The organism is Pseudomonas sp. EA_65y_Pfl2_P78, assembly GCF_963970495.1.
GTDB lineage: Bacteria > Pseudomonadota > Gammaproteobacteria > Pseudomonadales > Pseudomonadaceae > Aquipseudomonas > Aquipseudomonas baetica_A.
In genome coordinates, this window is record NZ_CAXAON010000018.1 from 1 (window position 1) to 57,671 (window position 57,671).

The window sequence follows — 57,671 nt, forward strand, 5'->3', positions numbered from 1 at the left end:
ACCGGCACAGCCGAATCCGCTTCGTGACCCCGGCCGAACGGCACCGTGGTCAGGATCATCAGATCCTGGCTCGGCGTCATGAGCTGTACGAGCAAGCTCGGGAGAAATGCCCGGAACGCTGGTCTGGACAGACAAGAAACTGGGAGCCGATGGGCACTGTGATGTTGAACCCGGATCGGCAGCAGCAGACCGAGAAAAGAGCGGCATAGTTAGACGGCGACGCGACAACAACCTTGAAAAACGCCGCCCCCGCACGCAAGAAAGTTTTGCCGTTGATGTCTTCCACCGAGCTGTCTTCAACCCACACGTTCATGAAATTGGGTTTGATGAACGCCAGCTCCCACCAAGGATATTTGGGGTCATTCTCGCCCGAGTTGGTGTTTGTGACCTGACATCCCGTGAGGAGTAAAACGCCCAATAAGGCTACGGCTATTCTCATTACCAGAGCTTCCAATCAGCTACGTGCGGATGTTGTACACGAATGCCATCCTCGGTAGGCGCGTTGATGTAAACAGCCCGCAGGCCGCTACCGTCCCTTCTGCCTTGGGGGTGATTCCAATTGGCAGAGGTATGGATGTACTTCAGTTTCAGCATTTGTTCTTCTTCTTGGGTGGTGCTGAAGTCGCCGGCAAGGAACCTGTCGCACATACCTTGCAATTCTTGGGGAACGGCATACTCGCTTCTTCCTGGTATGTCGGTAAAGGGAACACCCTTTTCCTTGGCCAGTTGATGCATCACCTTGAGATAAACCGTCGAAAGCTTGCCACTAACCGGACGCTTAAGTTGAAGTCCGGCGGAGACAGTGGATTGTGACGAGGGTTTCCCCTCGTCGTGGTGGTTGGGTTATTTGGAGATTTCCACGCGATCTAGCGCCTGGTTAACCGCCAATTCGCTGAGCATCACGACTTGCGCAATGCCTAGCGCGGTTTTGCGGTGGGAGGTGTCGAGTATGGCGGCGAAGTTGTTGAGCATTTCGCTGGCGGAGCCGAGGGTTTCGCTGGCGTTGGCCAGCAGCGATTCGGTGTCGTACTTCGGGTTGGCGAGGTACATGCGCTCGGGTTCGTTGGTGCTGGCCATGATCTGGTCGGCGGGTTTGAGGTAGTGGTCGAGGGCGCGTTCGGCGGCGTCATGGAATTTCTTGGAATCGGGGGATTCGTAGGGGGATGTGGGGTCGGTGGCTGGCGGGTTCGGCGTTACTTTGAACATGGTGAAACTCCTAGTTAATTAAAGAGGAGCCTTCACCTTCGCTACCAAACGAAGGGTGGCGGCCATACGCGGGTTGGTAGACCGGTAACTAGGACCCGGCACACCCGAAGGTGTCCTGCGCATGGCCACCATTGAGCAGATACCCGACCGGGTCTGCAAACGGTGCGCGATGCGACTAGTTATGGCGGGCTACCAAACCCGATCACTGTTTTTCAGTGACCGACAAACGATAGAACCCGCGACCTAGACGCACAAGCCGGCGGATTCTGGCGTAGTCGTAGGCGATGGCGCAAGACGTTGTAGGGTTTGAGTGGTTACCGGACACCTCCGTTAAACAGCCCGGTCATCTCCCGTTTATCCACTGTTCGTGATGACTGACGATTCAGCCACTGACGCTGTTCGATGATTCGTCAGCCGTCATGACCGGAACGTACTTTTCAGGCCAAAACAGTCATTTACGCACCTACCTCGTTCAAGTCTGCGTCGCTAGAGTGCAGCCCTCCTCAAACGATGGGCGTACTTATGAATCTCTGGTTTCGACTGCTCTGCATGCTTCTACGGCGACCATGGCGCAAACCGGTCAATGCACTGGCATCGACCGTCATCCGCATGCGTGTGTGGCCATTGGATCTGGACTTCAATCGACACGTCACCAATGGCCGCTATTTCACGATGGCTGACGTTGCACGCATGGATTTTGTTTTGCGCAGTGGCGCCTTCCGCGTGGCTCTGCGCGCAAAAGCACTGCCGATTGTTGGGGATACCTGGGGTAAGTTTCGACGTGAGCTCAAGCTGTTTGAAGCGTTCGAAATCCACAGCAAGATGCTGGGCTGGGACGACAAATGGAGCTTCATGGAACACCGTTTTGTGAGCAATGGCAGGGTGGTCGGCGTCGTGGTCATGCGCGGGCTGTTTCGTTCGGCAAAGGGGACTGTTGCGCCAAGCGAATTTGTCCAGGCGCTGGGATTACCCGAACAATCACCCGAGATGCCGCAGTGGTTGACATCGTGGTCGATGAGCTGTGACGCCATGAGCGGCCAACTCAGAGCCGAGGAGCAGTGAGTCGTCAGCCGTTGCACAAAAAACAGTGGGAGCGGGCTTGCTCGCGAAGGCGTCCGGTCAGTCGGCATGGATGTCGACTGGTGAGACGCTTTCGCGAGCAAGCCCGCTCCCACAGGGTTTGAGGTCAATGGGCTTATTGCGTATCAGAACGGCCCGGCAGCATCCGCACCAGCGTGTTATCCCGCACCCAATAGTGGTGGAACAAGCCTGCCGCGGCGTGCAGGCCGATCAGCCAGTAGCCGGCGCTGCCGATCAGTTCGTGCCAGTACTTGAGGCGTTTGGCGAAGTCCGGGTCGATGGCGACCGGGGCCGGTACGTGGAAGCCGAAGTATGGGAACGGTTTGTCGCCGGCGGCAAGCATCAGCCAGGCGAGGATCGGGGTGGCGATCATCAGGCCGTAGAGGGCCAGGTGCATCAGGTGCGAGATGCCGGTCTGCCAGGCCGGTGGTTTGGGGGTGATCGGTGGGCGTGGGGTCAGGCGGCCGATGAGGCGGATCCACACCAGGGCGAAGATGCTGGCGCCGAACAGGCCGTGAAAGCCCATCAGCAGGCCGCGCGCTTCGCTGCCCTTGGGCATGAAACCTTTGAGCTCGACGCAGGCATAAACACCGACGAACAGCGCCAGCATCAGCCAGTGCAGCATGATTGAGAGTTTTCCATAACGGTTTACGGCGTTGTCGCGGGTCATAAGAAGCGCCTCGTGATTGTCGTGAGCGACGGTCGATTCATTCGACGGTCTCGATTCGGTTGCCGGGCGAACCGACGGCATCACCCTGCCCGCCCAGTCTTAAGACAGTCTGAAGATCGGCCCGCAGATTACCCTTTTTTTACCTTCAGACTTCGTTAAGAAATGGTTCGGATACTTCGCTCAAACCATTGAGGGAGGCGTTCTGCCCATGCCCGATTTCCACTGGAACATCCCCCGGCCCCTGCACTTCGGCCAAGCCGAAACACCGCAGATGACCTTATCCAGTGCCTTGCCGGACGATGTTCAGCGACCGGTGTTCGAGGCCTTTATCCAGCAACGTTTTCGCAAGGCCCATGGCGCTGACATCCGCCACTTCATGCCCGAGCTGTTCGGTATGCACAACGGCGACGGTGAGTTGTGTGCGGTGGCCGGGCTGCGCCGCGCGCATCTGGAGCCGTTGTTTCTTGAGCGCTATCTGGATGAGCCGATCGAGCCGCTGATCAGCGCCGCAGCCGATCGCCCGGTGGATCGCGACGCGATCGTCGAGGTGGGCAACCTTGCTGCCAGCGACACCGGCAGTGCGCGCTTGAGCATTATCGCCATCACTTACTTGCTGGCCATGGGCGGTCTGGAGTGGGTGACGTTCACCGGCAACATCGGGCTGGTCAACAGCTTCCATCGTCTGGGCCTGAAACCGGTGACGTTGTGCGCCGCCGACCCGGCACGCCTGGGGGACGACCGTCACAGCTGGGGCAGTTATTACGAAAGCAAACCGTGGGTTCATGTGGGCAACATCCGCGCCGGTTTTATCCATCTGCGCAATATCGGTCTGTTCACGCGCCTGGGTCTGCCAACCTCGATTGAAGGAGCTTGCCATGTCGCTTGAACTGCAACGTTTCAAGGAAACCCTGCGCAGCCATGCCGGGCGCAATGACAACACGATTGCCCTGTGGGGCGACACCCTAAGGCTCGATTACGCCACGCTGTACGCCGAGGTGCTGTATCGCCAGGAGCGTTTGCGCGATGAAAACGTGCAAGTGATTGCACTGGCGCTGGACAACGGCGTCGATGCGATGCTCTGGGACTTGGCCGTGCTGTTCGAAGGCCTGACCTGCGTGACGCTGCCGCCGTTTTTCAGCTCGGCGCAACGTGCTCATTGTCTGGAGCAGAGTCAGGCCGAACGGGTGATCGCCGAGCCGGAACTGGAGGCCGAGTTGCTCGCAGGCGGTTATGTGAAAAGCGGCGAGTTCTGGTGCCGTACCTTCAGTGGTCCGAGCCACATGCCCGCCGGCACGGCCAAACTGACCTTCACGTCCGGCACCACCGGCACGCCCAAAGGCGTTTGCCTGAGCGCCGACAGTTTGTTGCGGGTTGCACGCGAGCTGCATCAGGCCAGCGAACCGACCGCTCCTCAGCATCACCTGGCGCTTTTGCCGTTGGCGATTCTGCTGGAAAACCTTGGCTGTTATGCGGCGCTGTATGCCGGTGCGACGCTGAGTCTGCCTGGCCAGAAAACCCTCGGCATTCAGGGCGCCAGTGGCGTGGATGTGCCACGCCTGCTGGGTTATCTGGCCAGCCGTGCGCCGGAGAGTCTGATTCTGGTGCCGCAGTTGTTGCTATTGCTGGTCGGCGCCGCCGAACAGAAAGCCTTCGATCCCCAGACTCTGCGTTTTGCGGCGGTGGGTGGCGCGCGGGTGTCCGAGGATCTGCTGCACCGCGCCCAACGGGTCGGCCTGCCGGTTTATGAAGGTTATGGCTTGTCCGAGTGTGCCTCGGTGGTCTGTCTCAATCGCCCCGGTGCCTGGCGTCCGGGCAGCGTCGGCAGGCCGCTGCCTCACGTTGAAGTGCGCGTGGCCGAGGACGGCGAAGTGCTGATCAAGGGTTCGCCGCTGTTGGGTTATCTGGGGGATGCGCCGTACGCCGAAGAATGGTGGCCAAGCGGCGATCTGGGCGAGTTCGATTCGCAAGGGTTTCTCTACCTCAAGGGCCGCAAGAAGCATCAGTTCGTCACCAGTTTCGGGCGCAACGTCAACCCGGAATGGGTCGAGTCCGAGCTGACCCAGCGCCGCCACATCGCCCAGGCGTTCGTCTATGGCGAGGCGATGCCGCACAACCACGCCTTGCTCTGGCCACATCGCCCGGATTGCACCGACGCGGAACTGGCCGCTGCCGTTGCCGAGGCCAACGAGGCGCTGCCCGATTACGCCCAGGTACACAACTGGACGCGCCTGCCACAACCGTTCACCGCCGCCAATGGCTTGCTCACCGCCAATGGCCGCCCGCGCCGCGAGGCCATCGTCGCGCAGTACCACACACAACTGACCGAATCCGCCGTCTCTGAGGAATCCGCATCATGAATTTTTTCGACACCCTGCAAGAAGCCACCCAACAGGAACGTCACGAGCTGTTCAATCTGCCGATCATTCTTGATGCGCTGCAAGGCAAGGTCAGCCTTGAAAGCTATCGCGCATTTCTCGCCCAGGCCTATTACCACGTACGCCACACCGTGCCATTGATGATGGCTTGCGGTGCGCGTTTGCCGACGCGTCTGGAATGGCTGCGCAAAGCGGTGTGCGAGTACATCGAGGACGAGTACGGCCATGAACAATGGGTGCTCAACGATATCGCCGCGTGTGGCGGTGACCGCGATGCGGTGCGTGATGGTCAGCCGTCGCTGTCGATCGAGTTGATGGTCAGTTTCCTTTATGACCTGATCGCTCGCGGCAACCCGGTGGGGCTGTTCGGCATGGTCAACGTGCTCGAAGGCACCAGCATTGCCCTGGCGACCCACGCAGCGGGCAGCATTCGCGAGCGTCTGGCGCTGCCGGAGACGGCATTCAGCTACCTGAGCTCCCACGGTTCGCTGGACGTTGAGCATATGCAGACCTATCGCCGACTGATGAATCAGTTGGAAGATCCAGAAGACCAGGCCGCGGTGATCCACGCCTCGAAAGTTGTCTATCGCTTGTACACCGACATGTTCCGTGGCTTGCCGCGTGACGCGGAGGCTCAACATGCAGCTGCGTGAAGCGCGTGTGGTATTGACCGGCGCCAGTGGTGGCATCGGCATGGCCATCGCCAATGCCTTGTGCGCCGCCGGCGCCCGGGTGCTAGCCGTGGCCCGCCACCAGGAAGCCTTGCAGCCGCTGATCGAGCGCTACCCGCAAAACCTGTGCTGGGTGGCCGCTGACCTGACCTTCCTTGCCGACCGGCGCAATGTGCTGGCTGCCGCCGAAGCCATCGGTGGCATCAACCTGCTGATCAACGCGGCCGGGGTCAATCACTTCGCCATGCTTGAGCAACTCGATGACAGCGACATCAACGCGATGCTGGCGGTGAACATCAGTGCGCCGATCTGCCTGACCAAACTGCTGCTGCCGCTGCTCAAGGACGCCGACAGTGCGATGGTGGTCAACGTTGGCTCCACGTACGGCTCGATCGGCTACCCCGGTTATGCCAGTTATTGCGCGACCAAATTTGCCCTGCGCGGTTTTTCCGAAGCCTTGCGCCGGGAACTGGCCGACACCCGGGTCAGCGTGCTTTACGTCGCGCCCCGCGCTACGCGCACGTCGATGAACAGCGCGGCGGCGCAAGCCTTGAACGATGCGCTGAAATCCAACGTCGATGACCCGCAAGCCGTGGCGTCTGCGGTGATCCACGCGATTGCCGGCGACCGTCGCGATTTGTATTTGGGCTGGCCGGAGCGCTTCTTCGTGCGCCTCAACAGCCTGCTGCCGCATCTGGTGGATCGAGGCCTGCGCAAGCAGTTGCCACTGATCCGTCGCCTGAGTGAAAAACCCGACAACGAGCCGCCAAAACCATGAAGAAAATCTACGCATGTCTACTGCTCGGCGCGCTGAGCCAAAGTGTTTGGGCGCTGGACACCGCCGATCAGCAACGCCTGGCCGGCATTCAACAGAGCTGGGCGCACATTCAATACGAAACACCGGAGAAACAGCGCGCCGCCGCTTTCGAGCAACTGTCGGCGCAAACGACGAGCTTCACCAGCCAACGCCCGGCCGTGGCCGAAGCGTGGATCTGGAAAGGTATCGTCACCAGCAGTTGGGCCGGTGCCCAGGGTGGGCTCGGTGCGTTGGGCAAAGCCAAAGACGCCAAGGCTGACCTGGAAAAATCCCTGAGCCTGGACCCCAAAGCCCTGCAAGGTTCGGCCTACACCAGCCTCGCCGCCCTGTATGATCGCGTGCCGGGCTGGCCAATCGGTTTTGGCGACAGCGACAAGGCTGAGCAACTGCTCAAGCAGGCGCTGCAACTCAACCCCGAGGGCATCGACAGCCTGTACTTCTGGGGCGATCACCTCTACCGTCAGAAGCGCTACGCTGAAGCCAAAGCTGCGTTGCAAAAAGCCCTGCAAGCGGCGCCCCGCCCGGGCCGGGAAACCGCCGATGCCGGGCGCCGCAAAGAAATCGCCGCGTTGCTGGTGGACGTGAACAAGAAACTCGAATGACAGGAGTCCGTGTGCGTTTATTACTGATCGAGGACGATGAGGCCCTCGGCGAGGGTATTCATCAAGCGTTGGGGCGCGAAGGCTACACCGTCGACTGGCTCAAGGACGGCAGCAGCGCCCTGCACGCCTTGCTCAGTGAAACCTTTGACCTGGCGGTGCTTGATCTGGGTCTGCCGCGCATGGACGGCCTCGAAGTGCTGCGTCGACTGCGCGACAGTGGCTCGAACCTGCCGGTGCTGATCCTGACCGCTCGCGATGCCACCGAGGATCGTATCGCCGGGCTCGATGCCGGCGCCGACGATTACCTGATCAAACCGTTCGATCTGGCCGAACTCAAGGCGCGTTTGCGTGCCTTGTTACGACGCAGTGCCGGGCGCGCCCAAGCGCTGATCGAGCACGCCGGTATCAGCCTCAACCCCGGCACACAGCAGGTCACCTATCACGGCCAGCCCGTGGCGCTGACGCCCAAGGAATATCAGCTATTGCATGAATTGCTCTCGCCACCGGGCCGCGTCATGACCCGCGACCAACTGATTCAGTTGTTGTACGGCTGGAACGAAGAAGCAGAAAGCAACACCCTGGAAGTGCATATCCACCACCTGCGCAAAAAGTTCTCCACCGACCTGATCCGCACCATCCGTGGCGTGGGTTATCTGGTGGAGGAGCGCCGATGAGTTCGATTCGTCGCCGTACGCTGACGCTGATCATCGGCCTGATGCTCGCCGGTTTAGCGGTATTGAGCGTGTTCAATCTGCACGACAGTAACCACGAAATCGCCGAAGTCTACGACGCACAACTGGCGCAAAACGCGCGGTTACTGCAAGGCGTGATGCGTATGCCGATCAATGGTCAGGCGCACAGTGATCTGTATCAGGCGTTCAATACTGCGCTGGGAGAAGCAGAGCCTCGCGTCGACGGTCATCCTTACGAAAGCAAAATGGCCTTTCAAGTGTGGGACCCCAGGAATGAAGTGCTGGTACACACCGCCAGCGCCCCCACCTTCACCTCCCCGCCAACCCAGCCTGGCTTTAGCGATGTCGTGGATTTGAAAAACCGCCAATGGCGCGCATTCATGCTGGAAGACAAGCAGAACGGCCTGCGCATCTGGGTCGGTGAGCGCGATGATGTACGCGCCGATCTGGTCGACCGCATCGTCCGTCACACACTGTGGCCGAACGTGCTCGGTAGCCTGATCCTTGCGGCCATGGTCTGGCTCGCCATCGGCTGGGGCCTCAAGCCACTGGCGGACATGGCTGCGACCCTGCGCGCGCGCCACAGCGGCTCGCTGGAACCTTTGCAACTGACACCCTTGCCCAGCGAGCTGGAACCGATGCAAGCAGCGCTCAACCGCATGCTCGCGCAGATCCAGGAAGTGCTCGGCCGTGAACGCCGCTTCATCGCCGACGCCGCCCACGAAATGCGCACACCGCTGGCGGTGCTGCGGGTGCATGCGCAAAACCTGCTGGAGGCCGGCACCGAACAGGAGCGCCGCGACTCGCTGCAATTTCTGATCTCGGGTGTCGATCGCACCAGCCGTCTGGTCAATCAGTTGCTGACCATGGCCCGCCTGGAGCCAAAACCCAACCCGCCGCCCCTGCAACGCATCGACCTCAGCGAAACCGTGCGCAACAGCCTGGTGCAACTGACCCCGTGGTTGCTGAGTAAACAGCTGGAACTGGCCTTTGAAGACGGCGCCCAAACGCTCCATGTCCTGGCCAGCACCGCCGCCATCGACATTGCCCTGAACAACCTGATCACCAACGCCGCCAACTTCTCCCCGGACCACGGCGTGATCACCGTGACGCTGACTCAAACCGACGGCTTCTGCCATTTGAGCGTCGAAGATCAGGGGCCGGGCATTGATGAGGAAGATCGAGAGCGCTTGTTCGAACGGTTCTACAGCCGCGGTAACGCGCAGGGTGCGGGATTGGGGCTGACCATCGTCAACACCATCGCCATGCGACTGGGTGGGCGGATTACGTTGGTCAACCGGGCTGAGGGTGGATTGCGGGCGACGTTGTCGATGCCCGCAAGGCAGTGATCTGCGACGGTCGATGGATCAGGTTGAACCTCACTGACAATCGCGGTCACTTGCCAGCAGCAGGCCGCGGCCCTACAGCTCCACCGAGGCTACCCGAGCCCGACCGGCATTCTTCGCTTCGTAGAGCTGCATGTCCGCCGCTTCGATCAAGGCCTCGAAAGCAAGAACGCCCGTAGGGGTCACGGTCGCCACACCGAGGGAGACCGTAACCACATGATCGGCATCGGAGGTCGAATGTTCGATGGCCAACGCTCGAACATTCGCTTGCATTTTTTCTGCAATCTCGACGGCTCCCGCATGACTGGTCGTGGGCAAAAGGCAGGCAAACTCTTCGCCGCCGTATCGAGCGACCAGGTCGTAGGGGCGTCTGACCGTTTCAGATAACGCCTGAGCAACAGACCTCAGGCAACTGTCTCCAGCCTGATGGCCATACTGGTCGTTGTAGCGTTTGAAAAAATCGACATCGGCCAGGATCAGCGACAGGGGTTTTTGCTCTCGATAACACTGGCGCCAATCAGCTGATATCTCCTCATCGAATTTGCGCCGATTGGCCACTCCCGTCAGACCATCCAGCAACGCCATGGAGCGCAACAGATCGTTCTGCAGTTTCAGAGTCAGGTGTGTTCGCACCCGCGCCCTGACCACGATCGGGTTGATGGGTTTGCTGATGAAATCTACCGCGCCCAGTTCCAGGCCCAGCACCTCATCAGAGTCTTGCTGTTTCGCCGTAACGAAGATGACAGGAATGTCTTGAGTCGCCGGGTCTGCCTTGAGGCGACGACAGACTTCATGACCGTCCACGCCATCCATGACCACATCCAGTAGAACCAGATCGGGAATTTGCGCCTGGCATACCGTGATTGCCTGTTCGCCGCTGGTGGCCATGAACACGTCGCAGTCCTCACGAAACAGCTCATGCAGGACCCGGATATTGGTCGGTTGATCGTCGACAATAAGCAGTTTTGGGCGTTTGTGCGGCTGAAGTAGCCAAGTCTTTTTCAATTGCTCCATCAGGCAGATCTCAACAGTTCACGCCCTATGGGCATCGCAGCACTAAAGTCCAACGACTGCACCATAACAACGAGTTCGTTGAATTGCGGGCGCAGTGCCGGGGGCGTTTTTGACAGCAGTCCAGTTGTCAGCTCAATGGCTTGAAGATTACCGGTTTCCAGCAAGAGCAAAATCTCTTCAAGGGACTCTTTCCATTGCGCAGATTCCATGACTTCCCTATCGGTAAGGGTTTCTGTTGATGGGCTCTGAGAAAATTCGACATTCATCTGTAAAAGGCTTTGTTGCAGCAGCCTGCCAAGCTCCTCAAACCAGGAGGGGTCAGCCAAGAGCCTTGCTGCGGATTCAGCATCCTCGTGTTTAAGCTTGTGTTCCAGATCACCGGCCAACCGTGACAATGCCCTGGCCCCCAAGGTGCCGCTGCTGCCTTTAATGGCGTGGAGAACGAAAACAGCCCCCGACGCCTCTTGTCGCTGGATCTGATCATGCAACTGCACCAGTTGTTTTTCCAGCTCGGGGCCAAAGTTCATCAATACATTGCGGATCAACTCGAGGTTACCGCCAAAGCGATTGATGATCGACTGCCGGTCCTCAATGAGGGCCTCATCCCTGTCGGTTTGCACAAGGTCTGTCGATGTTTGACTGCCCTCGCGGCCGGTTTGACAGAGCAGTGTCACGACCAGTTGTTCCAGGTCTACCGGTTTACCGACGTGCTCATTCATCCCCGCCGCCAGGCAGGCTTCTCGGTCTGCACTGGAGGCATTGGCCGTCATTGCCACAATCGGTAACGTCGCAAAACGCGAGTCGGCACGAATGCGCCGGGTTGCTTCCAGGCCATCGATATCCGGCATCTGGATATCCATCAATACGGCGTCGAAGGGCACACGCTCATTGAGCACCTTGCTGACACCCTCCAACCCACACTCAGCCAGCGTCACTTGAGCGCCTTCACTGGTCAGCAGTTCACTGGCAATCTGCCGATTGAGCATATTGTCTTCGACCACCAATAAGCGCAGCCCCGCCAAGCGTTGTGACCCGGCACCCGCTGGTTGCACCCGCGCAGATTGCAGAGGGTCTTTACCCTCGAAGGCTCGCTGAACCGAGTCGGCCAACTGCTTGGGAGTGACAGGTTTGGTGAGAAACCCGGCAAAGGGAGCATCGCCTTCAAGATAGGCATCTGTCAGCACTTCACGGCCGTAGGCGGTGATCATGATGATCAGTGGTGGTGGCGCGTCACGGCTCTGCTGCTTGATCAATTGCGCAGCGTTCAAGCCATCCATCCCCGACATCCGCCAGTCCATCAGTACGACATCGTAAGCCTCGCCGCGCGCCTGGGCGCTGTTGACCCGTTCCACCGCTTGCGCGCCTTCACTCACATAGTCTGCGGTCCATCCCAGCGCATGAACGGTTCGTAACAGCAGTTCGCCCGCCATTGCGTTGTCGTCGACGACCAGTAGGCGCATCGGCACATCAACGCCTGGGCAGTCGGATCGCAGCAGTGCTTTCTGAGCGACATTCAGGGTGATATCGAACCAGAAGCGACTTCCGACGCCGTACTGGCTCTCCACTTGCAACTCTCCCCCCATCAAACCGACCAACCGCTTGCAGATCACCAGCCCCAGACCGGTGCCACCAAAGCGCCTGGAGGTCGACGCTTCGGCTTGGGTAAAACCTTCGAAAATGCGCTGAAGTTGCTCCGGGCTGATGCCGATGCCGGTATCAGAGACAGCGATGCGCAATTCAACGGCGTTTTCCGTGCGCTTGCGTTGTTCAACGCTGACGACTATCTGGCCTTGCGGGGTGAACTTGAGCGCATTCCCCGCCAGGTTGATCAGCACTTGTTGCAGTCGCAGGCTATCGCCGATCAGGCCGTTGGGCAGATTGGCGTCCAGGTCGAACATGACCTCAACCTCTTTCTCACCCTGGTTGCCCGCCAGCACGACGGCAAGATCGCGCATCAACGACTCAAGTTCGAACGGGTGCACATCGAGTTGCAACTTGTCCGCCTCGATCTTGGAATAATCGAGAATGTCATTGAGCAAGCCCAGCAGCGATTTCGCGGCGCCCTGCGCTTTGCTCACGTAATCGAGCTGGCGCCCGTCAAGCGGCGTGTTTTGCACCAACTGCAACATGCCCAGCACAGCGTTCATCGGCGTACGAATCTCATGACTCATGTTGGCGAGAAAGGCCGACTTCGCCGCACTCGCCAGATCGGCCTGCTCTTTGGCGTAAAGCAGGCGCGATTCCAGCTCGCGCTGGGAGGTGATGTCCCGGTTGATACCGGTCACACGCAGCGCTGCCCCGGTCGGCGTTCGCTCGATCTGCGCGGCGGCATGGATAAAGCGAATCTGGCTGTCCGGGCCTGTCACCCTGAATACCGTGTCGTACTCATCCACCCCATCGACGGCGGCACTGAGCCTTGCAGCCGCAGCCTCGACATCCTCGGGGTGAACACGGGTGTACCAATGCATATAGTTCAGGCCGTTGTCGCGCAACGCCAAAGGCTGCCCGTAAAACTCGAACATGCGGTCATTCCATTGCAAGGCATTGTCCGACAACGTCCAGGACCAGATCCCCAGTTCCGCCACTTCCGCGGCCATCAGCAATTGATGATGCACCGCCATCAGTTCGCTACGCTGTCGCTGTGTCGTTTCCAGGCTTGCCGCCAGCTCCTTTTCTGCCGCTTTACGTTCGGTGATATCGACGGCGATGCCCAGGTAGCCAGTCAATTTCCCATCGTCATCGCGCATGGAGGTAACGACCAGCGTCACAGGAAACCGTGAGTCATCCTTGCGTACGTAAGTCCACTCTCGAGTTTCTGCGCTTTCATGCTCGGGTTTATGGGTAAACACACCAATGCCATTAATGGTCTGACCATACTCCTGGCTCAGTTCCTGGCCCCGCGCAGTGACTTCATCGGCTACATGGAAGAGCGCCGGCGTGTGCTTGCCCAGCACCTCTTCGGCGTCATAACCCAACAAATGCTCGGCGCCGTTGTTGAAGACACGAATGACGCCTTCAAGATCTGTCGCAATGATCGACACCTCAGTGGCCGAGCGCAGCACGCTATTCAACAACACATTGAGGTGCTGCAGTTCTGACGTTCGCTGTGCGACCTGCTCTTCCAGGCTTGAATTGAGTTCGAGAATCCGCGCCTCTGCAGCCTTTTTGGCCGAAATGTCCCTGATTGTCTTGGAGGCACCGACGACGCGGCCACCCTCGCCATAAATCGGAGAGATGCTCGCGGAGACGTCGATCAGTTGTCCGTCTTTGTGACGGCGCTGAGTATCAAAACTATCGATACGATCGCCCGCCCTTACACGCTCAAGGATGTGCGACTCCTCACTGGCCAGCTCCGAGGGAACAATCAGATTGGCCAGTGTGTGGCCCACGGCTTCTTGCGAGGTAAACCCAAAAAGATGCTCAGCCCCTTTGTTCCAGTTGGTGACAACGCCATCAAGGGTTTTACCGATAATCGCCTCTGCCGAGCTTTCAACAATGGCGGCTAGCCTTGCCTGTTCGGCAATAACCTGACGTCGACGTTGACGACTGACACTGCCGACCCCCACCAGAGTCGCCAAAAGAAGGGTGAGAACACCGCCCAGCAACAGCACCACCTTCGGTGAGACCTGACGCAAACGCTGGATGAACAGCGAATTGGCGCCAAGTTCGATTTGCCACCGCCGGCCGTAAACCTCGCGCTCCACCTGATGAGTGATCAGCGTTGCAGAGCTGGCCGAGTTGTCGGCGCTCTCATAAAACAACGTCTCTTGCCCCGGGACAGTGATGTCCCTCAATTTCAGGTGCACGGCCTTGTCTTCTATGCGCAGGCCCGTGAGGACCTGCTCGGTCTGCAAGACTGCATAGCTCCAGCCGAACGCGGCGGCGTCACGTTCGGCTGCCGTCGCAGGTGTCACGCCGTTGCGAAAAATGGGCATCAACAACAAGAACGACTGCTGCGGTTTGCCAATGGCCTGTACCAGGGTGATGGGCGCTGTTATCTGCGTCATGCCGCTCTGTATTGCAGAGTGAGCAGCTTCGCGCCGAGCAGGTTCCGAGGCTATGTCCAGGCCAATGGCGGGCTGATTGCCTTCAACAGGCTCGACATACTGGATAACGTAGCGCTCGCCAGGATGAGCCGAGAGTTGACGAATGGAAAAATCAGCGGCGCCATCGGCCCGGGCTGACTTGATAAACGCGCTTTCATCGCGTTCCGGTACGCGCCTGACAAACCCGATAGCTCTTGCGCCGGGGAACTCCACGGCCAGGTCACGCGTTTTCTGATAACGACTGAACAGTTCACGACTTATCCCCTGCTCCCCCGCTGTCACTACTGCACCGCGAGCACCACGCAAACCGTACTGGTAAAGATTGAGGCGACTTAAAACCAATTCAGCGGCCTCGGCTGTAGCTGCAACGATCGCTTCTTGAGCGTGGCGCTCGTTGATACGGTCAAGCACCCAGCTACCCAGAACGCTTGCCCCCAGGCCCACAGCCAGGGTAATCGCGACGCCCCAGTTCAATGTAAAAAATCTGGATTTCTTCACCCGGTTTGCCCTGCTGCAGAAGACTTTCAGCCTTCACATTTAAAGTTCGACCCTGTCGGGGAAGTGTTTGCAACTTAGCTCAAAGTGGGAACAGTAACGTCTAGCCCAGCAGATAAAAACGACTTTATTTGCGCAAAATTGATCGGGCGGCAATACAGATAGCCTTGCATGATCTGACAACCCAGTTCCAGAAGTGCATGAGCCTGTTCCTGGGTTTCGACACCTTCGGCCACCAACTCCAGACCTAGCGCCTGACCTAACTTGATGATTGCTGCGATGATGGCCGAATCGCTTTTATCGGTGATCATGTCTCGCACAAAACTCTGATCTATTTTCAGAACATCGATCGGAAACCGTTTCAGGTAAGCTAGGCTTGAATAACCGGTGCCGAAATCGTCGATCGAAATACGAACGCCGAGCGTTTTGAGATGAAAGAGGGTTTCTCGGGCGCTTTCAATGTCCCGTGCCAGTACCCCCTCGGTGATCTCCAGTTCCACATATCTGCCCTCCAATCCAGACTCAAGCAGGATGTCTTCGACCATGGTCAGAAAGGACGCCTCGCGAAATTGCACGACGGAGATATTCACGCTGATGGAAATGTCATGGCCCAGTTCGCGAAGTGTCCTGGTGTCCCTGCAGGCCTGCAACAAAACGTATTTACCAATAGGGATGATCAGCCCGGTTTCTTCTGCCAGCGGGATGAAATCGGCAGGAGAAACCAGCCCCCCTTCAGGATTGCGCCAGCGGATCAGCGCCTCCATGCCAATGATGCGGTTATGCCGGGCATCAACCTTCGCCTGGTAGAAAACTTCAAAAACGCCTTCTTCCAAAGCGTTGCGCATGTGGCGTTCAAGCAGGTGCCTGGCGCGCATGCTGCTCTCGATATGCGAGGAAAAAAAACAGTAGCGATTACGCCCTGAAAGTTTCGCCTGATACATGGCCGCATCAGCATGTCGGTGCAGCGATTCCATGTCGTCGCTGTCTTCAGGGAACACGCTGATGCCGATGCTCGCCGACAGGTCGTAGCGGTTACCCTGAATTGAAAAAGGACTGGCGATGATCTCGAGCAGCCTTTGCGCGAAGTCCCCCATGGCATCGAACCCGACCACCTCTGGCAGGAGCAGGATGAACTCGTCTCCCCCTTGCCGGCTGACAGTGTCCTCCATGCGCAGGGAACCCGATATTCGCGCTGCAACCTCCCGCAGCACCAGATCACCGACCGAGTGGCCCATCGAATCGTTTATGACCTTGAAGTTGTCCAGATCAATCAGGAGCATCGCCACACGCCCCTGCCTGCGACGGGCCTTTTGCAAGGCCTGCTCGGTGCGGTCCTGCAACAGGATCCGGTTGGGCAGGCCCGTCAGAGCATCGTGATTGGCCAGCCTCTTGGCCTCTACGCGCAAGGCGATGTGAGCTTTGATATGGGCTCTGGCAACCGGAATATTCAACGGTTTTTGAATGAAGTCCACGCCACCGCACTCCATCGCCAGTAATTCAGCGCTTGTTTGCGTATGAGCGCTGACAAAAATGACCGCGACGCTAAACAGTTCCGGGTCAGACTTGAGTATCCGACACACCTCGAAACCGTTCATACCGGGCATTTCGATATCAAGCAAGACCACATCGGGCCGGCATTGACGGGCGATATCGAGGGCTTGCTGACCACTTTGGGCCGTATGGACTTCAGCCAGGTCAGACACGGCACTGCTCAGTGTTCTCAAGGCGGTAATCTGGTCATCAACGATCAGGAGGACCGGTTTGAGACTAAACGGCTGATTGCGCATTCCGTTGCTCCTCGCAAATTCCTTGCATTGAATAACCGACAACCCTGAGTCCGCGCCCTGCTCCACCCTCGCACTACCAGACACGCTCAGGCCAGACCGGCCAACCGTTGAAGCCTTTCAACGTCTGCTTCGGGTTCGCCATTACTCATGGCGGCGGCCAAACGCATCACGACCTGTTCACGACGTACTTGCAGGGTCGGCAAGACATAAATAGCACCAATCAGCTCACGCAAAACCATCGGCAGACCCCAGTTTGCTTTCAATCGAACGGCAAAAGGCGCCGCAAAATCGCGGACAGCGTGCAAGAGTGCCTCTTCACTAACGCTATTGCCCAGGTTCTCCCATTTCTGGGTCTGGTAATACACACAGAGTTCGCCCATGCGGTGCAACAGTGCGGCCGTTTGCATCGGCGCAGGATCAAGCCCGCACTGCTGGGCCAGAAGCACAACTCTTTCAGCCAACCGCTCGGAATCATCCAGAAGTGCCTGAACCCCTGGCATGAGCATAGCGCCGGGGTGCGTTGCGCTCTGTCGCAACGCCTGGCTGATCGCCAGGTTGACGCTGGTCAACCCGCCTAACCGGGTGAGTGCCGCTTTCAGGTTCGTGCACGGCTGGCCCTGGCCGAGATACGCGGCGCTGTTGGCGGCAGCGATCAAATGGGCGCACAAGGCCGGGTCATACTGCCAATCATTGGCGAGTTCGCGCAGATCCAGTACGGCGCCGCCATAGCCAAGCTGAAGCTTTTCCTTTACCGAGGCGAGTAAAGGCAAGTCCAGTTCGTCCGCAGTCAAACTGCCGAGATAGCTGGGTAAGTCTTCAGTATTGATCGTGGGGGGGCGCAGCGGGTCATCCGGCGGAAGCAGTGCCTCCAGGCGCTCGACAAGGCGTGAAACCTGAAAGGGCTTGGTAAAAAATGCGCTGACCCTCAGCGATTTCACCGCCAGCACGCTGTCTCGGTCGGCGCGCCCGGTGATGATGATCAGCGGCATGTCGTGATCTTTTTGGCGAATGCTGTGCAGCAGGTCAACGCCCGGCGCATCTGGCAGATTCCAGTCCGCGATGACCAGTTGATAGGTACCTGGGTGCCAGGCAGCCAAAGCGCTAGCAACGTCGATATAGCAATCGACCTGTGCCGCCGGGCGAATACTCAACACCAGTTGTTTTAAAAGATCTGAAATCCAAGGGTCATCATCCAGAATCATCACTCGCATTCGGTATTCCTCACCGGATCGACGGCCTGCTTTACGACGTGTAACAAACTATCGACCATCCGCAGCAATAGTAGTCGTTGGGCGTAGATCGTGGGATCCGGTCGTTATCAACGCAAGACGTGGTGGCTCACTGTGGCGCTCATCTGCAACTCAATTGACCTGCGCGAGTTTTTCACAAACAACAAAGTCCGGCTGCATCCTCCGATTGGCCTGACAGGGTTGGAAGTCGAGCGACGGGGTACGTTTAGCGTCGGTTTGAATCAGATCAGACGCCAGCGTCGTTAACAGTGTAGAAAGGAATGAGCGCAGTACAACCGCGCGTTGCTCTTTCCCTCGCTGGAGGTTCACATCATGCTCACTGTCAAAGACCACAATGACCGGGCGACGGCCGCTTACGCCGCACACACCGGTGAATACTGGATCGAATCGCTCAAGGACGGCCGGCATGTGTTGATCCGGCCACTGGCGGACAACGACCGCGAACGCGAGTACACGTTTATCCAGCGTTTGTCCCCCGAGTCCCGCCACATGCGCTTTCTGGCGCAGATCAGCGAGCCGGGCACGGCGCTGCTCGATCAGTTGATGGACATTGATCAAAAGCAACGCGCCGCTTTCATTGCCCTGGTTCACGAAAACGGCGAATTGATCGAAATCGGTGTCAGCCGCTACGCCGCCACGGGCGAGCAGGAAGGTGAATGCGCCGTGACTGTCGCCGATGAGTGGGCGCATCTGGGCCTGGGTACCTTACTGATGGAGCATCTGATCAAAGCGGCTGGCAAAAACGGTTTCACGCACCTGTACTCGGTGGACTCGGCCAACAACACGGCCATGCGCGACCTGGCCAGAGCCCTGGGCTTTGAAACCCACACGGATCCCGACGATAGCCGCCAGGTCATCCATCGCCTGCATTTGTAGCGCCACGTCGCGCACTGACAACCAGGGCGTCAGATCGAACGCTGGTTGACCCGAGCCATCAGTTGCTCGGCCGACTCCTTGCGCTCTGAATAACGATCGACCAGATAGGCCTGACTGTCGCGCAGCAACACGGTGAACTTCACCAATTCTTCCATCACATCGACGACGCGGTCATAGAACGGCGAGGGTTTCATCCGCCCCGCCTCGTCGAACTCCATGAACGCCTTGGGGATCGAGGATTGATTGGGGATGGTGAACATGCGCATCCAGCGCCCCAGCACGCGCAACTGATTGACCACATTGAACGACTGTGAACCGCCGCAGACCTGCATCACCGCCAGCGTTTTGCCCTGAGTGGGACGAACGGCGCCGAGCGCCAGGGGGATCCAGTCAATTTGCGCCTTGAACACTGCCGACATCGCGCCGTGGCGCTCCGGCGAGCACCAGACCTGGCCTTCCGACCACAGCACCAGATCGCGCAGTTCCTGCACTTTGGGGTGTTCGACAGGGACATCGTCGGGCAGGGGCAACTCTGAAGGATTGAAAATGCGCGTCTCGGCGCCGAAGTGCTCGAGCAGGCGCGCGGCCTCTTCGACCAACAGACGGCTGAAGGAGCGTTCGCGGGTCGATCCGTAGAGCAACAAAATCCTTGGCTTGTGCGTGCTTGGCGGCTTCGGATGCTGCTCGCTTTCGAACAGGCTCAGGTCAAGATTGGGCAGTTGTTCAGACATGGGGAATCCTGCTTAAAGGGTGCCGATCCGATCCAGCTCGCGCTTGAGTTCATCGCGGTTGAGTCGGTCAAAGGGAAGGTCGAGAAAGGCCTGGCAACGCCGTTCGATGCGCCCCAACGTCGAGCGAAACGCCGCCTCGACCGTCGCGTCGTCGCCGGCCACGTCGGAGGGATCTTCAAGGCCCCAATGGGCTTTCAGCGCCGGGCCGAAATACACCGGGCAGCTTTCGCCGGCGGCCTTATCGCAAACGGTAATGACGATGTCTGGCAGGTGGTCTTCGAAAGCGTCGTTGCCCTTGCTGTACAAGCCAACGATGCTGATGCCGGCCTGCTGCAAGGTCGACAAACTGCGCGGCAGCACCTGGCCTTTGGGGAAGCTGCCGGAACTTACCGCCTCGTGTGTCGACGGGGCCAAGTGATTGAACATCGCTTCAGACAAAATGCTGCGGCAACTGTTGGCCGTGCACATGAACAAAACTCGCATGGAGTGCTCCTAAAAAGTGTGGGGATTCAGCAACACGCGCTATCGCGCACGGGACGTCCATCCATGTTGCGCAGACGGGCGGCGTTGTCCTTGAGCCAATCGGCGTTGGCCTTTGCAGTCACTTGCAGGATGTCGCGGACCCACTCGGGCAGATCCGGGTTGAGCCGGTAATAAACCCATTGGCCCTGACGGCGATCGAGCAACAGCCCGTTACTGCGCAGTTGCGCGAGGTGGCGGCTGATTTTCGGCTGGCTGTCGTCGAGAGCGCACATCAGCTCGCAGACGCACAATTCGCCTTGGTCGGCGATCAACAGCGTGGCACGCACTCGGGTCTCGTCGGCCAGGCTTTTGAAGAGTTCAGGGGGGGTGATCATCTGGACGCACCATACATACGGAAAATCGAATATACGGATATCCATATATTAATCAACCCCGGCCCCAAGCACATCGAAGCCCCCCCTGTGGATGGGTGTTAGCTGGGTTAACCGCGTAAGAGCCCCTGCTCGGCTTCACACAACCCCACCACATAGTCCCAAACCACCCGCAGCCTCACCGATTTGTGCAACTCACGCCGGGTGCTGATCCAGTAACTGCGCTCGATGCTTTCATCGGGCAGCAACGCGACCAGGTCCGGATCGGCGGCGGCCATGTAGCACGGCAACACGGCAATCCCCAATCCCGAGCGCGCCGCCTCCTGCTGGGCGATGACGCTGGTGCTGTGAAACACCACCCGAGGGCTGCGACAGAAACTGTTGAGAAACATCAGTTCCTGACTGAACAACAAATCATCGACATAACCAATCCACGCGTGCCGCCCAAGATCTTCGCGACTGCGCAACGCCGGCGCATTGTCGAGATAGCGCTGGCTGGCATAGAGCGCGAGGCGGTAATCGGTGAGTTTGCGCGTGACCAGCATGTCGGCCGCCGGGCGCTCCAGGTGAATGCTGATTTCCGCCTCTCGGTTGAGGATGCTGACAAAGCGCGGCACAGCCACCAGTTCCACTTCCAGCCCCGGGTAGCGTTCGAACAGGCCGATCATGCGACTGGCGAGGAATTTGATGCCCAGGCCTTCGGTCACACCGACGCGGATCTTGCCCAGCGGCGCCGTGGACTGGGTGATTTCTTCCTGGGCCAGCAGTGCGACGTTTTCCATGGCTTCGGCGTGTTTGAGCAACGCCTCCCCCGCCGGGGTCATTTCGTAACCTTGGGCGTGCTGGACGAACAGCGCGGTGCCGAGGCTTTTTTCGATGGCTTCGATGTGGCGGGCAACGGTGGCATGGGTCGTGTTCAGCCGGCGGGCGGCGGTGAGCAGCCGGCCGCTGCGTTGCAACTCAAGAAAAAACCGCAGGTCGTTCCAGTCGAACATGGGGTGTCCTTGTCAGCGATCGTCATTCAAGGCTGTTTAAAAACGCACAGCGGCTGCGCAAAAACTAACATTCTTTTAACGAAAGCTAACAACTAGAGTGTCCGACAATAAAAACAAAAAGCGAGGTCAGGGAATGCAGACTTCCCTCGATGAATACGACTACATCGTGGTCGGCGCCGGCCCTGCCGGGTGTTTGCTGGCCAATCGACTGTCGGCCGATCCACAGCAGCGCGTGCTGTTGCTCGAAGCCGGCGGGCGCGACAACTATGCGTGGATTCACATTCCTGTGGGTTACCTGTTCTGCATCGGCAACCCGCGCACCGACTGGTGCTTCAAAACCGAAGAACAACCGGGCCTCAACGGCCGCGCACTGAGCTATCCGCGCGGCAAGGTACTGGGCGGCTGTTCTTCCATCAACGGCATGATCTACATGCGCGGCCAGGCCAACGACTACGACGGCTGGGCGGCCGAAGGCAATCCGGGCTGGGCCTGGAACGATGTGCTGGCGCTGTTCAAACAAAGCGAAAACCACTTTGCCGGCGCAGCTGAGTTTCACGGCGCCAAGGGCGAATGGCGGGTTGAGCAACAGCGGCTGTCCTGGCCCATTCTGGATGCATTTCGCAGCGCTGCCGAACAAAGCGGCATTGCCAGCATCGATGACTTCAATCAGGGCGATAACGAAGGTTGCGGTTACTTTCAGGTCAACCAGAAGGCCGGCGTGCGCTGGAACGCGGCCAAGGCCTTTCTCAAACCGCTGCGCAATCGCGTGAACCTGACGGTGCTGACCGGGGTTGAGGTCGATCGGGTATTGCTCAAGGACGGTCGCGCGACGGCAGTCAGTGCGCGTCACGAGGGTCAGGTCAAACGCTTCAAGGCGCGCAAGGAAATCGTCCTGTGCGCAGGCGCCGTTGGGTCGCCGAATATTCTCCAGCGTTCGGGCATCGGTCCGCGTGGGTTGTTGGAGCGACTGGGGATCGGCGTGCTACATGAACTGCCCGGGGTGGGCGGCAATCTGCAGGATCACCTGCAATTGCGCCTGATCTACAAACTGGAAAACGCCCGCACCCTTAACCAGATCGCTGGCAGCGTGTGGGGCAAGATGGGCATGGGCCTGCGTTATCTGTATGACCGCAGCGGGCCATTGTCGATGGCGCCGAGTCAGTTGGGCGCCTTTGCACGCTCAGGGCCGGAGCAGACATCAGCCAACCTTGAATATCACGTACAGCCGTTGTCTCTGGAGCGCTTTGGCGAGCCGTTGCACAGTTTTCCGGCGTTCACCGCTTCGGTGTGCGATCTGCGCCCGCAGAGCCGTGGCCGCATCGACATTCGCTCCGCCAACCCACAAGACGCACCGCTGATTCAGCCCAATTACCTGAGCCATCCTGAAGACCTGCGCGTGGCGGCGGATGCGATTCGCCTGACCCGACGCATCGTCAGCGCCCCTGCCCTGCAAGCGTATAAACCGGTCGAGTATCTGCCGGGCGACAGCCTGCAGAGCGAGGAAGCGTTGCACGAAGCGGCGGCGAAAATCGGCACGACGATTTTTCACCCGGTCGGTACCTGTCGAATGGGCAATGACGCCGATGCGGTGGTCGATGCGCAGTTGCGCGTGCATGGTGTGCCGGGTTTGCGCATTGCCGACGCCTCGATCATGCCGCGCATCACCTCGGGCAACACCTGTTCGCCGACGCTGATGATTGCCGAGAAGGCCGCACAACTGATCCTCAAACCAACACTAAACACCCACCCTGTGGGAGCGGGCTTGCCCGCGATGACGGTATGACATTCAACATTGAAGTTGGCTGAAGCACCGCTATCGCGAGCAAACCCGCTCCCACAAGGAGATTGGCGTTTGATTCATGGGCATCGCGCATCACCCGGACACGCAACACCAGTGGAACAACAAAAACAATCACTGTGAGGGATACCGATATGTCAGAACACGTTCAGCCGCTGGACGCCGCGAGCGGCGCCAGCACCAGCAATGCCACGCAGAAAGTCATCTTCGCCTCGTCCCTGGGGACGGTGTTCGAATGGTATGACTTCTTCCTCTACGGCGCCCTCGCGGCGGTGATCAGCAAGCAGTTTTTCGCCGGGGTCAATGACACGACTGCCTTCATCTTTGCGCTAATGGCATTTGCGGCGGGATTTGTCGTACGGCCGTTCGGGGCGCTGGTGTTCGGTCGGTTGGGTGACATGATCGGGCGCAAGTACACGTTTCTGGCGACCATCATTTTGATGGGGATCGCGACCTTCTGCGTGGGTTTGCTGCCGAACTACGCCAGCATCGGCATCGCCGCACCGATCATTCTGGTGTTGTTGCGCATGCTTCAAGGCTTGGCGCTCGGCGGTGAATACGGCGGCGCGGCAACCTATGTCGCAGAACACGCGCCCATCGGCAAACGCGGTTTGCACACCAGCTGGATTCAGTCCACCGCCACCCTCGGTTTGCTGCTATCACTGCTGGTGGTACTCGGTTGCCGCTACTTCACGGGCGATCAGTTCGAAGTCTGGGGCTGGCGGATTCCGTTCCTGCTGTCGGTTGTGCTGCTGGGCATCTCCACCTGGATCCGCCTGAGCCTGCACGAATCGCCGGCCTATCTGAAAATGAAAAAGGAAGGCAAAACCTCGAAGGCGCCGATCCGCGAATCCTTCGGCAAATGGGAAAACCTCAAAGTCGTGCTGATCGCCCTGTTCAGCATCAATGCCGGGCAAGCGGTGACCTTCTACGCGGCGCAGTTTTATGTACTGTTCTTCCTCACGCAGTTCTTGAAAATGGACCCGGCGGTGGCCAACACGCTGCTGATCATCAGCGTGGTGATCGGTGCGCCGTTTTTCATTATTTTCGGCTGGCTGTCGGACAAAGTCGGACGTAAACCAGTGCTGATGCTCGGCCTGTTGCTGGCCACCGTGCTGTACTTCCCGATCTTCAAATCCCTGGCCCACTACGCCAACCCGGCGATTGACCAGGCCAGTCGTCAGGCACCGATCACCGTGCTGGCCGACCCAGCGACCTGCACCTTCCAGTTCGATCCGGTGGGCAAGGCCAAATTCGACAGCCCGTGCGACAAGGTCAAAACCTTCCTGGTCAAACAAGGCCTGCCCTATTCCAGTGTCGCCGCACCGACCGGCAGCGGCGTGCAGGTGAGCATCGGCGACGTGAAGATCGACGGCTACGACGAAGCGGCCCTGCGCGGTGCCGTGACGTTGGCCGGGTATCCGCAACAGGCCGACCTGCAGCAAATCAACAAACCGATGATCGTCGCCCTGATCGTCGCCCTGATCATTATCTCGGCCATGTGCTACGGGCCGCTGGCGGCGCTGATGGTCGAACTGTTCCCGACCCGCATCCGCTACACCTCGATGTCCCTGCCGTACCACATTGGCAATGGCTGGTTTGGCGGTTTCCTGCCGACCGTGTCGTTTGCGCTGGTGGTGTACACCGGGGATATTTTCTACGGGCTGTGGTACCCGGTGTTGATTACCGGGGTCAGTCTGGTGGTGGGGATGATCTGTTTGCGTGAGACGAAGAATATCGATCTCGACAAGAACTGAACAGGCCCTCCAGCACGCCTTCAGTGGACGGGGCAAGCCCTCCCGCCACTGGAGGATTGAAATACCGCAGTTGCCCCGGCGCGTCGAGGCCGTGCCGAAAACTTCTCTGGGGGTTGCCCTTTGCATTGGCCAAAACTCGTCTACGATAATTTCAGAGCAAAGCCCTGCGACGCAGAAAAGCGTTCGTGACGTGGGGGATCGAACCTCCTGGATCGAGGATCCTTCCATGTACGCCACACGACGCACCCTCGTGCACATCTCCCCTCCAGTCGACGCCTGCCCGAGTGTTCAACCCCGGACGAGTCTCATCGTTAACAATCGCTCGCAGCATGCCGGATGCATCCGGCGTGGCGAAAAACAGTAGTGCTGAACAGTCTGGACGTAGCAGCACCCTCATGACGTCGTTCGGACTCAATGAACGGAACCGCGAAAACATTGGTTCCACTGGGTTTACCGAAAAAAGGACTGCCGACATGAACTATGAAAGTGAAGACGCGTTAGCAAAAATAGATCTGGCAATATGGCAACACGATCAGCCAGCGCAAAAGCAGGTTGAGGGTGTCACTGGATTCTTCTTCGGTTCCAACGGCGTAGACGTCGTGGCACAGGGAGACTCCTGGTTCGACTATTTGCCCGGCGTGGACATCATCAAGTGGCTGAAGCTGACGTCCGGCTACAAGATCAAGAGTTTCGCTTCGGGTGGCGACACGCTGGAAAACATGGTTTACGGGACAGAAATCAAAGACGGAGCCTGGACCCGACCGCGGCCCGAGTTTGAGGATGTACTGGCGGAAATCAAACGGATCAAACCGGCATTTTTTCTGTTTTCCGGTGCTGGCAATGACATTGCCGGTGACGAATTCGCGTCTTTCCTGAACCATGCCGATGCCTCGCCCGCCTCACTGGTGCGAACCGATTATGTCAATGACACCGTTGACCGGGTCTTTCGTAACGCCTATGAAGACATGATCAAACGAGTAAAAGCCGCTCACCCGAAAATCAAGATCATTTTCCATGGTTACGGGCGTGCTATTCCGACAGGCAAAGGCGTGGTCAACATTGGTAACTACCGCTTCATCGGCCCATGGCTGCGCCCATCGCTGACGCGCAAGAACATCATGAACCCGCAGGTTCAACGCCAAATCGTCACGGACTTTATTGATCAGCTCAATACCATGCTCAAGTCTGTTGCCGACGCTCATCCCGATGTCTATTTCATTGATCTGCGAAATCTGATCAACGACGACGACTGGATCAACGAACTGCACCTGAACGCCTTGGCTTACAAGCGTATGGCCAAGCAATTTGAGGACAAGATGGATTCACTGTTGACGTCAAAACAGGCGCTAGTCAAAGCCCAGGCCAAGACCACCGCGTTGGAGGCATTCAATAGACTCGAACAATCCCTTGCAACGGTTCAAGCGGGCATCCAGGTGCCCGTACAGAATCAGTGGGCGCCTGTGCAAGCGCCACCTGCGGTCAAGCGCACACCGCGGTCTCGTCAGGTTGCGCCGACAAAAGGCAAAACGGCGACAAAACGCAAGGCCAAGTAAGTATCAGCCCGCCACCGCACACCCGGCGGCGGGCACCTCCTGGACTAAACATCCGCTTCGATCACCTCGAACTTCACCTGATCAGGATAAAACGCGACATGGTTTTTGATCTGATCAACCGATATTTTCGGATGCTCGTAAGTCCACACCGCATTCGCCCCCTCATGCCCCGGCACCTGCAAGCTGAAATAATTGGCATCGCCTTTATACGGGCAGTAGCTGGTATGGTCGGTGCGGGCGAAATACTTCTCGTCGATGTCTTCACGCGGGACGTAGAAGACCGGCGGGTAGTTGGCCTCGTTGAGAACCAGCACATGGGAGGACGCGGCGACCTGGATGCCATGGAATTTCACTACCAGGCAACCTGAGAGTTCTACGAGGGCGATGACTGGACTGGGGCCTGGGGTTTTCATGGGTTTCTCCTGAGACGGCGGTGAAAGCTCAGGTATAGCGCAAGGACTTCCTTCACGGCGGACTCACAGCCGAACGGCCAAAAAGCTCCTCATCTAAACGCCGCCCAACCCTCTCCCGGTGAGAGAGGGCCGCTTTCTCAGGGCATCAAGCAACAATATCGGTCGCCACCGCCTGCCCTACCACACCCACGGCAAAGTCGACCTGCCCCTGCCCGGTCAGATCGACCAGCAGCCCGGTCTGACCGTGCTGCGCGTAGTAAGTCAGAATCGCATCGCCCGCATGGCCGGTGAAACTGCTGACGAAATTCAGCGACGCCGCCCCCGTGGCAAACGCGGTAATGCCCGACAGATCTATCTTGTCCAGACCGCTCTGGAAATCCATGATCCAGTCCGGCTGGTTATTGGTCGAGTCGCTGGCTGCGCCGAACACGAAGGTATCCGCGCCCTCACCGCCCCACAGCACATCTGCGCCGCCACCACCGTAGAGGATGTCGTTGCCGGCCCCGCCAAACAGGTGATTGACCGCCCCGTTGCCGATCAGCAGGTCATTGCCTGATCCGCCCACGGCATTCTCCATGGTCACGCCATAGGCGATGGAGACGTTGCCGACCAGACCGCCGACGTCGGAGAAGGAACCCTCGTTGAGGTTGATCTTCTGGTTCTGGGTGAATCCGGAGAAATCCAGCCAGTCATCACCACCACCGTCCCACACCGAAAACACCACTTTGGACGACGCCGAAGTCGCGCTGTAATAATCGCGGTCAGTGTTGGAATTGAAGCCGTACCTCGTGTCCTCGGCGCGGGTCTCGTAGTTGGCACCGTAGAGTTTCTGCACCGCAACAATGTCATCCAGCAACGGTGCCGAGGCGTAAGCCCCGCTGCCGCCCTTGCTGAAGTTCTGGTCAGTGTTGGCTTCGCTCCAATAACTCATCAGGCTGTAACCGCGAGTGTCTTCGGCGTACTTGGCGTCGGCGTAAGTCGGGCTGCCGTTGCCCGCGTTGTAGGCGCCAGGGTGCGACAGGCCGAGGGTGTGACCGATTTCATGCGTCAGGGTCTGGCGCCCGTAGTTGTTGGTGTCCGGGGTTTTGTTGACCTGATATTGATCGTTGATCAAGTACCACGATTGGCCATCATAGCTGCCGCCGCTCGGCAAATACGCGAACGCTGCGCCGCCGGTGCTGACGTCGTAATTGCCGAACGTCATGTGACCGTCGCCGCCCTTGCCCTCGGTGAAAGTGACGTTGGCGACGTCGGCCCAGGATTGCATGGCGAGCACCGCTTGAGCTTTTTGCTGGGCGCTGAATTCGCTGAAGTTGCCGAGTTTGGGGTTGTAGTTGGCCGGTTTGTCGGTCAGAAAGCTGTAGCTGAGGGAGATCTTGCCATCGGCATTTTTATCGCCCCACGACAGGCCCTTGCGCAGGATTTCGTCGGCGGCCTGATCGGCAGTGAACGAGGGTTTGCCGTTGACCAGCCCGACACCACGGTCATACAGGTGGCTGAACGTGTCCACGGCGGAGTAGGCGCTGCTGGCCTGGAAAGATGCTTGAGACATGAGTTACGTCCTTGTTGCAAAAGAGTCAGTGTCCGACAGACCACGGCGATCTCCTGGCGAGACCGTCCTGTCGCTCGCGTTTTTCTTTAAGGCGCGAAAAACCTGACACAGCCACCCACGCGGCGCTACTCAATTTCTCGATAGCGCCGGGCATGTCCCGTGAAAGCCCGTCATGTTCGGCAATCCTTTTTATCTGTATATCCATACAGATAAAAGTTGCCCCTGACGCTAACTCCGGCCATTCTGTGCGCCTGTTCGGACATTGATCGACGATGGTGGATATGCGGCTGTACCTCTGTGAAAAACCTTCCCAGGCCAAAGACATTGCGGCCGTACTCGGTGCAAAACGCCGGGGCGACGGCTGCTGGCTGGGAACAGACGTCACGGTGACCTGGTGCATCGGCCACTTGCTGGAAACGGCCCCGCCGGATGCCTACGACGCCCGCTACAAGCGTTGGGTGCTGGCGGATCTGCCGATCATCCCGGACAAGTGGAAAATGACCGTCAAGCCGCGTACCGCCAGCCAGTACAAAGCGGTAAAACGCTTGCTGGGCGAAGCCAGCGAGCTGATCATCGCCACCGACGCCGACCGTGAGGGCGAGATGATCGCCCGGGAACTGGTCGAGCATTGCCGCTATCGCGGGCCGATCCGCCGATTGTGGCTGTCAGCGCTGGATGAGGCATCAATCCGCAAGGCTTTGGCCGCGCTGAAACCGGGGGCCGAAACGTTCAGCCTGTATCACTCGGCGCTGGGTCGCTCGCGGGCAGACTGGCTGATTGGCATGAACATGAGCCGCCTGTTCACCCTGCTAGGCCGTCAGTCGGGCTATCAAGGTGTGTTGCCGGTCGGTCGGGTGCAAACGCCAACCTTGCGGTTGGTGGTGGATCGCGACCGCAGCATTGCCGATTTCGTACCGGTGCCGTTTTGGGCGATCGATGTGCAACTGCTGCACAACGGCACACCGTTTACCGCGCAATGGCGCGCCCCGTCGGATGTTTGTGATGATCAGGATCGCTGCCTGAATCAGGCGCTGGCGCAGCACGCCGCAGCTGCGATCAGGGGTGCAGCCAGTGCCCGGGTGGTGAAGTTGCGTACCGAGCGCATGCGCGAAGTGGCGCCCCTGCCCTTCGACCTCGGCACCTTGCAGGAAGTCTGCTCGAAGAAACTCGGCCTCGGCGCGCAGGAAACCCTCGACATCGCCCAGGCACTGTACGAAACCTACAAAGTCGTCACCTACCCACGCAGCGATTGCGGGTTTCTGCCGCTGAGCCAGCACAGTGAGGCGCCGGGGATTCTCGCGGCGTTGCGTCAGGCTGACCCAAGCCTTGAAGCGCTGCAGAGTTTTCTTGAACCTCAGCGAAAATCCCGGGCGTGGAACGACGCCAAAGTCAGCGCCCACCATGGCATCATTCCCACCGCTGCCGCGAAGAATCTGGAACGCCTGAGCGGCAAACACCGGGCGGTCTATACACTGATCCGCGCACGGTATCTGGCGCAGTTCCTGCCCAATCATGAATACGATCGCACCCAGGCTGATTTCGATTGCGGCGCTCAAGCGTTACGCGCCGTCGGCAAACAGATCATCGAGCCGGGCTGGAAACGCGCCTTACCCGAAGCGCTCGCGCCGGCCAAGGGGCGTGAGGCACCGGTGCCGCAAACCTTGCCAGCGTTATCTCAGGGCATCGAGTGCGCCGTTGCGAACGTGACGCTCAAGGATCTGTGGACACAACCACCCAAACCCTACACCGAGGGCGATTTGATCAAGGCGATGAAGAATGTCGCCAAACTGGTGGAAGATCCACTGCTCAAGCAGAAACTCAAGGACACCACGGGCATTGGTACTGAAGCCACCCGTGCGTCGATCATTCAGGGCTTGCTGGATCGCGGTTATCTGGTGAAAAACGGCAAGGCGCTGGCCGCCACACCCGCCGCGTTCAGCCTGATTGACGCCGTGCCCCGCGCCATTGCCGACCCCGGCACCACAGCGATTTGGGAACAAGCGCTGGACATGGTGCAGAGCGGCGAGATGAGTCTGGAAGAGTTCGTCACCAAACAGGCGGCATGGATGAGCAAACAAGTGACACGCTGCTCCCATCTGAGCCTGACCATCAGCGGCCCACCGCCCGCCGGCAAAGCTGCCACCCCCTGGAAGAAAAAGCGCAAATCGACGCGGAGCAACACCGCCGTCGCTACGAAACGCAAAGCAAAACCGGCAGCCAAAAAATAAAACACGCTACTGTTTCCGAGAGGCCCATCACTTTCAGGAACCCAAAGCATGCCCACCCTAGAACTGCACCCGGCCCAACGCGATGAACTCGAAACCCTCGAAAACCTGATGCAGTTCTACATGTACGACTTCAGCCAGTGGTTGCCGCTGAAACTCGCTGCACATGGCTTCTTCCCTATCCAATCGAAATCCGAATACTGGCGTCACCCGGCAACCCAACCGTTCCTGATACGGGTCGACGACGAACTCGCCGGCTTCGTGACCGTTGATAACGAAACACATATCGAGGGTGCCGAACACAACATCGGCTACTTCTTCCTCGCCCGGCGCTTTCGTGGCCAAGGCGTCGCGCAGTTTGTCGTCTCTGCCCTCTTGAGCCGCATCCCCGGTCAATGGCAAATTTTCCATATCGACGCCAACCTGCCGGCACAGCGCTTCTGGACCAAGCTGATCCCGGAATTGACCGGTGGCGCTTTCACCTTGCACCAGCGTGAAATGGACGGTTACCCGTGCACGTTCTACGCCCTTCACACACCTTTTTCCGTTGCCTGAACGGATCCTTTCTCATTCCAAAACTGCTTTGTCCGACAATATGTAGTGTCCAAAAATAAACACTACAAAACCGTTGACGGCATCGTTTTGCTTTTGCATGATGAAGACGTTCCCCGATCGGGAACATTTGGTAACACGCTTGAGCAAACTCGTCTGACCGCCGAGTTGTTTTTTCCGGATACACGCTGCCCACAAGGCAGATTGAAGAAGCTGACCTGGCCTGAACGTCCAGTACAAGGACGAGAAGCGCTGGCGAAAATTCTCAAGACGCTTGTGGTCGACCCTGAAAACGTCGGCAAGGGGCCTCCCGGTTTTCGCTGCTTCTCTTCGTTGTGACGCTATTGCGTAGCAGTTATTCAACACGACTACATGCAACAGATGCACGACCCCGTACTTCAAACGGGCGAGCGCTGACGTCCTGGTTTCGGTGCCAGGGATCAACTAACCGATGGGCTACCTGTATTAGCGAATCAACTTTGAAAGATCACCAAACTGGTCAAGGGGCAACATCATGAATCTGAACAACCAACCTACTATCGAAGAACTGGCTCGTATATTCGCTGCGCAAAAAGACAGCCACGACAGCCATATTCTGTGGATCAGCAAGTCGGGGCAGGTGCATATCGACTGCCTGTCGCCCCACGCTGGCGAAGAAGAGTTCGAGCAGAACAACCAGAACCTGTTGGCCCGCCTGAAGATGTACCGTCGCGGCCACGGCTATGTCGGCAAAAAAGCCGCAGCCGACAAGGACTTCATCGGTAATGTTCTGCAAACGCTGAAACAGGCGTGGGACGCGATGCAGAACAAGAACGAAGTTCGGGTGATTGATCGGTTCTGCTGATTTACAACTTCAATAAAAAGGGCCTGCTTCCAATAAGAAGCAGGCCCTTTTTATTGCGTTCCAGTTCAGAGCGGGGGCTCCAGGATTAGATTCATAAATGCCACCGCCGCCGCACTGTGATAGTTATTGCGCCGCCGCAACAACGCGGCCCCACGCTGCGGCGCTTCGCTCTCGACCCACAGCCTGCGCAATGCCCGATCGGACGTCGCAATCGCTTCCGGCAGCATCGTCGCCATCGGCGAATGCCGCACCACCTCCAGCAACGTACTCACCGAATTCACCTCAATGCGCACCTGCGGCGTGATCCCGTGCTGACGAAAATACTCATCGACCGACAAGCGCGTGATGAAATCCGACGCCAGCAAGGCGAAATCCAGCTGCGCGATATCGTCAGGCGTCAGCACTGAATCACTTTCATACAACGGATGCTCGCGCCCGACCATGACACCCAGGGTCTCGGTAAACGCCGGAATGCACTCGATGTCCGGGCTGCGTACCGGGGTGAACGCAATCGCAATGTCCAGCGAGTCATCCGCCAGACCGGCCTCGATGTCGTCCATCGACAACTCGAAGATTTCCAGATGAATCCCCGGATATCGCGCCGCGTAGTCGCGCACCAGCGGCCCGACCAGATACGCCATAAACGTTGGCGTCATCGCCAGGCGCAACGTACCGCGGGTCAGGTCCTTCACGTCATGCAGTGCGCGCTTGCCCGCCTCCAACTCCACCAGCACCCGACGCGCACATTCAATGTAAGCCTCGCCGGCATCGGTGGCTTTGACCGTACGTGAAGTTCGATCAAACAGGCTCACCCCCAGTGTTTCTTCCAGTTGGCGAATCTGCTGCGACAAGGTTGGCTGCGACACATGCAGCGCCTCGGCCGCGCGAGTGAAGCCGCCGTGATCGGCAACGGCCAGCAGGTAACGCAAATGTCGCAGCAGCATGTGGGAGCACCATCTATAGGCAGGGCTTATGCAAAGCATTGTATATCGGTCTTGGACGCTATGGATAAATCGGCAGAAAATCAATCCCACACAGCAAGCCAACCCCTGAAAGGAGTGACACCATGCAACAGTCCCACGCCTACAACGACACCAGCCTGGCCCTGACCACCCGCATTCTGGACATCAAGGCACGCAAGAATCTGTCGTGGCAGGATCTCGCCGACGGCACCGGCCTCAGCCTGGCGTACGTCACCGCCGCCCTGCTCGGCCAACATCCGCTGTCGGAAACCGCCGCCCAAGTGGTGGGCGACAAGCTTGAGCTGGACGCCGACGCTGTCGCGGCCCTGCAAATCATCCCGCTGCGTGGCAGCCTCAGCGGCGTGCCGACCGACCCGACCATCTATCGCTTCCATGAAATGATCCAGATCTACGGCACCACCCTCAAAGCACTGGTTCACGAGCAGTTCGGCGACGGCATCATCAGCGCAATCAACTTCAAACTCGACATCAAGAAAGTCGAAGACCCGGAAGGCGGCTCCCGCGCCGTGGTCACCCTGGACGGCAAGTTCCTGCCCCTGCGTCCGTTCTGATGTGCCCGGCCCGCACTTTGCGTGCGGGCCATCCGATCTCCCTTCAACGAGGACATGCACATGAAAGCCCTGATCGACGGTTTCCTGAAATTCCAGAACGAAGCCTTTCCGCAACGCACCGAACTGTTCAAACACCTGGCAACCACCCAGCAGCCCGGCACCTTGTTTATCACCTGCTCCGACAGCCGTGTAGTCCCGGAACTGCTGACCCAGCAAGAACCCGGCGAACTGTTCGTGATCCGCAACGCCGGCAATATCGTGCCGTCCTACAGTCCGCATCCGGGCGGGGTTTCGGCGACAGTGGAATATGCGGTGGCGGTGCTTGGTGTGACCGACATTGTGATCTGCGGCCATTCCGATTGCGGCGCGATGACGGCGATTGCCAAATGCAAATGCATGGATCATCTGCCGGCCGTCAGCGGTTGGTTGCAGCATGCCGAGTCAGCGAAAGTGGTGAACGAAGCCCGGCCACATGCCAATGACGCGGCAAAATTGAGTTCGATGGTGCGCGAAAACGTGATCGCGCAACTGGCGAATATCCAGACCCATCCGAGCGTGCGCCTGGCACAGGAGAAAGGCCTGCTGAATCTGCATGGTTGGGTGTATGACATCGAGACCGGCTCGATCGATGCGCTGTCCTCGGACCGCCGCACCTTTGTGCCGCTGGCCGAACAACCGGCTACTTGCGCCGTTCACGCAAACACCAGCGCAGCAGCCTGAATTACATTGCGCCCCTGTGGCGAGGGAGCCTGCTCCCCCACCACAGGTTCTTTCAGCGCTTTACACCCAGATCAATCTGGGTCATGCGGCTACGCACGGTAAACACACCATCGCCCGAAAGAATCGCACTGCGCGCAAACAACCGTCCGTTCTCCCAGTTCGAAAGCCCCAGCTCCGGCTTGTTCAGCGCGTACTGGCCATCGACCCAGCGGGTAATGCCATTACCCACGAACGGTGCGTTGACCGCGTTATAGAAGCGCTCCTGAACAGCGGCATCCTCACTGATCAACGACACGGTAAATTGCGGGCTATAGCGGTTGAACAATGCAATCGCCTGATCCAGATCGTCGACGATCATCAAGCTGACTTCCGGGGTTTCTTCCCATTCCCACTCGCGCCCCAAATCCGCCTGCGCCAACGGTTCAGCCAGTGCTTCGGTCTGATAACCCTCGGCACGATAGACCTCGACCGTCGCGTTCTGCCACTCGCCCGGCAGACAACGTTCGCTGCCCTCGACGATGTGCAATTTGCAGCCCTGGCCGCGTGCGGTACCGGCCTGCTGCAGCGCGTCGAGGAACAGCGGCACCAGTTCATCGGCACGTTCGCGCTGAATCAGGCAGACATTCAGGGTGTTGCAGACCTTGCGATCCAGCGAGTTGCGCACCACCGCCGCAAAGCGCTTTGCGTCAGCCTCACGATCGGCTATCAGCCATGCCCCCCCGGTGCCATGCAGGCTGACCGCCGTGCCCGCCTGCTGGGCAATGCTGCCCAATTGACTGACTGCACGTCCTGACCCACGAGCCACCGCCAACGACAGACGTCGATCAGCAAACATCGCCCAACCGGCGGCGTGATTGACACTCTCCACCAGCGACACCGCGCCCACGGGCAGACCGGCCGCAGCCAGCGCCGGGTTCAACGCGTGAGCAACAATGGCCTGCGCCGTGCCCAACGCATCGCTGCCGATACGCAGCACAGCGGTGTTGCCGGTGCGCAAGACGCCGGCGGCATCGGCGAACACATTCGGCCGACCTTCAAAGACGAAAGCGACGATACCCAGTGGCGAGACCACTTGCTCGACCTTCCAGCCATCGTGCTCGACGCTGCTGATGACTTTGCCGCGCGTCGGTGCGGCATCACGCCAGGCGCGCAGGCCGGCAATCATGTCGCGGCGCATGCGCTCATCGGCCAGCAAGCGTGTGGTGGAGCGCCCGCGAGCCTTCGCCCGTTCGATGTCGGCAAGGTTGGCTGCCTCGATCTGCGCCCAGCATTCAGGGGTTTGCAGGCGCTGTGCGAACAAATCGAAGAACTGACTGATCGCTTCGTCGCTGACCGCAGACAACGCGATAAAAGCCGCCGCCGCACGTTCAATCGCCACGGCGGCCGCTTGTTGATCGGCCACCGGAATCAGCAACAACTCGCCACTCACCTGCTCCACCAGCAGGTGGTCACCGGGCTGAAAGCGCGCGGCCAGTTCGGGGCTGACCACGGTGACGCGGTTACCAGCGAAAGGGATCGGCGTGCCAGCGACTAGACGTTCGAGCGCAAGAGACATGAAGCAGATTCACCATGCAGAGGGCGGCCGGAAAATGTAGCGGATTCTTCGCCGGAATAACACTCCCACAAGGTTTGCAGAGCCTGGCTAATCGGGTCAGAACACCGACCAGCCAATGCGCGAACTGAGCATCTCCAGCGCCGCCATGCCCGCCAGCGAATTACCGGCAGCATTCAATTCCGGCGACCACACGCAAACCGTGAACTGCCCAGGCACCACCGCGACAATCCCGCCGCCGACGCCACTCTTGCCCGGCAGGCCGACGCGATAGGCGAAGTTGCCCGCCTCGTCATACAAACCGCTGGTGGCCATGATCGAGTTAACCTGCTGGGTCTGGCGTCGCGTCAGAATCTGTTCGCCGCTGTGCTTGCAGTAGCCGTCATTGGCCAGAAAGCAAAAGGCCCGGGCCAGATCGATGCAGTTCATGCGCAGCGCGCAGTGGCTGAAGTAACTGCGCAACACTGATTCGACGTCGTTGTGGAAGTTGCCGAACGATTGCATCAGGTACGCCATTGCCGCGTTGCGTGCACGGTGCTGGTATTCAGAGTCGGCGACTTTGCCATCGATCATGATCTGCGGATTGCCCGACAGACGCCGGACGAAGTCACGCATCGACAAGGTCGGTGCGGCAAAGCGCGACTGGTTGATGTCGCAGATCACCAGCGCGCCGGCGTTGATGAACGGATTGCGCGGGCGACCGCGTTCGAATTCCAGCTGCACCAACGAGTTGAACGGCTGACCGGACGGCTCATGGCCCAGACGCTCCCAGATCGCCTCACCGGAATGTTCAATGGCCTGCACCAGGCTGAACACCTTGGAAATACTCTGCACCGAGAACAGCGTCTCGGCGTCGCCGGCGCAATACATCTCGCCGTCGTTACCGTACACAGCGATGCCCAACTGGTTGGGCGCCACGGTGCCGAGGGCAGGAATGTAGTCAGCCACTTTGCCCTGCCCGATCAGGGGCCGGACAGCATCAAGGATCTCGTTCAACAGCGCTTGCATGCCGGGTTCCGAAGTCTCGCCCCGTGGGATTGCGGGGACACTGAGGCTAGACGCTGGCGGCATGCATCGAATCACACCGGCAGGCATCATGCAGAATATTCTTGGCTCAATCGCACCCCTGGCAATCGGAGAGTCCCCGAAGGCTGCGACAGTTTGAGCTTCAGGCTAGCGCCGGCACACCGCTGTGGAAACGGAATTCGGCGTCCGGCGATTCGATCAGTTCCTGTTCGGCCGCACGCACCTTGTCGATCACCTGAGCCACATCCCTGGCCTCACCATACTGATAAGCCAGTTTCAGATACCCCTGAAAATGCCGGGCTTCGCTTTTCAACAGGCCGAAGTAAAACTTGCCGAGTTCTTCGTCCAAATGTGGCACCAGTGCTTCGAACCGCTCACAACTGCGCGCTTCGATGAATGCACCGACCACCAGCGTATCCACCAGTTTCACTGGCTCGTGGCTGCGCACCACTTTACGCAGGCCCGAGGCGTATCGGCCGGCATGCAGTTGACGCAACTCGATCTTGCGGCGTTTCATCAGGCGCATGACTTGCTCGTGGTGCACCAGTTCTTCCCGGGCCAGACGCGACATCATGTTGATCAGGTCGACGTGGGAGTGATACTTGGCAATCAGGCTCAGCGCGGTGCTGGCAGCCTTGAACTCGCAGTTCTTGTGGTCGATCAGCAGGGTTTCCTGATCGGCCAGTGCGGCCTGAACCCAGGCATCGGGTGTGCGGCAGCCAAGGAATTCGTGGATTTCGGGAAGGATCATGGGGCTCACGGTCAAGGTGTTCGAGCGAAGGGCGCCGATTATACCGGCCTGCCCGAAGACCACCAGCGGCTGGCGTTGATATGCATCAAGTCGCAGGTGCTGGCGCAGCAACTATAGTTGTGCAACGCCGTGCCCTTTACTCGCTGGAGACTCCGCTCATGCAAGCCATTCGCAGCATTCTGGTGGTCATCGAACCCGAACATTCGGAGAGCCTGGCGCTCAAGCGCGCCAAGTTGATCGCAGGTGTGACCCAGGCCCATCTGCACCTGCTGGTGTGCGACAAGAAGCACGACCATGCCGGCATGCTCGGCGTGCTCAAAGCCGCGCTGCTGGCGGACGGTTACAGCGTCACCACCGAACAGGCCTGGAACGAGAGCCTGCATGAAACCATCACCGACGTGCAGCAGGCCGAGGGTTGCGGGCTGGTGATCAAACAGCACTTCCCTGACAGCTCGTTGAAAAAAGCCCTGCTGACCCCGGCGGACTGGAAGCTGTTGCGCCACTGCCCGACCCCGGTGCTGCTGGTGAAAACCTCTACGCCCTGGAAAGACAGAGTCATTCTGGCGGCGGTCGATGTCGGCAATGCCGACGGTGAACACCGCCATCTGCATACCACGATCATTGATCATGGGTTTGATATTGCCAGCCTGGCCAAAGGGCATCTGCATGTGATCAGCGCCCATCCGTCGCCGATGCTGTCGGCAGCCGACCCGACCTTCCAGCTCAAATCGACAATCGAGGCGAAGTATCGCGAGCAATGCAGGGCGTTCCAGGCGGAGTTCGATGTCGATGACGAGCATCTGCACATCGAGGAAGGCCCAGCGGATGTGTTGATTCCGTTCATGGCGCACAAACTGCAAGCAGCCGTGACCGTAATCGGCACCGTGGCGCGTACCGGATTGTCAGGTGCGTTGATCGGCAATACGGCGGAGGTGGTGCTCGATACGCTGGAAAGCGATGTGTTGGTGCTCAAGCCGCAGGAGGTTGAGGATCATTTGCTGGAATTGGCGGTGAAGCATTAAGTTTTGCGGCGTCACACAGGGCCTCTTCGCGAGCAAGCCCGCTCCCACGGTTTGAAATGCATTCCCGTGTGGGAGCGGGCTTGCTCGCGAAACTTTTGACCTTCAGGCGCCAAACGCGTCTTTGAGAAAGCCCGGTGCGATGTAGCGCTGATAGTGCGCTTCCGATAACAGGAAGAATTCCCGATCAATGGCATCGCGCAGTTCCGGCAGGTTCCAGTCGCGAAACTCCGGCAGCAGCACCATCCCGTAGGCTTCCAGATTAATGATCACCCGCGCCCCTCGGGCAATCAGCTGATACGCCCAGCAATACTCGGACTGATGGGGCACAAAGCGGATCTTGCGCTGCTCCAGTTGCTGACGCAGACGCGCCGAATCAAAGATCTCGACCTTGGCCGCCATCACTTGTGACAGCAATTGCTCCAGACGCAGCCACACCGCACGTTTTTCCTCCTCGTTGTAACCATTCCAGTTGATCACTTCGTGATGGAAACGCTTGCAGCCACGGCACACCAGATCACCGTAAACAGTGGAGCAGAGGCCGACGCAGGGAGTCTTGATGGTCTGATTGGGCATAAGGTTGGCAAAGGCACTGAAACGCGGAACAGGTCGGCATGTTAGCCCTTTGTCTAACATTGATCACCCCTCAAACTTGAGGGCCTAACTTACCTTTAATTTTTTTTTGCCGTAGAATCAGCCAGCCTTTTAAGGCGCCAATGTCCGTTAGAAGCTGTTTTCAAAGCGTCACGAGCACAGTCGTTCCTTCAGAGCGGTGTTGGCGAAGGGTTTTTCCAGCGGGGAAAAACTCAACGCCAACCCTCATCAGCTCCCCGTTCTGCAGGCGTAAAACTTTGAAAGCAGCTTCTGTAAGGAATAGCCGGTAATTCTGGCCAAGCGACCCACAACGTCGCGAGGTGCATGAGTACGGCCATTTCGGGATGAGCGTCCCGGACACCCATTTGGGACCACTGATGAGGGTAATAACTGTGCTTGAAGCCTACCGCAAACATATCGAAGAGCGTGCAGCCCTGGGTATCGTTCCCCAGCCGCTTAACGCCGAACAAACAGCAGGCCTGGTCGAGCTGCTGAAGAACCCTCCGGCTGGCGAAGAAGAATTTCTCGTTGACCTGATCACCAATCGCATTCCACCTGGCGTGGACGAAGCGGCTTACGTTAAAGCCGGCTTCCTGTCTGCACTGGCCAAGGGCGAAGTTGCCTCCCCTCTGCTGGACAAAAAACGCGCTGTAGAACTGCTCGGCACCATGCAGGGCGGCTACAACATCGTGACCCTGGTTGACCTGCTGGACGACGCCGAACTGGCGCCCGTCGCTGCCGCGCAACTCAAGCACACCCTGCTGATGTTCGATGCGTTCCACGACGTGGCCGAAAAAGCCAAGAACGGCAATGCTCACGCCCAAGCCGTGCTGCAATCCTGGGCTGACGGCGAGTGGTTCAAGAACCGCCCGACCCTGGCCGACAAGATCAGCCTGCGCGTGTTCAAGGTCACCGGCGAAACCAACACCGACGACCTGTCCCCTGCCCCTGATGCCTGGTCGCGTCCAGACATCCCGCTGCACGCGCTGGCCATGCTGAAAATGGCTCGCGACGGCATCGTTCCTGATCAGCAGGGCGCCATCGGCCCGATGAAGCAGATCGAAGAAATGCGCGGTCAAGGCTTCCCGATCGCCTACGTCGGTGACGTGGTCGGTACCGGATCCTCGCGTAAATCGGCCACCAACTCGGTGCTGTGGTTCTTCGGTGACGACGTTCCTTACGTGCCGAACAAGCGCGCTGGCGGTTTCTGCTTCGGCAGCAAAATCGCTCCGATCTTCTACAACACCATGGAAGATGCCGGCGCACTGCCAATCGAGTTCGACGTCTCGAACATGAACATGGGCGACGTGATCGACCTGTACCCGCACGCCGGCAAAGTCTGCAAGCACGGTACCGACGAAGTCATCACCACCTTCGAAATGAAGACCCCTGTGCTGCTGGACGAAGTCCGTGCCGGCGGTCGTATTCCGCTGATCATCGGCCGCGGCCTGACCGAGAAGGCGCGCGCCGAACTGGGTCTGCCTGCGTTCGACCTGTTCAAGAAGCCTGAAGCACCGGCTGAAAGCACCAAGGGCTTCACCCTGGCGCAGAAAATGGTCGGCAAGGCTTGCGGTCTGGCAGAAGGCCAAGGCGTTCGTCCTGGCACCTACTGCGAACCGAAGATGACCACCGTCGGCTCTCAGGACACCACCGGTCCAATGACCCGTGACGAACTGAAAGACCTGGCATGCCTGGGCTTCTCCGCTGATCTGGTGATGCAGTCCTTCTGCCACACCGCGGCTTATCCAAAGCCGATCGACGTGACCACCCACCACACCCTGCCTGACTTCATCATGACCCGTGGCGGCGTTTCCCTGCGTCCGGGCGACGGCATCATCCACTCGTGGCTCAACCGCATGCTGCTGCCGGACACCGTCGGTACCGGTGGTGACTCGCACACCCGTTTCCCGATGGGCATCTCGTTCCCGGCCGGTTCCGGTCTGGTCGCGTTCGCCGCTGCCACCGGCGTCATGCCGCTGGACATGCCGGAATCGATCCTGGTGCGCTTCAAAGGCAAAATGAAGCCTGGCATCACCCTGCGTGACCTGGTTCATGCCATTCCTTACTTCGCCATTCAGAACGGTCTGCTGACCGTCGAGAAGAAAGGCAAGAAGAACGCCTTCTCCGGACGCATCCTGGAAATCGAAGGCCTGGAAGGTCTGACGCTGGAACAGGCTTTCGAGCTGTCCGACGCCTCGGCCGAACGTTCGGCTGCCGGTTGCACCATCAAGCTGTCGAAAGAGTCGATCACCGAGTACCTGAACTCCAACATCACCCTGCTGCGCTGGATGATCGGCGAAGGCTACGGCGATGCACGTACCCTGGAACGTCGCGCGCAAGCAATGGAAGCCTGGGTTGCCAACCCTGAGCTGATGGAAGCCGATGCCGACGCCGAATACGCCGAAGTCATCGAAATCGATCTGGCCGACGTCAACGAGCCTGTGCTCTGCGCGCCGAACGATCCGGACGACGCCCGTCTGCTGTCCAGCGTTGCTGGCGAGAAGATCGACGAAGTGTTCATCGGTTCGTGCATGACCAACATCGGTCACTTCCGCGCTGCCGGTAAACTGCTGGACCAGGTCAAGGGTCAGCTGCCAACCCGTCTGTGGCTGTCGCCGCCGACCAAAATGGACGCTCACCAACTGACCGAAGAAGGCTACTACGGCATCTACGGCAAGGCTGGTGCTCGCATGGAAATGCCAGGCTGCTCGCTGTGCATGGGTAACCAGGCACGCGTTGAGCCGAACAGCACCGTGGTGTCGACCTCCACCCGTAACTTCCCGAACCGTCTGGGCGACGGCGCGAACGTCTACCTGGCTTCGGCCGAGCTGGCGTCCGTTGCTTCGATCCTGGGTCGCCTGCCGACCGTCGAGGAGTACATGGAATACGCTGGCAAGATCGACAGCATGGCGGCCGATATCTACCGCTACCTGTCCTTCGACCAGATTGCCGAGTTCCGTGAAGCGGCTGCGAACGCCAACATCCCGGTCGTTCAAGCCTAACGCTGCAACGCAATGAAAAACGCCGCCCATCGTGAGATGAGCGGCGTTTTTTTATACCCCAAACAATCGGACTCAAATTACCTGTGGGATTGGGCTTGCTGGACAGCGCCATCGACACTTAGCCCGCTGAGAATCACGTCATTGGCAGAAACCTCCGGCAGCTTCGCCAAGGCACTCTTGGCCTCATGTTTGAGCCGCGCCAGGATCAGTCGCTTACCCTCCTGATCCACCCGCAGAAAAAACTCCTGCATGGCCTCGATGCTGGTGCCATCCAGGTTGGGCGTTTCCTCCAGGCTGAGGATCACCGTGTGCACCGGCACCGGCGAATGGCGGACCAAATGCAACGCCGCGCCGAGAATCCGTTCGACATTGGCAAAGAACAACGCCTCACTGGGCCGCACAATCAACACACCCGACTCCGCTGTCGCGCTCGGATGACGCTGCAAGTCGACGAAATCATGCCCGCCGTCAATCCGCCCCAGTACCTGAATATCCGCCGCCGACATCTGCTTGAGCATCAGCAATACACTGATTGCCACCGACACCAGCAAACCATCCAGCACGCCCAATACCAGCACCGCGCCCACAGCACAGAGCACCAATACCCGATCCCGGCGCCAAATGAAGTAGCGCCCCAGCGGCTGCAAGCTCAAGCCTCTGCCCAGCGCATGCATGACGATGGCGGCAAGAATCGGCTCCGGCGTCAGGGCGATCCATGGCAACACCGTCAGCACGATCAGCAACACCACCATCGCCGCAACCCCACCCGCCCAGCGTGAAGTCGCACCCGCCGCCTCATTCGCCGATGTCGCCGAATACCCTGCCCCTGCCGGCATGCCATGAAACAACCCGGACAACAGGTTCGACGCCCCCAATGCCAGCAGATCGCGATTGGAAGTCACCCGGTCGCCATGCTTGAGCGCAAACGAACTGATCGAGCCGAAAGACTCCGCATACAGAATCATCACCAGCGCAAACCCCACCTCCCCCAACCGCAGCCAATCAGCAAATGGCAGCACTGGCAGAGTCGGCACTTCCAGGCTCAGATCGATGAGTCCGATCATCTTCACGCCATAGGCCGGCAGGTTCAGCCATTGCCCGGCCACAATGCCGATCACCACCACCAGCAAGCCACCCGGCCCCCGTGGAAAGCGTGAGAACAGCCCCAGCAACACCAGCGCCACAGCGGCGACGCCCGCCGCCGGCCAGTTCCATTGCGGCAGTTGCTCCAGCAGTTGCGGGGCGAAGCGCACCAGATTGGCGTCGCTCAGATGCACACCGACGACGCTGGCAACCTGTTTGAGAATGATCGTCAGCGCCAGACCAAAGGCAAAGCCGCGCAACACCGGTTTGGCGATAAATGCAGTGACGCTGCCGAAACGAAAGATCCCCGCCAGCAAAAACAGCGCCCCGGTGACCAGCACCAAGCCGACCGCCAAGGTCGAGCGTAATTGCGGATCACCCTGAGCCAGCGTCGCCGTCGCCGCCGCCAGCACCGCCGAGGATGACGAGGTGGCCGAAACAATCGCAAAACGGCTGGTGCCGAACAACCCGTAACAGAGCAAACCGGCAAACAGCGCGATGACTCCGGCCTGCGGCGCCAGCGCGGCGATGGTCGAATACGCGACGGCTTCAGGCAACAGCAGCCCGGCAATCGACAGGCCGGCGAGTACGTCCTGCCAGCGGTGGGTGGGTTCAACAGGTTGCGGGGCGCTCGACAATCCACTGTCTCCAGACGAAAAAAAGCCGCTGTGCGCATCACGCACAGCGGCCACTGTAGCTGAGTATCCGGCGCTTTGGCCTACGCCGTCAGCGAATAAATCAACGCCGAAATCGCCACCAGCCCCACAGCCGTGACAAACACGTTCGACGCCTGCCCACGATAGCGCGCCATCGCCGGCACTTTACGAATCGCGTACATCGGCATCAAAAACAGAATGGCCGCAATCACCGGGCCGCCGATGGTTTCAATCATGCCCAGAATGCTCGGGTTCAGCGTCGCCACGATCCAGCAGATGACCAGCATGAACGCCGCCACAATGCGATCCAGCGCTTTCGCCCCCGGACGCTTGCCGCTCTTGACGATCAGACCTTTCAGACCTTCGCTGGCACCGATGTAATGACCGAGGAACGACTTGGAAATCGCCACAAATGCAATCAACGGCGCCGCGAAGGCGATGGTCGGGTTGCTGAAGTGGTTGGCCAGGTACGACAGGATCGACAGGTTCTGCGCCTTCGCTTCAGCCAGTTGCGCGGGCGACAGCGTCAGCACGCAACTGAACACGAAGAACAGCACCATCAGCACCATCAACGCATGAGCGCGGGACAGGATCTGCGAACTGCGCTCTTGTGCGTGAACGCCGTAACGACGCTTCTGATCGACCGCAAACGCGGAAATGATCGGCGAGTGGTTGAACGAGAACACCATCACCGGAATGGCCAGCCACAGCGTATGCAGCAACGCGGATGGCGCCGGTACGTGCGAAGCGGTGGCGAGGATGCCGCCATTCCAGTGCGGGATCAGGTACACCGCCAGAAACAGCAGCGCGACGATAAACGGGTAAACCATCAGGCTCATCGCCTTGACGATCGCCTGCTCGCCGCAACGTACCACCGCCAGCAGACCGAGGATCAGCACAAACGACAAAATCACCCGCGGTGGCGGCGTAATGTGCAGTTGGTGTTCGAGGAAACTGGCAACCGTGTTGGTCAGGCCCACGCTGTAGATCAGCAGAATCGGGAAAATGGCGAAAAAGTACAGCAATGTGATCAGCGCCCCGGCCTTAATGCCGAAATGCTGCTCGACCACTTCAGTGATGTCGGCGCCTTCGCGACCGGAGAGCACAAAACGGGTCAGGCCACGGTGTGCGTAGAACGTCATCGGGAACGCCAGCAGCGCGAGGATCACCAGCGGCCAGAAGCCGCCCAGCCCCGCATTGATTGGCAAAAACAGGGTACCGGCGCCAATCGCCGTCCCAAACAGTCCCAACATCCAGGTGGTGTCCTGGCGACTCCAGCTCGACAGCTCGGCTGGTGCTGCTTCATAGCGTTCGTTGACGCTATTGGCCTGCTCATTCATCCGGTCGGATCTCCGCATTCCGGTCACTTGCCACTCGGTCAGGACGCGTCGGAAAAAACCGACAGACATGCTCCGGCCAAAACAGGGGCGCGATTCTCCGTGATAAATCAACAGAAGCAAAGACTTAGCTGAGCAATGGTTGTGCGGATCAGATTATTGAATGTCGCTTTTGGCAAAATATATGTCGGCCATGGAAAGGTTAACTGTCGTTTTTAGGCATGTTTCAGTGCCACATGTGACCGAAAAAACTTGATCAGACCGATCGACCCAATATGAATCCAAGTGAAATGCAAAACTGGCCTTCCTTGGCTGTTGGCAGTGGCTGCTCAGACTGCATTGAGTCCTCATGATTTCGCGCTCATCGCTTGCCGGAAAGCGGATGGATCCGAGGGTTTCGCAGGCAAAATCCGGGAGTCGAGCAGGCCGCCTCATACAACGCAATGACAGAGACTGCGGCGAGGCGAATGACCCCGCCGCAGCGTTTGGCTTATTCCGCGGGCACCAGATTATCGAGCACCTGATTGACCGCCAGTTCCGCCAGCATCACGTTCTGGGCGATGCCTAATGCGGTCTGGCGATGGGTGCCTTCCAGCAGGGCGGCGAAGTTGTTGAGCATGACGTTGGCCGAACCGAGGGTTTCGCTCGCATCGGCCAGCAGGGGTTCGTTGCCGGCGGCGGGGTTGGCCATGTACAGGCGATTGGGTGCGTAAGGCGCGGCCATGACTTTGGCGGCTGGCGGATCCAGGTAGTGGTCGAGGGCGCGCTCGGCGGCTTCGTGGAATTTCTTGGAGCCAGGGGATTCGTAGGGGGATGCCGGATCGGGATTCGGCGGGTTTGGCGTTACCTTGAACATTGAGAACTTACCTCCGGTAATGCCGCCTCCCCTCTCGCCGCTAAGCAAAAGGGTGGCGGCTATGCGCAAGTTAGCGGACCGGTAAGTTCTCGAAACCCGGCGCACCCGAAGGTGCCATGCGCACAGCCACCATCAAGCGCAGGCATATGCCCGTCTAGATAAGACTTATGCAACCGAGAACAAACCGGGCCGCTAAGCCCGATCACTGGAAATCAGTGATGCGAACCAAGTTACCGACCGCCCTCCAGGCGCACAAGCCGGCGGATTCTGGCGCACGCGTAGGCAACGACGCAAGAATTTGTGGGCATTGGCACGTAACTGCGGATGTCTTTAAACGGAAGCCAAGAATCACGTTTATCAGCTACAAATGCTGACGAAATATCTGACAGATTGCAGGTAAGCAACGTGCGACTCAGGTTTGAAACCACGAGTTCATGTGTGTGGGGGGGGGGGTAAAGGCCGCCGACCGCTAATTGACAACTGTGGGAACTGACCGTCTGGCTCAAACACGATCAGTCGCCAACCTTGAGCGCACTGGATAGCCGGTGTGCTGCGGCCCTTGCTTCTTGCGCGAAGCCGTCCAGAATCAAAGCACCCATGCTTGAATGTCGACCATTGCCATGCTGCCTTGCTATCAGCACTCTGAAACTCATTTGATGCCCTCGACACCGACGATCACAGGAGCCGCGCAATGCCCGCATCCGTTCTGGTACTGGTTGAAACCATCAATGACTATTTGCCGATTCTTGAACATCAGGGCTTCCACCTGATTCTGGCGCCGACACCCGCCGAACGCGCTCAAGCGATCGCCACCCATGGCAGCCGCATCGACGCTGTGCTCACCCGTGGCCCCTTAGGCCTGACCGCCGACGAAATCGCCGCCCTGCCCGCGCTGAAAATCATCACGGTGATTGGTGCCGGCTACGAACACGTCGACTTGCAAGCTGCCAGTGATCGCGGGATCACTGTGACCAATGGCGCCGGGGTCAACGCCTCGTCGGTGGCTGATCACGCGATGGCCATGCTGCTGGCGTTGGTGCGTGACATTCCACGTTGCGATGCGGCCGTGCGTCGGGGTGAATGGCCGAAGATCATGCGTCCGTCGCTGGCCGGCAAACATTTGGGGATTCTCGGCTTGGGATCTGTGGGCATGGCGATTGCCAAACGCGCAGGCCTGGGCTTCGACATGCCGATCAGCTATCACAGCCGTCAGGTACGCAATGACGTGCCTTACGCGTTCTGCTCGACGCCGACCGAATTGGCTCGGGCGTCGGACTTTCTCATCGTCGCCACACCCGGCGGCATCGGCACTCAGCACCTGGTAACCCGCCCGGTACTTGATGCGCTGGGGCCCAAAGGTTTCATCGTCAATATTGCGCGGGCGAGTGTGATCGCCACCGCGGACCTGATCACGGCCCTTGAACAACGCCGAATCGCCGGTGCCGCGCTGGATGTATTCGACCACGAACCACAAGTGCCGGAGGCGCTGAAAGCCCTCAGCAATGTGCTGCTCACGCCACACGTCGCCGGTCTGTCACCGGAAGCCATTCGAGGTACCGTCGAGTTGGTGGGCAAAAACCTCGTGGCGTTTTTTTCAGGCCAACCGGTACTCACACCGATTCAACTGCCGTCGAGAACCGACAATCAGCGCGTGCACTAAAGCACCCCGAGCAACGTCCATAAACGTCGTGACTCGGCATCTGCCGAGATCAACTCGCCAAGCAGCTCGCTCAGCGGTTTGTTGCCCCACTCGACTCCACGCCGGATGAGATACGGCACCGGGCTATGGGGCTCGGTGCGCGCCAGGTATTCGGCGATCAGCAGCAATTGGCGGTAGGCCTCTTCGCGGCTGGCCGGTTCGCTAAACACCTGAGCCACTGGGGTTTCTTCAGTCGATGGCGCCACGGCGGCGGGTACGTCGGGCATTGGCGCGGACGACGCCGGTTGTTGTGGGTGCATGGCGATAAACTCCTGAACCAGCTTCAGCAGCGCTTCAATGATGTCCTGCAACGGGCGTAACCCCGGGCCCTGATCGCCCAGATAAGCCTCGCTCCAGGTGTCGAGCCGTTGCAGGTGTTGCAGGCTCAGCAGCAGATTGCCTTGGGTGCGTAGCCAGAACGCCAGCGGCGTAACGCGGATCTGATCGTTGAGTTTCTTCTGTTCATTGCTCGCGGTTTGCGCCGATGTCTTGGCATTCTTGCTGTCGTTGGCCTGCACCTGCTGAACCTGCAAACGCCGCCAGACTTCAAGGGTATAGGCCTCGAAATCGCTGTTGCGACTGCCGAACAGCGGCACCCGGGTGAGCAACACCTCGCTGTATCGACGCACCAGCCATTCCAGAGGAATAACCCGCCATGACTGGTCGCCGTCCTCGGCTTGCGGGTGCAACTGGTCGGGAAAACGCTCACACAAACCGGCAATCAGCGCCAGGCTACCGGGTAAACCGTCCAGCGCCTGTTGGTGCAGCCACGCTTCGCCGAGCCAGGCGCTGAGCATCAGGTCCTTGCTGCGTTCCAGCAACAACGTGGTCGTGAGCTTTTCGACTTGCGGCCAGTTCGCCCGCTTCAGCGTCGACTGCCACACGCCGGTCGGCAGGCTGGCGTCGTCTTCGCGGCGCAGGTCGCGCAACTGGTCGAACTCGCGTTCATAGCGCAGATCGACGCCGCACGGCGCTTCTGCGCTGATCGGCGCAAGCAACTGATCAATCAGATCCGGCAACGGGGTCGATGGCAGATTCACAATCCCTCCTTCTGCGATTCAATGGCGGCCGTCGTCGTGCCGATGAACTGAAACGGTGAGTGCGGTGCGCGCGTGGGCAACGGTGCAATCGACAGCGGCAGTTTCGAGCCCTGACTCATCAACGACAGGCGCACGTACATCCGTGCGAATTCACTGGTAACGCTGTCGGGCGCCCCGGTCACCGGCAAACGCAGGGCCAGCGGGAAATCGGTGTAATCCATGCTCGGCTGGCGCTGCACCGAGAAATGCGCACGCATCAGGCGCAGCAGCGACCACGGCCCGCCGTACTCCCAGCCTGCCTCCAGATCGCGCACCACCAGGTTCGGTTGCAGCGGATCGTTGACCGGACGTTCCTTGCCGTTACGCGCCCAGCGCAGGGTCAGGCGAATAGGCTGGCCAACCCTCCAGCGCAGATTCGGCTCTTCGGCTGCCGGGTAGTTGATCTCCTGACGGCCGGCGAGCAGGCTCCAGGCAATCACCTTATCGGCGCCCTTTTCATCATCGCGATCGGTACGCCAACGCACGTCCAGTTCAACGCCGAGAATGCCGCTCTTGTCGCGCACGAACAGCGGCTTGAGCCAGACGCTCGCCTGCTTCAGGCGATTGAGAAAATCTTCCGCCGCCAGCCGTTCCGGTGTCTGGCTCAGGACCAGTCCGGCCTGCGCCACCGGCAAGCGTTTGTCGATGATGTCGAGGAAATACTGAACCCGTGCCGGGTCGGCATCCTGCGCTTGCACGCCATTGGCGAAGGGAAAGCGATCGGCCAGGTATTGATTGAAATAGTTGGCCAGTTCATTCCACGCCGCTGCGGCCTGTTGCTGTTGCAGGGACTGGCAACGCTGCATGGCTGACTGTTGCAGTTCCACGGCACGCATCGCCAGCGTGCTGCGTCCGGGAGCAACATTGGCGGTCTGTAATACGTGTTCGCACGAGGCGGTATCCATCTCGATGAAATCGCGGCTGACCAGTTGCTCGATCTGCGCCGGTGAGCTGGCCGGGTTCGAATCCTTGTACTTGAGCAAGTCGTCGTTGAGCGCGCTGAACTGTGTCACCCGCTCGTAATCCAGCGCCGACAGACTGCCCTGTTGAGTCATCAGCCATTGCAACGCCGAGGTGCGCCGTTCGGTGATGCCGAGCATGGTGTTGAACTGCTGCTTGAGGCTCAGTTTCAAGTCCTGCACATCACTGGCGCCGTACAGTTGCAGACCGAGGTTTTTCGAGCCGTCCCACTGACTGACTTCAGTGCGCCCGCCAAACAGCGGCTGGTCGCTGATTTCATTCAGGCCACTGACAATCTGCGCCATCGCCCGACGGTTCAACCCGCCTTGCAAACGTGCCGCCAGATCACTGCGACGCAGTTCCACAAAGGCTTTTTGCAGGGCCATGGCCTGCTCGGCGCGCACGTTGAACACTGCGTACGATTGAGTCCGGTCGTCGTGATCCCTGAGGCTGAGCCACATCGCCTGGGCGGCGGCGTTTTCGGCGGCTTGCAACACCGCCCCGCGATAGGCCGGCGGGATCCGGGGCAGCTCTTCAGCCACGTAACTTTTGTAACTGGCGAAATAGCTCAACGACAGGTTGAAGTCATCGCCGTCCACGGTCTGGCCTTGCATCCCCCCATCGTCTTGATTGGCGCGCAAGGCAACGGCCAGAAAATCGCGTTTGAATAGCGACTGCAGGGCGTTATCGAGTTTGATCACGTGTTCCTGCAGCGCCAGTTGTCCACTGCCTTGCTGCACCAGCAAGTTGTCCCGTGAACCTGCGCGGGCGATCCATTGGTCACGAAAACTCTGCTGCAATTTGCTGGCCTGGTTTTCCAGTTGTTGCTCCACGGTTGGCCCCAGCAATGAACTCTTGTGCACCTTGTCGAGAAAAGCGCGATAGCCGGGCACCAGTTCCTGGCCCTTGCCGCGTCCCCACGCCGCGTTGGTCATGGAAATCGCTGCTTGCAGGCCATCAATCAGTGCGCGCAGTTCTTCCAGTTCACCGAGGCTGTTGCCGCTGCCGGCCTCCAGTTGTTCCAGGTGCAACTTGAGGTAACCGGCCTTGCTGACAAAGTTGTCGGCAAGGAAATACTGATTGAGCCAGAGTTCCATCAACCCGTTGAAGTTGCTCAGTATCAGCGGCTGCTCGACGCTCAAATCCAACGCCTGCAAATTGCCGCCATCACCCGCCGCCAACAACCGGTTGTAATACGCGGCATGGGGCAATGTCGCGGCATTGAGGTTCAGTGATAGAGCGCTGTTGCTCAGTTGCACCAGATCGTCCAGCGGTGCCCGCTGATTGTTCTGCACTTCGCCAAACAATTGGTTCTGCTGCTCCAGACGTAATGCCCGGTCCACCAGATCCGTGGCCTTTTGATAGTTTTTCCACTGCGCCGGGTCTTCACTTTCAATGCTGCTGCGCCGATCAGTGGCGCGGATCGTTTTGATTTTCGCCAGTTCAGCGACCAGCAGTTCATGCAGCGGCACGAGCATTTGACCCTGAGCTGAGCGGAACAGCTCCTGCTCAAGCAGGGTGTCCAGGGATGAAAACCAAGAGGACGGAAATGCCAGCGAAACGTAGCGCCATTGCGGTGCTCGCTCCAGCACCCGCCAGAAACCCTGCACATTGCGCCGGGTCGGTTCAATCCGATGCGCCTCATCGGTGACCGCCACGTAACTCTTTTGCGCGCCCTGCATCAGCCGCGCCAGTTCGTGGGCATCCTTGACCGACTGGTGCCAGACCCACAGCATCGCTACCGCCCAGACCACTGCGACCACCAACGCCACCCCGGCTGTCAGCCGCTGCCAACGCTGACGCAAACGCAACAGACGCGGCACGCCTTGGGCCAGTCCGTGTTCGCCGACCAGACGCTGACGCCACAACTGGCGCACGAACACGCTCTGCTGCAAGCCGCTGTCATCGGCGCAAAAGCCGTCCTTGGCGTCCTCTGAAGCTTCATTGGCGGTGAAATACACACCGCGAAAACACGGCGCTTCGCCCTGCGCGTTGCCCTGAAAAACCGGTTCGAGCACGCTCTGAAGTCCACGGCGCAACGTCTCCAGACGCTCCGGCAAGGCGTACAGGTCGGCGCTCAACTGCCCCGACAACGTGCCGATTTCGATCACGGCTTCGGCCATGGCGCGGTGGATTCGATCCAGCGACTGATCACTCCACTGCCCTTGCCACACGGCATCGCGCGCGTAGGGCGACGACCAGCCCAAGGTGCGTTCACGGGCCTCCTCGGGCAAGGCGCTGATCAGTTCCTGAAACCCCGGCAACTCTTCCAGTCCCGTGACGATCACGTACACCGGCACGCTCAAGCCAAAGCGTTGCAGCAGATCGATAAAACGTCGGCGTGCGGCCAGACCAAGGCTGGCAGCCTGCTCAAGATTGCTCAGGTGGCTGACCGGCACCGTCCAGATCACGCCGTCCAGCGGCCGCTTGCTGCGCATACGCAGGATCAACCCAAGCAGTCGCCACCAGCCACCGCGCTGCAAATGCATGCCGTCGTCCGGCAGAAACAATGCCTGCGGCACCACCAGCACAGCGCCTTCGGGGTCCGACCACCAGCGGCCAAACCACGCCGGTTTATCGGTCGGCTGCAATCGCCACTCGGTGACCAATTGCGTGCCTTGAGTTTCATCGCCGAGCATCAACATCCACGGCATCTGATAACGATCGTGACTGCCCTGCTCCTGCTCCATATGGCGCACGGACGCATAAAAACTGCGGATAGCCGCGCCGCTCTGGGTCCGTAGCCACCACACGGCCACGGCGATGATGACCAGCAACAGCAGCAGCGCGACGACCCACGCGACAATCGTCAGGGGGCTCATGAGTCTTGCTCCGGCGCGGCCACTGAATCGGTCATTTGCAGCACCGGATCGAGCTCGGAACGAATGTCACGCCACAGGAACTGGCCAAGTCCGGTCAGCAGCAACACCATCGCGAGAATACCCAACGCCAGACGAAAGCCGTCCGGCAGCGCGGTGCGCACGGGCAACTGCAACGGCGCCACCAGTGAAGGTTGCACCAGTCGCTGGCTGACATCGTCATACGTGGCTTCGTCCTGCCAGGCAAAGTTGAACAGGGCCAGCCGCCATTTCTCCCGTTGCGCCTGAGCGTGCTCACCGCGCAGACGCCCGTGGAAACCGAGAATCAAGCACTGCAAGTACACGTTGGCCAGATCGCGGGTGGTCGGTTGTTGTTCATCGAGAAGGGTTTGAATGGCCGCCGGCACTTGCTCGCCCGCCTGACGGCTGGCGTACAACCGCGACTCCAGCGGTTTTTCCTGCCACGCCGCTTGCCCCGGCCACGGCGTAAACAACAGGGTTTCATCGACCAGTGCAACAAACGCGTAAACCAGTGCCTTGACCTGATCCGTCGCCGAATCACCGACCCGCGAATACGCCGTGCGCCAGAGCCGTTGCGAAGCCTGCGTCGACAGCTCGACCACCGTCTCCACCAGCGCCGCTTCGTCGTCGCTGTCCTTGGGCAATTGCACCCAATCCTGTTGCCATTGCTGCCACGTCTGCCGGAACGCGCTGCTCAACGGTGCGTCCTGCAACCCCAGGCTTGCGGCACTTCCTTGCGACATACGGCGTTCCTTGTGTGATCAGGCACTTTCACTGTTCTGGGCGACAAACAGCACCACTTGCCATGGACTGCTGGTCAGCTTCGCGGCGGGGGCGGCGATCACCAGCGGCAGTTGCGCGTCGAACCACGCGCCTTCGGCGGTGATGACAAACAGGCGCGTGTCCTCGCCCACGCTGTAGGCCACCTGCTCGCTGCGGTTCATCACTTGATGGGGCAGACCGCTCATGCGCTGGCGACCGAGCAGCGAGATGTGTGGTGCCGAGGCGATGATCGCGCCGCGCAACCAGTCAATCGCGGCTTGCTCGCTGGCGCCGTTTGGCATGCGCAAGCCAATGACCAGACGCTGGCTCGGTTGCTCATCGGGCAACTGAATGGAAAAACTCTGCTCGCTGCGTTCGAACGGCAGGCTGCGATAGCCGGCGCGGATCAGTTCGAGGGTGGTTTCCAGCCACTGAAGCACCGCGTCGTAACCACGCTGCAATTCGAGAAAATCCAGCGGCGCAAACGCCGGCACACCGGCCAGCGGATCAAGCGCCGACCATGCACCGGCCATTCCGAGCAGTTGCACATAGAGCCTTTGCGGCTGGGCAATGCGGCTGTTCAGTGAACCTTCGACTTCCGGCAGGCGTGCCCATAGCGCGGTCAACTGCCGACGGATTTCCAGCGCATCATCCTGATTGCCGGCCTGTTGCGCCTGACGCAAGCGCCCGCCCAGAAACAGACACTTCTCCCGAGCCCGCGCGCAGAGCCCGGCGATGCGTCGACCGAGCACAGATTCGGGCAACAGGTTCGGCGTTGGCGGCGTATAACCCAGCGCCAGGAAGCCTCCGCCCTCCTTGCGGATTTTCAGCAGCGGCAGGCAGATCGAGTCGGCTTTGTTCAGTTGTGTGCACAGGCGTGGATTGGGTCGCCACACCGTGATCGATTCAGGGAATTGGCCGCTGGTGAGATCCGGCAGCGCCTCGCCGACGACCGATTGCAAACGGCCCTTGAGCGGCAGCAATTGTCCGGCGCGCCACATCGGGCTGATCGCCAGGAACACAGTGACGGTGGCGTCGTCAGTGGCGTTGATCGCCGCGCTGACATCCAGTTCCAGCACTGGGCCCACACCCGCCTGCACATCCACCGGCAAGCCGTCGGGCATCGTCCCTTGCAGCGACACCACCCGCACCACGCCGGCGCTCAGTGCCGACGGGTCAAACTCCATGTGGCTGACGCCCCAGAACCACGGGTTACACGCATGCGCCAGATGCGCGCCGAGTGCTTCGGCCCGCAGCCCCTGCAACTGAAAATGCTGCGGCAGCAATTGCATGCCTTCATGCCAGCAAACCGCGTCAGGTAGCAAACTCATACGACTCCCTTCGACCTCGCCGCGATCCGGCGGCGGGCGGTGTGTTTCAGTTTTCCTGACTGACCAGGCTCATCTCGCGACTGTCGAACTTCAGCCACGCTCGACGCTGATCATCGAGGCGCAAGCGGTGCGCTCCGGGAGTGTTATAGCTGGCGAAGACCAAAAGTCCAGCCGCCTTCTTGCCCCCCAGCGGGAAGGGTTGGTGGTCGATAAATTGCCCCGGCACCAACTCCAGCCCCCACACACTCATCAACTGACGATAGTCGCGCTGGTACTGTTCGCGCTCGGCAAACCACTGACTGGCGCTGATACCGGACAGTTGTTTGAGCAGATCAGGGTCGTTGACGGCGATGAAATCCACGGCAATCGGCGTGTCGTCGTTGGCCTTGGGGGCTACGTCGAGGGTCAGGCTGTCGAGGTCCACCGTCGGCTCGAAGAAAGAACAGCCCGTCAGAAGCACCAACCAAAACGCTACAAAAAATCGTCCGCACAAAATGAATTTTCCTTTTCTCGGCCGTGTCCAAAAATGTTTTTGCTTGCATTTTTATAGACCTGTTCTAGCGTCTTGGGTAGTTCGGTTCCTACAGCCGAATCCAAGAAGGTTTGTCAAAGGAACGACAGCTCATCTGCCACCCTTTCTAACCTACGGTCCAGCAAGGGAAAGCGATGAACGGGCCCCCCCGATGCATTGCGCCCGCTCATCGCATCGGAGTCCGCCGACATGGCAGAAAGTACTCAGCACAAGCTCGACCGGGTGCGCCCGCCCCGAGTGCAAATCACTTACGACGTCGAAATCGGCAACGCCATCGAGAAAAAGGAATTGCCATTGGTGGTCGGCATCCTCGCCGACCTCTCGGGCAAACCCCTTGAACCATTGGCGAAACTGACCGATCGGCGTTTTACCGAAATCGACCGTGACAACTTTAACGAAGTACTCGCCTCGATCGCCCCGCGCGCCACGTTGCAGGTCAACAACACCCTCAGCGGCGACGACAGCAAGCTGAACATCGAACTCAACTTCAAGCACATCGACGACTTCGACCCGGTCAAGGTAGTGGAGCAAGTCACGCCGCTGCGTCGCCTGTTCGAGGCCCGCCAACGTCTGCGTGACCTGTTGACCAAACTCGACGGCAACGATGACCTGGACAAGCTGTTGCGCGACGTCATCGCCAACACCGAAGGCTTGCAGGAAATCAAATCGGCCCGCCCAGACACCGCTACCCCGGCAACTGATGCCGAGGCGCCGGCCGAACCGCAAGCCTGATCGTCCACTTAACCGAGGGGAGAATTCGCCATGCCCGCCGCCGCCAAGAACCAAGCCAGCGACAGTACAACCGAGACACTTTCCCTGCTCGACCAGATCATTCTCGATGGCCGTATGGCCCACGATGACAGTCAGCAGGATTACGCCCGCGACATGCTCGCGGAATTCGCCACCCAGGTGCTCGACGAAGGCATGGCCATCGACAAGGACACCGTGGCGATGATCAACGACCGCATCAGCCAGATCGACGAGCTGATCAGCGCCCAGCTCAACGAGGTGCTGCACCATCCCGACCTGCAAAAACTCGAAGCCTCGTGGCGTGGCCTGCACATGCTGGTGCAGAACACCGAAACCAGCACCCGGCTGAAACTGCGCCTGCTCAACGTGACCCAGAAAGAGCTGCAGAACGACCTGGAAAAAGCCGTCGAGTTTGATCAGAGCGCCCTGTTCAAGAAGATCTACGAAGAGGAATACGGCACCTTCGGTGGCCATCCCTTCAGCCTGCTGGTGGGTGACTACACCTTTGGCCGTCACCCGCAGGACATCGGCCTGCTGGAAAAACTGTCGAACGTCGCCGCTGCGGCGCACGCGCCATTCATTGCCGCCGCCAGCCCGCGACTGTTCGACATGAACAGCTTCACCGAACTGGCGGTGCCGCGTGATCTGTCGAAAGTGTTCGAGAGCCAGGAGCTGATCAAGTGGCGCTCGTTCCGTGAGAGCGAAGATTCGCGCTACGTCTCGCTGGTGCTGCCGCACTTCCTCCTGCGCCTGCCTTACGGCCCGGACACCTCGCCCGTGGAAGGCATCAACTACGTCGAGGACGTCAACGGCACCGACCACAGCAAATACCTGTGGGGCAATGCCGCGTGGGCGTTGTCGCAACGCATCACCGAAGCGTTCGCCAAATACGGCTGGTGCGCGGCAATTCGTGGCGCTGAGGGTGGCGGCGCAGTAGAAGGCCTGCCGGCGCACACGTTCCGCACCAGTTCGGGCGATCTGTCGCTCAAATGCCCGACCGAAGTGGCGATCACCGACCGCCGTGAAAAAGAGCTCAACGACCTCGGTTTCATTGCCCTGTGCCACAAGAAAAACAGCGACGTCGCCGTGTTCTTCGGCGGCCAGACCACCAACAAATCCAAGCTCTACAACACCAACGAGGCCAATGCCAACGCGCGCATCTCGGCGATGTTGCCGTACGTGCTCGCGGCCTCGCGTTTCGCCCATTACCTGAAGGTGATCATGCGCGACAAGGTCGGCAGTTTCATGACCCGCGACAACGTGCAGACCTACCTCAACAACTGGATCGCCGACTACGTGCTGATCAACGACAACGCGCCGCAGGAAATCAAGGCGCAGTACCCGTTGCGCGAAGCGCGAGTGGACGTCACCGAAGTCGCCGGCAAAC

48 protein-coding genes and 3 pseudogenes (1 of these 51 running past the window's edge) are annotated in these 57,671 nt (G+C 59.4%); 24 read left to right on the forward strand and 27 right to left on the reverse strand.

The genetic code is table 11. The features are described 5' to 3' along the window. Positions 1–209 (forward strand): annotated as a pseudogene (locus AACY02_RS15265) (IS3 family transposase); the annotation flags it as partial. Between the two features lie 38 nt (positions 210–247). On the opposite strand, the pseudogene AACY02_RS15270 reads toward AACY02_RS15265, so the two are convergent. The 3 genes and pseudogenes from AACY02_RS15270 to AACY02_RS15280 all read right to left on the reverse strand — a co-directional run. Continuing rightward, positions 248–439, reverse strand: a pseudogene (locus tag AACY02_RS15270) (DUF2931 family protein); the annotation flags it as partial. Next, positions 439–801: pseudogene (locus AACY02_RS15275) on the reverse strand (DUF2235 domain-containing protein); the annotation flags it as partial. The pseudogenes AACY02_RS15270 and AACY02_RS15275, both read right to left, overlap by 1 nt. 42 nt (positions 802–843) lie before the next feature. Then, entirely contained in the window at positions 844–1,206 is a 363-nt protein-coding gene (locus tag AACY02_RS15280; protein ID WP_339432672.1) for a DUF6124 family protein, read from the reverse strand. 522 nt (positions 1,207–1,728) lie between these two features. Here AACY02_RS15280 and AACY02_RS15285 point away from each other — a divergent pair. Continuing rightward, positions 1,729–2,268, forward strand: a complete 540-nt coding sequence (locus tag AACY02_RS15285) for an acyl-CoA thioesterase (protein ID WP_339432673.1) — start codon at positions 1,729–1,731, stop codon at positions 2,266–2,268. A gap of 133 nt (positions 2,269–2,401) precedes the next feature. Here AACY02_RS15285 and AACY02_RS15290 read toward each other — a convergent pair whose 3' ends face one another. Continuing rightward, positions 2,402–2,956, reverse strand: a complete 555-nt coding sequence (locus AACY02_RS15290) for a cytochrome b (RefSeq protein WP_339432674.1) — start codon at positions 2,954–2,956, stop codon at positions 2,402–2,404. Positions 2,957–3,164: 208 nt separating this feature from the next. On the opposite strand from AACY02_RS15290, the gene AACY02_RS15295 reads away from it, so the two are divergent. The 7 genes from AACY02_RS15295 to AACY02_RS15325 are packed head-to-tail and all read left to right on the forward strand — an operon-like array spanning position 3,165 to position 9,462. After that, positions 3,165–3,842 (forward strand): thermostable hemolysin, encoded by a 678-nt coding sequence (locus AACY02_RS15295; RefSeq protein ID WP_339432675.1) that lies wholly within the window; start codon positions 3,165–3,167, stop codon positions 3,840–3,842. Next, positions 3,832–5,313, forward strand: coding sequence for an AMP-binding protein (locus tag AACY02_RS15300; RefSeq protein ID WP_339432676.1), 1,482 nt, complete (start codon positions 3,832–3,834; stop codon positions 5,311–5,313). Before AACY02_RS15295 ends, AACY02_RS15300 begins: the two co-directional genes overlap by 11 nt. Continuing rightward, a complete protein-coding gene (locus tag AACY02_RS15305; protein ID WP_221732629.1) occupies positions 5,310–5,984 on the forward strand; it encodes a TenA family transcriptional regulator in 675 nt (224 codons plus the stop codon). The genes AACY02_RS15300 and AACY02_RS15305 overlap by 4 nt, the downstream gene beginning before the upstream one ends. Then, a complete protein-coding gene (locus AACY02_RS15310; protein WP_339432677.1) occupies positions 5,971–6,780 on the forward strand; it encodes an SDR family oxidoreductase in 810 nt (269 codons plus the stop codon). Before AACY02_RS15305 ends, AACY02_RS15310 begins: the two co-directional genes overlap by 14 nt. Then, positions 6,777–7,421 carry a tetratricopeptide repeat protein gene (locus AACY02_RS15315; protein ID WP_221732631.1) on the forward strand — a complete coding sequence of 215 codons (645 nt, stop codon included), beginning with the start codon at positions 6,777–6,779 and terminating at the stop codon, positions 7,419–7,421. The genes AACY02_RS15310 and AACY02_RS15315 overlap by 4 nt, the downstream gene beginning before the upstream one ends. A gap of 11 nt (positions 7,422–7,432) precedes the next feature. Then, positions 7,433–8,095, forward strand: a complete 663-nt coding sequence (locus AACY02_RS15320; protein ID WP_221732632.1) for a response regulator — start codon at positions 7,433–7,435, stop codon at positions 8,093–8,095. Further along, positions 8,092–9,462, forward strand: coding sequence for an ATP-binding protein (locus AACY02_RS15325; RefSeq protein ID WP_339432678.1), 1,371 nt, complete (start codon positions 8,092–8,094; stop codon positions 9,460–9,462). The genes AACY02_RS15320 and AACY02_RS15325 overlap by 4 nt, the downstream gene beginning before the upstream one ends. Before the next feature lie 72 nt (positions 9,463–9,534). Here the strand turns inward: AACY02_RS15325 and AACY02_RS15330 are convergent, their stop codons facing one another. The 4 genes from AACY02_RS15330 to AACY02_RS15345 form a co-directional block, all read right to left on the reverse strand. Further along, on the reverse strand, positions 9,535–10,473 hold the full coding sequence (locus tag AACY02_RS15330) for a diguanylate cyclase (RefSeq protein ID WP_339432679.1): 939 nt from the start codon (positions 10,471–10,473) through the stop codon (positions 9,535–9,537). Further along, positions 10,473–15,017 carry a PAS domain-containing hybrid sensor histidine kinase/response regulator gene (locus AACY02_RS15335; RefSeq protein ID WP_339432680.1) on the reverse strand — a complete coding sequence of 1,515 codons (4,545 nt, stop codon included), beginning with the start codon at positions 15,015–15,017 and terminating at the stop codon, positions 10,473–10,475. The genes AACY02_RS15330 and AACY02_RS15335 overlap by 1 nt, the downstream gene beginning before the upstream one ends. 74 nt (positions 15,018–15,091) lie before the next feature. Beyond that, positions 15,092–16,801: a two-component system response regulator gene (locus tag AACY02_RS15340; protein ID WP_339432681.1), complete on the reverse strand. Its 1,710-nt coding sequence runs from the start codon at positions 16,799–16,801 to the stop codon at positions 15,092–15,094. Between the two features lie 86 nt (positions 16,802–16,887). Continuing rightward, positions 16,888–18,012, reverse strand: a complete 1,125-nt coding sequence (locus tag AACY02_RS15345; protein ID WP_339432682.1) for an HDOD domain-containing protein — start codon at positions 18,010–18,012, stop codon at positions 16,888–16,890. Positions 18,013–18,363: 351 nt separating this feature from the next. Here AACY02_RS15345 and AACY02_RS15350 point away from each other — a divergent pair, with 351 nt between their 5' ends. Continuing rightward, positions 18,364–18,927 carry a GNAT family N-acetyltransferase gene (locus tag AACY02_RS15350; RefSeq protein ID WP_339432683.1) on the forward strand — a complete coding sequence of 188 codons (564 nt, stop codon included), beginning with the start codon at positions 18,364–18,366 and terminating at the stop codon, positions 18,925–18,927. Between the two features lie 29 nt (positions 18,928–18,956). On the opposite strand, the gene arsH is transcribed toward AACY02_RS15350, so the two are convergent. The 4 genes from arsH to AACY02_RS15370 all read right to left on the reverse strand — a co-directional run bounded on the left by arsH (position 18,957) and on the right by AACY02_RS15370 (position 21,507). Then, positions 18,957–19,658, reverse strand: coding sequence for an arsenical resistance protein ArsH (gene arsH / locus AACY02_RS15355; protein WP_221732639.1), 702 nt, complete (start codon positions 19,656–19,658; stop codon positions 18,957–18,959). A 12-nt stretch (positions 19,659–19,670) separates the two neighbouring features. Further along, positions 19,671–20,141 carry an arsenate reductase ArsC gene (locus tag AACY02_RS15360; RefSeq protein WP_339432684.1) on the reverse strand — a complete coding sequence of 157 codons (471 nt, stop codon included), beginning with the start codon at positions 20,139–20,141 and terminating at the stop codon, positions 19,671–19,673. Positions 20,142–20,167: 26 nt separating this feature from the next. Then, a complete protein-coding gene (locus tag AACY02_RS15365; RefSeq protein ID WP_339432685.1) occupies positions 20,168–20,515 on the reverse strand; it encodes a metalloregulator ArsR/SmtB family transcription factor in 348 nt (115 codons plus the stop codon). A 107-nt stretch (positions 20,516–20,622) separates the two neighbouring features. Further along, on the reverse strand, positions 20,623–21,507 hold the full coding sequence (locus tag AACY02_RS15370; protein ID WP_339432686.1) for a LysR family transcriptional regulator: 885 nt from the start codon (positions 21,505–21,507) through the stop codon (positions 20,623–20,625). A gap of 133 nt (positions 21,508–21,640) precedes the next feature. Here AACY02_RS15370 and AACY02_RS15375 point away from each other — a divergent pair, with 133 nt between their 5' ends. From AACY02_RS15375 to AACY02_RS15385, 3 genes are all read left to right on the forward strand, one after another. Next, positions 21,641–23,290, forward strand: a complete 1,650-nt coding sequence (locus AACY02_RS15375; RefSeq protein WP_339432687.1) for a GMC family oxidoreductase — start codon at positions 21,641–21,643, stop codon at positions 23,288–23,290. 149 nt (positions 23,291–23,439) lie between these two features. Next, on the forward strand, positions 23,440–25,062 hold the full coding sequence (locus tag AACY02_RS15380; protein ID WP_339432688.1) for an MFS transporter: 1,623 nt from the start codon (positions 23,440–23,442) through the stop codon (positions 25,060–25,062). A gap of 329 nt (positions 25,063–25,391) precedes the next feature. After that, positions 25,392–26,615 carry an SGNH/GDSL hydrolase family protein gene (locus AACY02_RS15385; RefSeq protein ID WP_339432689.1) on the forward strand — a complete coding sequence of 408 codons (1,224 nt, stop codon included), beginning with the start codon at positions 25,392–25,394 and terminating at the stop codon, positions 26,613–26,615. A 44-nt stretch (positions 26,616–26,659) separates the two neighbouring features. On the opposite strand, the gene AACY02_RS15390 is transcribed toward AACY02_RS15385, so the two are convergent. Both AACY02_RS15390 and AACY02_RS15395 read right to left on the reverse strand, forming a co-directional pair. Then, positions 26,660–27,028 carry a DUF427 domain-containing protein gene (locus AACY02_RS15390; RefSeq protein ID WP_339432690.1) on the reverse strand — a complete coding sequence of 123 codons (369 nt, stop codon included), beginning with the start codon at positions 27,026–27,028 and terminating at the stop codon, positions 26,660–26,662. A 145-nt stretch (positions 27,029–27,173) separates the two neighbouring features. Continuing rightward, entirely contained in the window at positions 27,174–28,580 is a 1,407-nt protein-coding gene (locus AACY02_RS15395) for a serralysin family metalloprotease (protein ID WP_339432691.1), read from the reverse strand. Between the two features lie 281 nt (positions 28,581–28,861). Between AACY02_RS15395 and AACY02_RS15400 the strand changes: the two genes are divergently transcribed. From AACY02_RS15400 to AACY02_RS15415, 4 genes are all read left to right on the forward strand, one after another. Continuing rightward, the gene (locus AACY02_RS15400) at positions 28,862–30,808 is read left to right on the forward strand and encodes a DNA topoisomerase III (protein ID WP_339432692.1); all 1,947 of its coding nucleotides are present in this window, start codon (positions 28,862–28,864) and stop codon (positions 30,806–30,808) included. 48 nt (positions 30,809–30,856) lie between these two features. Next, positions 30,857–31,360, forward strand: coding sequence for a GNAT family N-acetyltransferase (locus AACY02_RS15405; protein ID WP_339432693.1), 504 nt, complete (start codon positions 30,857–30,859; stop codon positions 31,358–31,360). A 45-nt stretch (positions 31,361–31,405) separates the two neighbouring features. Then, positions 31,406–31,696 carry a hypothetical protein gene (locus tag AACY02_RS15410; RefSeq protein WP_339432694.1) on the forward strand — a complete coding sequence of 97 codons (291 nt, stop codon included), beginning with the start codon at positions 31,406–31,408 and terminating at the stop codon, positions 31,694–31,696. Positions 31,697–31,871: 175 nt separating this feature from the next. Next, positions 31,872–32,201: a hypothetical protein gene (locus AACY02_RS15415; protein WP_339432695.1), complete on the forward strand. Its 330-nt coding sequence runs from the start codon at positions 31,872–31,874 to the stop codon at positions 32,199–32,201. A 65-nt stretch (positions 32,202–32,266) separates the two neighbouring features. Here the strand turns inward: AACY02_RS15415 and cynR are convergent, their stop codons facing one another. Beyond that, positions 32,267–33,145 (reverse strand): transcriptional regulator CynR, encoded by an 879-nt coding sequence (gene cynR / locus AACY02_RS15420; RefSeq protein ID WP_339432696.1) that lies wholly within the window; start codon positions 33,143–33,145, stop codon positions 32,267–32,269. Positions 33,146–33,267: 122 nt separating this feature from the next. Between cynR and cynS the strand changes: the two genes are divergently transcribed. Continuing rightward, on the forward strand, positions 33,268–33,735 hold the full coding sequence (gene cynS, locus AACY02_RS15425; protein WP_339432697.1) for a cyanase: 468 nt from the start codon (positions 33,268–33,270) through the stop codon (positions 33,733–33,735). Between the two features lie 60 nt (positions 33,736–33,795). Continuing rightward, positions 33,796–34,455 (forward strand): carbonic anhydrase, encoded by a 660-nt coding sequence (locus tag AACY02_RS15430; protein WP_339432698.1) that lies wholly within the window; start codon positions 33,796–33,798, stop codon positions 34,453–34,455. A gap of 52 nt (positions 34,456–34,507) precedes the next feature. Here the strand turns inward: AACY02_RS15430 and AACY02_RS15435 are convergent, their stop codons facing one another. The 3 genes from AACY02_RS15435 to AACY02_RS15445 form a co-directional block, all read right to left on the reverse strand. Beyond that, positions 34,508–36,010, reverse strand: coding sequence for an aldehyde dehydrogenase family protein (locus tag AACY02_RS15435; protein WP_339432699.1), 1,503 nt, complete (start codon positions 36,008–36,010; stop codon positions 34,508–34,510). Positions 36,011–36,106: 96 nt separating this feature from the next. Continuing rightward, a complete protein-coding gene (gene glsB, locus AACY02_RS15440; RefSeq protein ID WP_339432700.1) occupies positions 36,107–37,015 on the reverse strand; it encodes a glutaminase B in 909 nt (302 codons plus the stop codon). A 160-nt stretch (positions 37,016–37,175) separates the two neighbouring features. Further along, on the reverse strand, positions 37,176–37,784 hold the full coding sequence (locus AACY02_RS15445) for a tRNA-(ms[2]io[6]A)-hydroxylase (RefSeq protein WP_339432701.1): 609 nt from the start codon (positions 37,782–37,784) through the stop codon (positions 37,176–37,178). A gap of 158 nt (positions 37,785–37,942) precedes the next feature. Between AACY02_RS15445 and AACY02_RS15450 the strand changes: the two genes are divergently transcribed. Next, complete coding sequence (locus tag AACY02_RS15450; RefSeq protein ID WP_339432702.1) at positions 37,943–38,806, forward strand: universal stress protein; 864 nt, start codon at positions 37,943–37,945, stop codon at positions 38,804–38,806. Positions 38,807–38,908: 102 nt separating this feature from the next. Here the strand turns inward: AACY02_RS15450 and AACY02_RS15455 are convergent, their stop codons facing one another. Then, positions 38,909–39,379: a DUF1289 domain-containing protein gene (locus AACY02_RS15455; RefSeq protein ID WP_221732659.1), complete on the reverse strand. Its 471-nt coding sequence runs from the start codon at positions 39,377–39,379 to the stop codon at positions 38,909–38,911. Between the two features lie 410 nt (positions 39,380–39,789). On the opposite strand from AACY02_RS15455, the gene acnB reads away from it, so the two are divergent. Continuing rightward, positions 39,790–42,399: a bifunctional aconitate hydratase 2/2-methylisocitrate dehydratase gene (gene acnB / locus AACY02_RS15460; protein WP_339432750.1), complete on the forward strand. Its 2,610-nt coding sequence runs from the start codon at positions 39,790–39,792 to the stop codon at positions 42,397–42,399. 77 nt (positions 42,400–42,476) lie between these two features. Here acnB and AACY02_RS15465 read toward each other — a convergent pair whose 3' ends face one another. The 3 genes from AACY02_RS15465 to AACY02_RS15475 all read right to left on the reverse strand — a co-directional run bounded on the left by AACY02_RS15465 (position 42,477) and on the right by AACY02_RS15475 (position 46,331). Continuing rightward, positions 42,477–44,120, reverse strand: a complete 1,644-nt coding sequence (locus AACY02_RS15465) for a SulP family inorganic anion transporter (protein ID WP_339432703.1) — start codon at positions 44,118–44,120, stop codon at positions 42,477–42,479. A gap of 80 nt (positions 44,121–44,200) precedes the next feature. Further along, positions 44,201–45,478, reverse strand: coding sequence for an HAAAP family serine/threonine permease (locus tag AACY02_RS15470; protein WP_221732714.1), 1,278 nt, complete (start codon positions 45,476–45,478; stop codon positions 44,201–44,203). Positions 45,479–45,965: 487 nt separating this feature from the next. Then, positions 45,966–46,331: a DUF6124 family protein gene (locus AACY02_RS15475; protein WP_339432704.1), complete on the reverse strand. Its 366-nt coding sequence runs from the start codon at positions 46,329–46,331 to the stop codon at positions 45,966–45,968. Between the two features lie 691 nt (positions 46,332–47,022). Here AACY02_RS15475 and AACY02_RS15480 point away from each other — a divergent pair. Next, entirely contained in the window at positions 47,023–47,991 is a 969-nt protein-coding gene (locus AACY02_RS15480; RefSeq protein WP_339432705.1) for a 2-hydroxyacid dehydrogenase, read from the forward strand. Here AACY02_RS15480 and tssA read toward each other — a convergent pair. The 5 genes from tssA to AACY02_RS15505 are packed head-to-tail and all read right to left on the reverse strand — an operon-like array spanning position 47,988 to position 55,495. Beyond that, entirely contained in the window at positions 47,988–49,070 is a 1,083-nt protein-coding gene (tssA, locus tag AACY02_RS15485; protein ID WP_339432706.1) for a type VI secretion system protein TssA, read from the reverse strand. The two genes, AACY02_RS15480 and tssA, sit on opposite strands and share 4 nt — an antisense overlap. After that, positions 49,067–52,891, reverse strand: coding sequence for a type VI secretion system protein (locus tag AACY02_RS15490; protein ID WP_339432707.1), 3,825 nt, complete (start codon positions 52,889–52,891; stop codon positions 49,067–49,069). Before AACY02_RS15490 ends, tssA begins: the two co-directional genes overlap by 4 nt. Continuing rightward, positions 52,888–53,652 (reverse strand): DotU/TssL family secretion system protein, encoded by a 765-nt coding sequence (locus AACY02_RS15495; RefSeq protein WP_339432708.1) that lies wholly within the window; start codon positions 53,650–53,652, stop codon positions 52,888–52,890. The genes AACY02_RS15490 and AACY02_RS15495 overlap by 4 nt, the downstream gene beginning before the upstream one ends. Before the next feature lie 18 nt (positions 53,653–53,670). Continuing rightward, positions 53,671–55,002, reverse strand: coding sequence for a type VI secretion system baseplate subunit TssK (gene tssK / locus AACY02_RS15500; RefSeq protein WP_339432709.1), 1,332 nt, complete (start codon positions 55,000–55,002; stop codon positions 53,671–53,673). Between the two features lie 46 nt (positions 55,003–55,048). Then, positions 55,049–55,495 (reverse strand): type VI secretion protein, encoded by a 447-nt coding sequence (locus AACY02_RS15505; RefSeq protein WP_339432710.1) that lies wholly within the window; start codon positions 55,493–55,495, stop codon positions 55,049–55,051. Between the two features lie 228 nt (positions 55,496–55,723). Between AACY02_RS15505 and tssB the strand changes: the two genes are divergently transcribed. Both tssB and tssC read left to right on the forward strand, forming a co-directional pair. Beyond that, a complete protein-coding gene (gene tssB / locus AACY02_RS15510; RefSeq protein ID WP_339432711.1) occupies positions 55,724–56,266 on the forward strand; it encodes a type VI secretion system contractile sheath small subunit in 543 nt (180 codons plus the stop codon). Positions 56,267–56,296: 30 nt separating this feature from the next. Continuing rightward, on the forward strand, positions 56,297–57,671 hold the 5' portion of the coding sequence (gene tssC, locus AACY02_RS15515; protein ID WP_339432712.1) for a type VI secretion system contractile sheath large subunit. It continues 107 nt past the right edge of the window; the window shows 1,375 of its 1,482 coding nt (coding positions 1–1,375); the start codon lies at positions 56,297–56,299; its stop codon lies beyond the right edge, outside the window.

Bases quoted from the DNA above. Each gene is read 5' to 3' on its own strand.
- AACY02_RS15350 (WP_339432683.1), top strand. From the start codon at position 18,364: ATGCTCACTGTCAAAGACCACAATGACCGGGCGACGGCCGCTTACGCC.
- AACY02_RS15310 (WP_339432677.1), top strand. From the start codon at position 5,971: ATGCAGCTGCGTGAAGCGCGTGTGGTATTGACCGGCGCCAGTGGTGGC.
- tssK (WP_339432709.1), bottom strand. From the start codon at position 55,002: ATGAGTTTGCTACCTGACGCGGTTTGCTGGCATGAAGGCATGCAATTG.
- AACY02_RS15455 (WP_221732659.1), bottom strand. From the start codon at position 39,379: ATGCCCAATCAGACCATCAAGACTCCCTGCGTCGGCCTCTGCTCCACT.
- AACY02_RS15470 (WP_221732714.1), bottom strand. From the start codon at position 45,478: ATGAATGAGCAGGCCAATAGCGTCAACGAACGCTATGAAGCAGCACCA.
- AACY02_RS15445 (WP_339432701.1), bottom strand. From the start codon at position 37,784: ATGATCCTTCCCGAAATCCACGAATTCCTTGGCTGCCGCACACCCGAT.
- AACY02_RS15480 (WP_339432705.1), top strand. From the start codon at position 47,023: ATGCCCGCATCCGTTCTGGTACTGGTTGAAACCATCAATGACTATTTG.
- AACY02_RS15295 (WP_339432675.1), top strand. From the start codon at position 3,165: ATGCCCGATTTCCACTGGAACATCCCCCGGCCCCTGCACTTCGGCCAA.
- AACY02_RS15280 (WP_339432672.1), bottom strand. From the start codon at position 1,206: ATGTTCAAAGTAACGCCGAACCCGCCAGCCACCGACCCCACATCCCCC.
- AACY02_RS15385 (WP_339432689.1), top strand. From the start codon at position 25,392: ATGCCGGATGCATCCGGCGTGGCGAAAAACAGTAGTGCTGAACAGTCT.
- AACY02_RS15400 (WP_339432692.1), top strand. From the start codon at position 28,862: ATGCGGCTGTACCTCTGTGAAAAACCTTCCCAGGCCAAAGACATTGCG.
- arsH (WP_221732639.1), bottom strand. From the start codon at position 19,658: ATGTCTGAACAACTGCCCAATCTTGACCTGAGCCTGTTCGAAAGCGAG.
- AACY02_RS15300 (WP_339432676.1), top strand. From the start codon at position 3,832: ATGTCGCTTGAACTGCAACGTTTCAAGGAAACCCTGCGCAGCCATGCC.
- AACY02_RS15375 (WP_339432687.1), top strand. From the start codon at position 21,641: ATGCAGACTTCCCTCGATGAATACGACTACATCGTGGTCGGCGCCGGC.
- glsB (WP_339432700.1), bottom strand. From the start codon at position 37,015: ATGCAAGCGCTGTTGAACGAGATCCTTGATGCTGTCCGGCCCCTGATC.
- AACY02_RS15360 (WP_339432684.1), bottom strand. From the start codon at position 20,141: ATGCGAGTTTTGTTCATGTGCACGGCCAACAGTTGCCGCAGCATTTTG.
- AACY02_RS15430 (WP_339432698.1), top strand. From the start codon at position 33,796: ATGAAAGCCCTGATCGACGGTTTCCTGAAATTCCAGAACGAAGCCTTT.
- cynS (WP_339432697.1), top strand. From the start codon at position 33,268: ATGCAACAGTCCCACGCCTACAACGACACCAGCCTGGCCCTGACCACC.
- AACY02_RS15330 (WP_339432679.1), bottom strand. From the start codon at position 10,473: ATGGAGCAATTGAAAAAGACTTGGCTACTTCAGCCGCACAAACGCCCA.
- AACY02_RS15345 (WP_339432682.1), bottom strand. From the start codon at position 18,012: ATGCGAGTGATGATTCTGGATGATGACCCTTGGATTTCAGATCTTTTA.
- AACY02_RS15305 (WP_221732629.1), top strand. From the start codon at position 5,310: ATGAATTTTTTCGACACCCTGCAAGAAGCCACCCAACAGGAACGTCAC.
- AACY02_RS15285 (WP_339432673.1), top strand. From the start codon at position 1,729: ATGAATCTCTGGTTTCGACTGCTCTGCATGCTTCTACGGCGACCATGG.
- cynR (WP_339432696.1), bottom strand. From the start codon at position 33,145: ATGCTGCTGCGACATTTGCGTTACCTGCTGGCCGTTGCCGATCACGGC.
- AACY02_RS15325 (WP_339432678.1), top strand. From the start codon at position 8,092: ATGAGTTCGATTCGTCGCCGTACGCTGACGCTGATCATCGGCCTGATG.
- AACY02_RS15405 (WP_339432693.1), top strand. From the start codon at position 30,857: ATGCCCACCCTAGAACTGCACCCGGCCCAACGCGATGAACTCGAAACC.
- AACY02_RS15340 (WP_339432681.1), bottom strand. From the start codon at position 16,801: ATGCGCAATCAGCCGTTTAGTCTCAAACCGGTCCTCCTGATCGTTGAT.
- AACY02_RS15365 (WP_339432685.1), bottom strand. From the start codon at position 20,515: ATGATCACCCCCCCTGAACTCTTCAAAAGCCTGGCCGACGAGACCCGA.
- AACY02_RS15475 (WP_339432704.1), bottom strand. From the start codon at position 46,331: ATGTTCAAGGTAACGCCAAACCCGCCGAATCCCGATCCGGCATCCCCC.
- tssB (WP_339432711.1), top strand. From the start codon at position 55,724: ATGGCAGAAAGTACTCAGCACAAGCTCGACCGGGTGCGCCCGCCCCGA.
- AACY02_RS15315 (WP_221732631.1), top strand. From the start codon at position 6,777: ATGAAGAAAATCTACGCATGTCTACTGCTCGGCGCGCTGAGCCAAAGT.
- AACY02_RS15395 (WP_339432691.1), bottom strand. From the start codon at position 28,580: ATGTCTCAAGCATCTTTCCAGGCCAGCAGCGCCTACTCCGCCGTGGAC.
- AACY02_RS15435 (WP_339432699.1), bottom strand. From the start codon at position 36,010: ATGTCTCTTGCGCTCGAACGTCTAGTCGCTGGCACGCCGATCCCTTTC.
- AACY02_RS15450 (WP_339432702.1), top strand. From the start codon at position 37,943: ATGCAAGCCATTCGCAGCATTCTGGTGGTCATCGAACCCGAACATTCG.
- AACY02_RS15390 (WP_339432690.1), bottom strand. From the start codon at position 27,028: ATGAAAACCCCAGGCCCCAGTCCAGTCATCGCCCTCGTAGAACTCTCA.
- AACY02_RS15415 (WP_339432695.1), top strand. From the start codon at position 31,872: ATGAATCTGAACAACCAACCTACTATCGAAGAACTGGCTCGTATATTC.
- AACY02_RS15370 (WP_339432686.1), bottom strand. From the start codon at position 21,507: ATGTTCGACTGGAACGACCTGCGGTTTTTTCTTGAGTTGCAACGCAGC.
- AACY02_RS15380 (WP_339432688.1), top strand. From the start codon at position 23,440: ATGTCAGAACACGTTCAGCCGCTGGACGCCGCGAGCGGCGCCAGCACC.
- AACY02_RS15290 (WP_339432674.1), bottom strand. From the start codon at position 2,956: ATGACCCGCGACAACGCCGTAAACCGTTATGGAAAACTCTCAATCATG.
- AACY02_RS15490 (WP_339432707.1), bottom strand. From the start codon at position 52,891: ATGAGCCCCCTGACGATTGTCGCGTGGGTCGTCGCGCTGCTGCTGTTG.
- AACY02_RS15495 (WP_339432708.1), bottom strand. From the start codon at position 53,652: ATGTCGCAAGGAAGTGCCGCAAGCCTGGGGTTGCAGGACGCACCGTTG.